The organism is Nocardioides sp. (assembly GCF_035503875.1).
Lineage (GTDB): Bacteria > Actinomycetota > Actinomycetes > Propionibacteriales > Nocardioidaceae > Nocardioides.
This window is the reverse complement of the sequence record NZ_DATJTA010000015.1, coordinates 1-51,825: the sequence shown is the minus strand read 5'-3', so window position 1 is coordinate 51,825 and position 51,825 is coordinate 1. Positions and strand designations below refer to the sequence as shown.

The window sequence follows — 51,825 nt, the reverse complement described above, 5'->3', positions numbered from 1 at the left end:
CGTTGACCACGAGATAGTGCGGCTTGCCGTCTCCCTGCGGGATGAAGCCCCACTTGCTGCCGGTCGGGAAGCCGGCGCCGCCGCGGCCACGCAGCCCGGAGTCCTTGACCAGCGCGATGACGCTATCCGGGTCCATCGAGGTCAGTGCTTTGCGGGCAGCGGTGTAATCACCGCCGTAGCCGTCTAAGGTCCACGACCTCTCGGCATCCCAGTTGTTGGAGAGGACCGGCGTGAGCCTCACCCGTTGTCTCCTCGTTCGCGAGCGAGCTTCAGACCTTCCAGCGTCGCCGGGCCCGCGCCGATGCCCTCATCGGCGCGACCGTCAGTGAAACCGGCGAGCACTCGCTCCGCCTCGCGCCAAGTGCACACCGATGACGCACCACGGGTCGGCACCACCGGCTGCCCGGAACGCAGGTCGTCGACCAGCTGCCGCGCCGACTCCGGCGTCTGGTTGTCGAAGAACTCCCAGTTGACCATCACGACCGGCGCGAAGTCGCAGGCCGCGTTGCACTCGATGTGCTCAAGTGAAACCTTGCCGTCCTCGGTGACGCCGTTCTGCGACCTGATGCCGGTGTGCTCCTTCAACGCCTCGTAAATCGCGTCGCCGCCCATGACCGCGCACAGCGTGTTGGTGCAGACCCCGACGTGGTAGTCGCCGACCGGCTTGCGCTTGTACATCGTGTAGAACGTCGCGACGCCGCTGACGTCGGCCGCGGAGATGCCGAGGATGTCGGCGCAGGCCTCGATCCCCTCGGGGGTGATCCGGCCCTGGGCCGACTGCACCAGGTGCAGCATCGGCAGCAGGCCCGAGCGCGCCTCGGGGTAGCGGGCGGCGATCTGCTCGAGCTCGGCGTACGTCGCGTCGCTGATCTCGTTCGTGGGGTGACTCACCGGTCGACGCCTCCCATGACGGGGTCGATGGACGCGATCGCGACGATGACGTCGGCGATCATGCCGCCCTCGCTCATCACGCTCGTGGCCTGCAGGTTCGTGAACGACGGGTCGCGGAAGTGCGCCCGGAACGGGCGGGTGCCCCCGTCGGAGACGACGTGCGCGCCAAGCTCGCCGCGCGGCGACTCGACCGGCACGTACGCCTGGCCGGCCGGGACCCGGAAGCCCTCGGTCACCAGCTTGAAGTGGTGGATCAGCGCCTCCATCGACTCGCCCATGATGTGGCGGATGTGGTCGAGGGAGTTGCCCATGCCGTCGGACCCGATCGCGAGCTGGCTGGGCCAGGCGATCTTCTTGTCGTCGACCATCACCGGCGCGCCCTCGAGACCGGCCAGCCGGTCGGCCGCCTGCTCGATGAGCTTCAGCGACTCCCACATCTCGTTCAGGCGGATCCGGAACCGGCCGTAGGCGTCAGCGGTGTCCCAGGTCTGGACCTCGAAGTCGTAGGTCTCGTAGCCGGAGTACGGCTCGGACTTGCGCAGGTCCCACGGGTAGCCGGTGCTGCGCAGCACCGGGCCGGTGAGCCCGAGCGCGAGGCAGCCCTCCAGGTCGAGGTGGCCGACCCCCTCGAGGCGGGCCTTGAAGATCGGGTTGGCGTTGCAGAGGGCGGCGTACTCGGGGAGCCGCTTCTTCATCAGCGCCACGAAGCCGCGGATCTCGTCGAGCGCTCCCGGGGGGAGGTCCTGGGCGACGCCGCCCGGCCGGATGAAGGCGTGGTTCATCCGGAGCCCGGTGATCAGCTCGAACAGGTCGAGGACCAGCTCGCGCTCCCGGAAGCCGATCGTCATCACGGTCAGCGCGCCGATCTCCATGCCGCCGGTGGCGATCGCGACCAGGTGGCTGGAGATGCGGTTGAGCTCCATCAGGAGCACCCGCATGACCTGCGCCTTCTCCGGCACGTCGTCCTCGATGTCGAGCAGCCGCTCGACGCCGAAGACGTACGTCGCCTCGTTGAACAGCGGCGAGAGGTAGTCCATCCGGGTGCAGAAGGTGACGCCCTGCACCCAGGAGCGGTACTCCATGTTCTTCTCGATGCCGGTGTGCAGGTAGCCGATGCCGCACCGGGCCTCGCTGACCGTCTCGCCCTCGATCTCGAGGATCAGGCGGAGCACGCCGTGCGTCGACGGGTGCTGCGGACCCATGTTGACGACGATCCGCTCCTCGACCTCCTCGGCGAGACCCTCGGCGATCTGGTCCCAGTCCTGGCCGGTGACCGTGAACACCCGGCCCTCGGAGGTCTCGCTCGTGCCTGCGTACAGGTCTTCAGTCGTGCTCATTAGTTGTACGACCTCCGCTGGTCCGGCGGCGGGACGGAGCCGCCCTTGTACTCCACGGGAATGCCGCCCAGCGGGTAGTCCTTGCGCTGGGGGTGGCCCGGCCAGTCGTCGGGCATGAGGATCCGGGTGAGCGCCGGGTGACCGTCGAAGATCAGCCCGAACATGTCGTACGTCTCGCGCTCGTGCCAGTCGACGGTCGGGTAGACCGTGACGATCGAGGGGATGTGCGGGTCGCTGTCGGGCGCGGTCACCTCGACCCGGATCCGGCGGTTGTGGGTCATCGAGAGCAGGTGGTAGACCGCGTGCAGCTCGCGGCCCGTGTCGGCCGGGTAGTGCACGCCGTTGACCCCGGCGCAGAACTCGAAGCGCAGCCTCGGGTCGTCGCGGAGCACCTGGGCGACGGCCGGCAGGTCCTCCCGGCGGATGTGGAAGGTGATCTCGCGGCGGTGGATGACGACGCTCTCGACGGCGTGCTCGACACCGCCGGCGGCGAGGGCCACGTCGAGCGCGCTCGCGACCTCCTCGTGCCAGCCGTCGAAGGGCCGCTGGGCGGCCCCGGGGAGGACGACCGGCTGCACCAGGCCGCCGTACCCGCTGGTGTCACCGCTGCCCTTGACCCCGAACATCCCGCTGCGCACGCCGACGGCGTGCACCTCGGGGTCGGTGGTGGCGGGGGCGTTCTCGGGCGACTGGTCGACCGCCGCCTGGTCGGGGGCCTTCTCGTCGCTCATCGCAGCAGCCCCTTCATGTCCGAGGTGGGCAGCGCCTTCAGCGCGGCGTTCTCGCGCTCCTCGATCTCGGCCAGCCGGTTCGCGCCGAGCTTCTTGGTCTGGACCTGCTCGTGGAGCTTGAGGATCGCGTCGATGAGCATCTCCGGGCGCGGCGGGCAGCCCGGGAGGTACATGTCGACGGGGACGACGTGGTCGACGCCCTGGACGATCGCGTAGTTGTTGAACATGCCGCCGCTGCTGGCGCACACGCCCATCGCGAGCACCCACTTCGGCTCGGGCATCTGGTCGTAGATCTGGCGCAGGACCGGCGCCATCTTCTGGCTGACCCGGCCGGCGACGATCATCAGGTCGGCCTGGCGCGGGCTGGCCCGGAAGACCTCCATGCCGAAGCGGGCCAGGTCGTACTTCGGACCGCCGCTGGTCATCATCTCGATGGCGCAGCAGGCCAGGCCGAAGGTGGCCGGCCAGAACGACGCCTTGCGCATGTAGCCGGCGACGCCCTCGACGGTCGTCAGCAGGACGCCGCTCGGGAGCTTCTCCTCGATGCCCATGTCAGATCTCCCAGCTTGTTGAGAGTTGTGAGGCGCTGTGCATGCCAAGGCCGACGAGGGAAGTCGACCTTGGTGCGGAGCGCAGCGGAGCGGTCGACGACCGAGGAGAACGCAGGCAGGTGCAGTGCATCGCAGCTCTCAATCCCACTCGAGGCCGCCGCGTCGCCACACATAGGTGTAGGCGACGAAGACGGTGGCGATGAAGATGACCATCTCGATCAGGCCGAACAGCTTCATCGCGTCGAAGTGCACGGCCCACGGGTAGAGGAAGATGATCTCGATGTCGAAGACGATGAAGAGCATCGCGGTGATGTAGTACTTCACCGGGAACCGGCCCCCGCCCACGGGCTGGGGCGTCGGCTCGATGCCGCACTCGTAGGAGTCGAGCTTCGCGCGGTTGTAGCGCTTCGGCCCGACCAGTGCGGACATGGCCACCGATCCCACGGCGAACAACGCCGCGAGCGCGGCCAGGAACAGCACCGGGGTGTAGAGCTCCATGCCGTCGGCCTCCTGTGACTAGAGCCTCGTGACCGTCTCGGATTGTGACTTTGTGAACTGAATCACGAAGTGTCGTGGCGCACATACTGCCACTGCTCGCCGACGCCTGCACGGCAGGGTCCGATAACGGCGACAACCCCTCTGACCAGCGCATTTAGTGCATGGGAGCGTGCCCTAATTCGCGGCCCGCTGACCTGCACGAACGCTTCCGCGTGCCGCAGATCACGCGGACCGGCTCCCGCACGCGCCGGCGCGGTCACAGCGACACGCGCGGCGTGGTAGGCGCCCCACGGTCGGGCCGCGGCCCGCCCGGCGAAAGGGGACAGCGGGCCGTGGCGTCCGGGTCGCCGGGACACCGAGCCTGGGCGGCGACCGTCGGCCCCGACCGACCCCTGACCCTGGAGGACCTCCGATGAAGCGCAGCACCCGTGTCACCGCCGTCGCCGCCGGCACCGCCGTCTCCCTCGCCACCGCCGGTGTGGCCTTCGCCCTGTGGAGCGCCAACGGCTCCGGCGCCGGCTCGGCGTCGACGGGGACCGCACGCAACCTCACCGTCACCGCCGCGGCGACCGACGCCGGCCTCTACCCCGGCGGCCCGGCCGGCGCCGTGGGCTTCAGCGTGACCAACCCCAACCCGTACCCCGTCACCCTCACCGGCGTCTCGTACGGCGACCTCGACGCCAGCGGGTCGTGCGGCACCGACGACGTCGTCCTCTCCGGCACCGCACCCACCAGCCTGAATCTCGCCGTGCCCGCCGGAGGCACCGCGGCGGGCACCCTGCCCGGCGTGATCGGCCTGGCCGAGGACGCCGGTGACGAGTGCCAGGGCGTCACGCTGAGCGTCGACCTGTCCCTCAGCGGCTCGCAGCGGTGACCACGGCCCCACGGCGCAGGCGGGTCGTCGCGATCGTCTGCGCCGTCCTGCTCGGGACGGGCCTGCTCCAGCTCACCGCCCTCGCGGTGCCGGGCTCGTGGGACAAGCAGCGCCGTCCCGTCCTGAGCGTGACGCAGAAGGGCAAGGTGACCGGGCTCTACCCGGGCCGGACCGCCACGGTTCCCGTGGTGGTCCGCAACACCTCCCGCAAGTCCGTCCGCCTGCGCAGCGTCACCGCCCGCCCGAAGGCCGCCGGCACCTGTCCCGCCTCGATGCTCCGCGCCGGGACGGTGCGCACGAAGAAGGTCCTCCGGCCGCGCCGCAGCGTGACCGTGAGGGTCCCGGTGCAGCTGCTCCGCGCCGCGCCGAACGCCTGCCAGGGACGCACGTTCCGGCTCGCGTTGAAGGCCACCGGCAAGCAGCTGCGCTGACCCCGCCGCTACGCCCCCTCCCCCGTCGTACTCGCTCAGGAGAACTCCCATGCCGCGCACCCGCCCCCGGCTCGTCACCATCCTTCGCTGCGTGCTGGTCGCCGTACTGACGCTCGGCGTCGGCGCCGTCGCCTGGGCCGGCTGGAGCTCGGACGCCCAGGGCGCCGCCGCAGCCCGGACGGCCCAGCTGCCGGCTGCGGACGCCCCGACGGCCTCGGGCGTGGCGGGGGGCGCCGACGTCGCCTGGACCGCCGTCCGGGTCGGCGAGGTCCCGGCGAGCGGCTACCGGGTGCTGCGCCGACACGAGGAGTCCGGGGCCACGGTGCCGGCGACGGGTGCCTGCGCGGGTGTCGTGACCGCCACGTCGTGCCGCGACACGGCCGTCGAGCCCGGCACCTGGACCTTCGCGGTCCGTGCCGTGCTGGGTCCCTGGACCGGACCCGCGTCGGAACCGAGCGCCCCGGTCGAGGTGTCCGGCGAGGTCGAGGCGAGCATCGAGGTGACCCCGCGCGAGGCGAGTCCCGGCGACGACGTCGGGGTCTCCGGTGCCGGCTGGCCGGCCGGCACCGAGGTGCGGGTCGAGCTCGGGAGCGCTGAGGTCTGCACACTGACCTCCGCCGACGACGGTCGGGTCGCGGACACCTGCCCGGTCCCCGGCCTCCCGACCGGGAGCCATGCCGTCCGCGCCGTCGGAGGGGTGCGCGTCGCGACCTCCGGTGCGGTCGTCGTACGGCCGGTGCTGCGCCAGGTGAGCCCGGCCGTCACCGCCGGCGGCCGGCTCGCGCTCCGGCCGCGGGGCTTCGCCGCCGGTGCTCAGCTGCAGGTCACCCTGGGCGAGCGTCCCCTGGGCACCCTCACCACCGACAGCCACGGCCAGACGGCGGCGCCGGGCCAGGTCGCCGTCCCGGCGGACCTGGATACGGGGACGTACGTGCTCCGGGTCACCGACCCGGCGGGCGGCGAGGCGACGGGCTCCGTCGACGTGGTCACGGCGAGCCTGCAGGTCGCTCCCGCCGCCGCTGCTCCGGGCGAGCGGGTGAGCGTCACCGGCGCCGGCTGGCCCGAGTCCGAGCAGTCGGTCCAATTGCTGGTCGGCACCTCCTCGCTGTGCTCGCTGACGCCCGACGAGTCCGGCTCCGTCTCCGGCTCCTGCACGGTCCCCGACGTCCTCGGCGGCGCCCGCGAGGTCCGGGCCTCCAACGGGGTCGCCACCGCGACCACCACCTTCGACGTGCTGGCCTCCGTGCACCCGGCCACCCCGTCGGTCACGGCGGGCGCCCCGCTCACCCTCACCGGCCGCGGCTTCGCCGCCTCCGGCCAGCAGGTGTCGATCACGGTCGGCGGGGTCACCGTCGTCCCGACCGGCTCCGCCACGGTGGGCACCGATGGTCGGGTCAGCGCCACGATCACGGTGCCGGCGCTCGACGGCGGGTCCCAGGAGATCACCATGACCGAGCCGGGCGGGCGCTCCGCCACGGGTTCGGTCGACGTCATCGCACCTCGGCTCGTGCTGTCCCGGCACACCGGAGCGCCCGAGAGCACCTTCCAGGTCAGCGGGAGCGACTGGCCCGCCGATGCCACCGTCGTCGTCCACGTCGGCTCCATCAACCCCTGCTCGTTCATCGCGAACGCCAGCGGCTCCTTCGGTCCGAGCACGTGCACCGTGCCGTACCTCGCCGGCGGCAACCACCCCGTGCGGGCGAGCGGGGGCGGGGCGCAGGTGAGCGTGCCCGCCGGGTTCACCGTCGTGGGCAGCGTCTCGGCGAGCCCTGCCCGGGTCGCCGCCGGTCAGAGCGTCACCCTCGCCGCGATGGGCCTCGCCGCCGGCAGCGACGTCACCTTCACCCTGGGCGGGACGATCGTCGCGACCGGCCGCACCACCACCAGCGGCCAGGTCAGCTCGGTCTCCGCCACCGTCCCCGACCTCGCCCCCGGCACCCATCCACTCCAGGTCACCGACGCGGCCGGCAACACCGCCACCACCGACCTCACCGTCTTCGCCCCGACCGTCCAGCTCACCCGCCACACCGGGGCGCCCGGCAGCACCCTCCAGGTCAGCGGGCAGGACTGGCCCGGTGGTGCCGTCGTCGCCATCCACATCGGCGACGTCAACCCCTGCTCGTTCATCACGAACGCCACCGGGTCGTTCGGCCCGAGCACCTGCACCGTGCCGTGGATCGCGGCCGGCGACTACCAGGTGCGCGCCGCCGGCGGCGGCGTGCAGTCGGTCCTCCCCACCGCTTTCACCGTCGTGGGCATCGTCTCCTCGAGTCCGACGCGGGTCGCCGCCGGTCAGAGCGTCACCCTCGCCGCGTCGGGCCTGGCCGGCACCTCGGACGTCACCTTCACCCTGGGCGGCACCACCGTGGCGACCGGCCGCACCAGCACCAGCGGCCAGGTCAGCTCGGTCTCCGCCACCGTCCCCGACCTCGCCGCCGGCACCCATCCGCTGCAGGTCACCGACGCGGCCGGCAACACGGCCACCTCCGAGATCACCGTCTTCGCGCCCACCCTCCAGCTCACCAGGGACTCCGGTGCACCGGGCACGACCTTCCAGATCAGCGGACAGGACTGGCCGGCCGGCTCCGTCGTCGCCTTCTACGTGGGCGACGTCAACCCCTGCTCGTTCGTCGTGAGCGCGACGGGATCGTTCGGCCCGGGGACCTGCAGCGTGCCGTTCGTCGCCGGCGGGTCCTACCCGCTGCGCGCGACCGGTGGTGGCGTCGACCTACGCCCGCAGGGAACGTTCACCGTCGTCGGCGAGGTCACCGCCACTCCCGCCCGGGTGACAGCAGGCCAGTCCACCACCCTGAGAGCGTCCGGACTCGCCGCCACCTCCGACATCACCTTCAGCATCGGCGGAAGTGCCGTCGCCACCGGTCGGACCAACACCAGCGGCCAGGTCAGCTCGGTCTCCGCCACCGTCCCCGCGCTCGCCGCCGGTGCTCATCCCCTCAGGGTCACGGACGCCGCCGGCAACACGGCCGACGCCGAGGTCACGGTCTTCGCGCCCACCGTCGAGCCGTCCACCCGCAGCGGAGCACCCGCGAGCACGTTCCGGGTCAGCGGGCGGGACTGGCCCGCCGGCGTCAACGTCACCATCCACGTCGGCGACGTCAACCCCTGCACGTTCCAGACCGATGCCGCGGGCGCCTTCGGGCCCGGCACCTGCACCGTCCCGAATCTCGCCGGGGGTGGCTACGACCTGAGAGCCGCCGGCGGCGGACCCGCGATCTCCGCCGGGACGTTCACCGTGGTCGGCAGCGCCACCGCGACACCGGCCCGGGTGGCCCCCGGCCAGACGACCCGGCTCGACGCCGTCGGGCTCGCGCCGGGCAGCGACGTGACCGTCTCCCTGGGCGGTGCCGACCTGGCCACCGGGCGCACGGACAGCTCCGGACAGGTCCGCAACCTGGCGGTGCCCCTGCCCGACCTCCCCGCAGGCCCCCACGAGCTCACGGTCACCGACGCGGCCGGGGGCACCGCGACCGTGACGCTGACCGTGCACCGCGTGACCCTGGTCCCGGCAGTGACCTCCGGCGCGGCCGACAGCAGGTTCCGGGTCGACGGGTCGAACTGGGTCCCGGGGAGCACCGTCGTCGTGTCCATCGGCGGGACGCACAGCTGCACGACCGTGGCCTCCGCGCAGGGCGTGCTCGCCGCCTCGTCCTGCCAGGTCCCCCAGCTCGCCCCGGGGACGTACGACGTACGCGCCACCGGCGGCGGCCCGACGCTCACCCTGCCGGGAGCGTTCACGATCCTGCCGCCGGGCTGAGCGCCCGCCTCAGCAGGTCGCGCGGTGCAGGGCGACGATGCCGCCCGAGAGGTTCTGCCACTCCGGGCGGGTCCAGCCCGCCTTCGCGATCATCGCCGCGAGACGCTCCTGGTCGGGCCAGGCCCGGATCGACTCGGCGAGGTAGACGTAGGCGTCCGGCGAGGACGAGACCGCCCGTGAGATCGCGGGCAGCGCCTTCATCAGGTACTCCAGATAGACCGTCCGGAACGGCGCCCAGGTCGGGTGGCTGAACTCGCAGACCACGAGCCGGCCGCCCGGCCTGGTGACGCGGCGCAGCTCGGTCAGGCCGGCGAGCGGGTCGACGATGTTGCGCAAGCCGAAGGAGATCGTGACGGCGTCGAAGGTGTCGTCCGCGAAGGGCAGCCGGGTGCCGTCGCCGGCCGTGAACGGCAGGTGCGGGCGGGCCTGCTTCCCCACCTGCAGCATCCCGAGGGAGAAGTCGCACGGGACGACCCGCGCGCCGCGGTCGGCGAACGGCTGGCTCGACGTACCGGTGCCGGCGGCGAGGTCGAGGACCCGCTCCCCCGGCTGCGGGTCGACCGCAGCGATCACCGACCGGCGCCACCGCCGGTCCTGACCCAACGACAGGACGTCGTTGGTGACGTCGTAACGACGCGCGACCGCGTCGAACATGCGTCGGACGTCGGTCGGCTGCTTGTCCAGCTCTGCACGGGCCACCCGCACAGGCTAGAGCCGTCGCGTCGCGAGTCCGGAGCCGGATGCAACCAACCCCGCTCCCCGGGCGTCTCCCTCGTGTCCCTCTCCACTCCCTCTACCCGCAGGAGACCGCCATGTCGCTCGTGCGCCGCCTGGTGCTCGTCGTCTCGCTCGCGCTGCTGATGCCGACCCCGGCGTACGCCGCCGCCGCTCCCTCGGCCGCCCCGGCCGCGTCCGCGATCCTCGCGCCGGGCGACCGCGGCCCCGCCGTACGTCGCCTCCAGGCCCGGCTGATCCAGCTCGACTGGCTGCAGGCCGACCCCAGCGGGCGGTACGGCGCCCTGACGACCGAGGCCGTGCGCGGCTTCCAGGCCAAGCGGAAGTTCCGCGTCACGGGCGCGGTCGACCGGCGTACCCTCCGCCGGCTCCGGGAGATGACCAGGACGCCGACCCGGGCCGAGCTGCGCGGCGGCGGCAGCAACAGGCCGGGACGCCTGGACCGGCGCTGCCGGTCCGGGCGGGCGGTCTGCGTCGACAAGACCAGCCGGACGGTCCGCTGGGTCGTCGACGGCGAGGTGCTCAAGACCGTCGACGCGCGCTTCGGCGGGTCCGGAACCCCGACCCGCGAGGGCGCGTTCACGGTCCGGTCCATGAGCCGCGACCACGTGTCGAGCCTGTACGACACCTCGATGCCGTTCGCGATGTTCTTCAGCGGCGGCCAGGCGGTCCACTACAGCCCGGACTTCGCTGCCGTCGGGTACGCCGGCGCCTCCCACGGCTGCGTCAACGTCCGCGACCGCGACGCGATCGCCTGGCTCTTCGACCAGGTCCGCCTCGGCGACCCGGTCGTCGTCTACCGGTCCTGACGCCGAGTCGGCAGAACTTGCTCGCCGAGTCGGCAGAACTTGACGCGGGTCGGGTCAGGCGACGGCGGTCGCGAGCTCGTCGAGCAGATCGAAGGCGTCCTCGACGGAGATGCCCTGGGCCTGGAGCTGGATCGTCCGGCCCGCGGTCGGCAGCTGGCAGCTGATCGAGGTCGGGGCGCCGGCGTCCTGACCGGCGGCGACGGCCTGGTAGCTCACCGAGCAGAGGGCGTCGCCCTCGCGGACGAGCTCGGAGGTCGAGCGGGCCATGCCCTCGGCCTCCGGGTCGACCGGCGGGTCGCCCGGCGCGAAGGCCTGCGCCTCGCCCGCGAACACCGTCACCAGCGCGTACTTCTGCAGCGTGTCGTCCGTGTAGGTCCGGAAGGACGGCGCGTCGTCGTACACCTCGGCGTACGCCTCCTCGGCGTACGCGCGGCGGTCCGCCTGGCGCTCGATCGCCTGCTCGTCGATGCCGGCCTCGGCGGGCAGGTCGTCGACCTCGAGGGCGTCGGTCGCGGTCCAGCCGCCCGGCAGGGTGGCCGGCAGGTCGGCGCCGGTCGAGCCGGTGTCGCCCTGCGCCTTGGGGAGCGCGACGGCGAGCACGATCAGGAGCCCGAGGACGACGGCACCGAGGCCGAGGCCGACGGCGCGCTGGGCGGCGGGAGTGTTCTGCACGCCCGTGACGTTACCCACGAACCCCACGAGCCGGGCAAGTGGCCCACTCTGCGGCCGACTACGCTCGTGTCGTGAGCACGAGCGCGACCCCGGACGGGCAGCCTCCGGCCGGCCCCCTGGTCGCCCGGACGGTGCCTGTCGACCCCGCGGTCGCCGACTCCCTGCTCGACCTGCTTCCCCACGACCGGCCGGTGACCTGGCTGCGCCGCGGCGAGGGGCTCGTCGGCTGGGGCGTGGCCGCCGAGGTGCGCACCAGCGGACCCACGCGGTTCGCCGACGCCGCCAAGTGGTGGAGCGAGACCACGGCGCGCGCCACCGTCGAGGACCGCGTCCAGGAGCCGGGCACCGGGCTGGTGTCCTTCGGCTCCTTCGCGTTCGCCGACGACCCGGGCGACTCGATCCTGGTCGTGCCGTCGGTCGTGGTGGGACGGCGCGGCGACTCCGCCTGGCTGACCACGGTCGGCCCGGAGGTCGGCGTACCGCTCGCGCAGGAGGTCCCGGCCGCCCCGGTCGGGGTCCGGTTCGCCGACGGCGCGCTCAACGGCGAGCAGTGGATGTCGGTCGTCGCCGACGCCGTGGCGCGCATCGCCGCCGGCGACCTGGAGAAGGTCGTCCTGGCCCGCGACCTCATCGCCACCGCCGCCGAGCCGATCGACGTCCGGTGGCCCCTGCGCCGGCTCGCGGCCGGTTATCCCATGTGCTGGACCTTCCACGTCGACGGCCTGTTCGGGGCCACGCCGGAGATGCTCGTCCGCCGTGAGCGCGGACTGGTCACCTCACGCGTGCTGGCCGGCACCATCCGCCGTACCGGCGACGACGAGCGCGACCTCGCCCTCGCCGCGACCCTGGCGCGCTCGTCGAAGGACCTCGAGGAGCACGAGTACGCCGTCCGCTCGGTCGCCGACGCGCTCGAGCCGCACTGCTCCTCGATGAACGTGCCCGAGGCGCCGTTCGTGCTGCACCTGCCGAACGTCATGCACCTCGCGACGGACGTGAACGGCGTCGTCCACGACGCCGCCACCGTGTCGTCGCTGCAGCTCGCCGAGGCGCTGCACCCGTCCGCCGCCGTCGGCGGCACCCCGACCCCCGTCGCCACGGCGCTGATCGCCGAGATCGAGGGCATGGACCGCGGCCGCTACGCCGGGCCGGTGGGCTGGATGGACGCCTCCGGCGACGGTGAGTGGGGCATCGCCCTGCGCTCGGCGTCGCTCGACGGCAGCACCGTGCGGCTGTTCGCCGGCTGCGGGATCGTCGGCGACTCCGACCCCGAGGCCGAGCTCGCCGAGGCCCAGGCCAAGTTCGTCCCCGTCCGCGACGCTCTCGCTCCCTGACGGTGGTCGAGGTGCGAAGGACGAAGTCCTGAGCCTCGAAACCCAGCCAGACGAAAGACGGCACCGGCCACCGCCGCCTCTTAACTCACCGGGTTTCGAGGCTCGCTCCGCTCGCACCTCAACCAGCGTCAACCACCGCTGCCGCTCGCACCTCAACCAGCGTCAAGCACCGCTGGTTGAGGTGCGAAGGACGAAGTCCTGAGCCTCGAAACCCAGCAAGACGAAAGACAGCATCGGCCACCGCCGCCTCTTAACTCACCGGGTTTCGAGGCTCGCTCCGCTCGCACCTCAACCAGCGTCAGGCTCGCTCCGCTCGCACCTCAACCGGCGTCGGTCGCCGTCAGGCGAGGTCCTCGCCGTCGGCGATCCGGACGTAGCTGAGGCCCTGCTGCGGCAGGAAGTTGTTCATGTGGGTCTCGACGAAGCCGAGGCCGGCCTCGGAGTAGATCCGGTCGTGGATCGCCAGGCTCCGGGGAGCGGCGACCTCGCGGACGAAGTCGATGGCCTCGGAGACCTTCAGCCACGGGGCCGAGACGGGAGCGAGGAGCAGGTCGACCTGCTCGCCGGGGCCGGTCAGGGCGTCGCCGGGGTGGTAGACCTTCTCGGCGCCCGCGGTGATGACGTAGCCGCTGTTGTGGAAGCGCGGGTAGTCGGGGTGGATGACCGCATGCAGCTCCCCGACCGCGCGCACGGGCAGGCCGGCGACCTCGAAGGTCTGCTCGGGCGCCACGACCGTGGTCCGCTCGGCGACGTCGGGGGCGTCCTCGCGGATCTTCGCGGCGACCGCGTCGATGGTGAAGACGGGTACGTCGACCGCCTGCAGGTGCTCGGGCAGGTAGTGGTCGGCGTGCTCGTGGGTGATCAGGATGGCGTCCGCGCCGTCGAGCGCGGCCCGATCGGTGAAGACGCCGGGGTCGAGCACGATGGTGGAGCCCTCGTGCTGGATCCGGACGCAGGCATGGCCGAACTTGGTGATCCGCATGCCGACCAACCTAATCCGCCGGGTCCCTACGATGCTCGGGTGACCACCACCTCGGACGGCGTGACCATCCGCCTGGCGAGCCCCGTCGACGCCGAGGCCCTCGCCCACCTGCACCTCGACGTGTGGGACGACGCGTACACCGGCCTGATGCCGCAGCAGCTCCTCGACGACCGGCGCGACCGGGTCGCCGAGCGGATCGAGCGGTGGCGCGAGATCCTGGGGTCCGGCAGCGAGCCGACGTACGTCGCCTCGGGACCCGACGGGTTGGTGGGTTTCGCGACCGCCGGGCCGGGTCGGGACAACGACCTCGACGACCACGGCATCGACCTGGAGCTGTGGGCGCTCTACGTCCGCGCCACCCACTGGGGCACCGGGGTCGGCTACGCGCTGCTGCAGACCGCCATCGCCGACCGGGCGGCGTACGTCTGGGTCCTGGCGGGCAACGAGCGCGCGATCCGGTTCTACGAGCGGCAGGGCTTCCGCCTCGACGGCACCGAGGACGAGCACGACGAGGGCCTGCACGTGCGGATGCTCCGGGCGGGCACCCGATGACGACCAGCTTCGACCTGTCCGACCCCGAGTTCGACGTCACCTCGGCGCAGGTGCACGCGGCCCGCGACGAGAGCTGGTACGTCGAGACGAACTGGGGCTGGGCCGTGCTCCGGTACGCCGAGGTCTCGGCGCTGCTGAAGGACCGGCGGTTCCGGCAGGGCAACGCCCGCTGGCCCGCGCAGAACGGCATCCACTCGGGGCTGTTCAGCGACTGGTGGGCCGAGACGCTGCTCAGCCTGGAGGGCGACGACCACGCCCGGATCCGGCGGCTGATGGTGCCGGCGTTCCGCAAGAAGACGATCGAGGCGATGCGACCGCGCTTCCAGGCGCTGGCGAACGAGCTGATCGACGGCTTCGCCGACCGCGGCAGCGTGGAGTTCATCGCCGAGTTCGCCGAGCCGTACGCCGCCCGCATCATCTGCGTGCTGCTCGGGCTCGACGAGTCGCACTGGCGCCAGGTCGCGCACTGGGCCGACGACCTGGGGGCGTCGTTCTCGATCGACGTCGGCAACCAGGTCGGCCGGATCGAGGCGGCCCTGGAGGGCCTGCACGGCTACCTCGACGAGGTGGTCGAGGACCGTCGCGCGCACCCGCGCGACGACCTGGTCTCGACCCTCGTGCAGGCCTCGGTGGAGGGCGAGCGGCTGACCCGGCACGAGCTCGGCGTCGCGCTCGTCTTCCTCGCCTTCGCCGGCATGGAGACCACCCGCAACCAGCTCGGCCTCGCCCTGCAGACCCTGCTGCAGCACCCCGACCAGTGGCGGCTGCTCGGCGCGGACCCCGACCTGGGCGGCAGCGCCGTCGAGGAGGTCATGCGGGTCAACCCGACGGTCACCTGGGTCACCCGCGAGGCGATCAAGGACGTGGAGTTCCAGGGCCTGCACATCCCCGCGGGCGGCATCGTGCAGATGCTGTCCCACAGTGCCGGGACCGATCCGGCCGCGATGCCCGACCCGTCGTTCGACATCACGCAGCAGCGGCCCCCGCACCACGGCTTCGGCGCCGGCGTGCACCACTGCCTGGGCCACTTCGTCGCCCGCACCGACATGGCCGTCGCGCTCCCGCTGCTGGCGCAGCGGATGCCCGACGCCGTACCCGACGGCCCCGGCCGCTGGCTCCCCGTCAGCGGCAACACCGGTGCCCTGGAGTTCCCGATCCGCTTCACCCCGGGCCACTGATCCCCACCCGCCGCGCACACTGGGGCGTATGACGATCGCGATCACCGGAGCCACGGGCGCGGTGGGCGGGCTGGTCGCCCGCGCGCTGGCCGACGACCTGCGCGCGGACCTGCGGCTGGTCGTGCGGGACGCCTCCCGCGCGCCCGACTACGACACCGACGTCCGCGAGTGCGAGTACGCCGACGAGCCCGCCGCCGTCGCGGCGCTGCGGGGCGTCGACACCCTGCTGATGGTCTCGGCGAGCGAGGCGCCCGACCGGCGCGAGCAGCACCGCACCTTCATCCGGGCGGCCGCGGCGGCCGGGGTGGGCCACGTCGTGTACACCTCGTTCGCCGGTGCCGCCGCCGACGCGACCTTCACCCTGGGCCGCGACCACTTCGACGCCGAGAGCGCGATCCGCGAGACAGGACTGACCGCGACGATCCTGCGCGACAACTTCTACGTCGACGTGCTGCCGTTCTTCGCCGACCGCGCGGGCGTGATCCGCGGGCCGGCCGGGGCGGGCCGGGTGGCCGCCGTCGCCCGCACCGACGTCGCCGACGTGGCCGCCGCCGTGCTCCGCTCCCCCGCCGAGCACGCCGGCGCCGTCTACACGCTGACCGGACCGGAGGCGCTGACCCTCGCGGAGGTCGCCGACCGCGCCGGGACGGCCCTCGGGCGCGAGCTGCGGTTCGAGGACGAGACCCTCGAGCAGGCCTACGCCTCCCGGCGCGCGTCGTACCCCGACGCCGAGGACTGGCAGCTCGACGCCTGGGTGAGCACCTACACCGCCATCGCCGACGGCTCGGTCGCCGACGTCACCGACGACGTCGAGCGGGTCACCGGCCGTCCCGCGCGGACCCTGGAGGAGGCCCTCACGCGGTGAGGTGGTGGACGTAGCACCACCGCCAGTCCTCGCCCGGCTCCGCGGACTGCATCACCGGGTGGGTGGTGTCGTGGAAGTGGGCGGTGGCGTGCTGGCCCGTCGACGAGTCGCAGCACCCGATGTTCCCGCAGGTCAGGCACTGGCGCAGCGCGACCCAGTGCAGACCCTCCTCGAGGCAGCGCTGGCAGGCGGGGTCCTCGACGGTCTGGATCGCCGGTCGGGCGTCGAGGTCCGCGCACGTCTCGCCGGTACGCCGCCCGCTCGCCGAGATCCGGATCTGCTGACGCTCCTCGGAGGCGACGTCGAGCATCGACTCCTCGACGTCGAGCATGGCGAGCACGTCGGCGACCACCTCCGCGGGGACGGTGCCCGCCGAACGGATCTCGAGCACCCGGTGCCGCTCGGCCTGGAGCAGTTCCAGCCGGACCCGGCTGTAGAGCTCGCTCGGCGCCTCCTGGTCCTCGACCGTGGCGAGCCGCTCCCAGGCGGCGAAGTTGCGCTGGTCGAGGCGCTGCCGGATGAGATCGACGATCCCGTGGCGGTCGTCGTACTCCAGCTCGTCGAGGCGGTGCAGCGCCGACTTGGACGCCTGCTGGAGCAGGGTGGCCCGGGCCAGGGCGTCCTCGACCGGGTCGGGGGACGGCACCTTCAGCGTCCGGGCGATCCAGGGCAGCGTCATGCCCTGGAGGAAGAGCGTCCCGCCGACCACGGTGAGCGCGATCAGCACGAGCACTTCGCGGTCCTCCGTGCCCTCGGGGATCACGAACGCGGCCGCCAGGGTGACGACGCCGCGCATCCCGGCCCAGCCGAGCAGGAACGTGTAGGTCCACGGCGGCGTCTCCCCGGTGTCGGGGTCGACGGTCGGCCGCCTGAACAGGTAGCGCGACGGGAAGACCCAGACCAGGCGCAGCACGATCACCGCGCCGAGCACCGCCGCGCAGACCGCGACGATCCGGCCCAGACCCAGATCGCTGTCGACGGCACCCTCGATGATCCACCAGGCCTGCAGGCCGATCAGCAGGAAGACGGTGTTCTCCAGGACGAACGCGATGGTGCGCCAGTTCAGCCGCTCGGCGATGCGCGACTGGGCCGACTGCAGCACGGGGGCCTTGTGCCCGAGCAGCAGACCCGCGATCACGACGGCCAGCACGCCCGAGGCGTGCAGCTCCTCGGCGAGGACGTACGCCGCGAACGGGACCACGAGCGAGATCGCGCTGTCGGTCACCGGGTCGTCGATCCAGCGCCGCACCTTCGCGACCACGACGAAGAACACGATGCCCACGAGCACGCCCCCGCCGGCGGCGCGGACGAAGTCGAGCGACACCTCCCAGGCGTCCAGGCCGGTGCCGGCGGCGACGGCGAGAGCGGTCCGCAGGCCGACCAGGGCGGTCGCGTCGTTGACCAGCGACTCGCCCTCCAGGATCGTGACGATCCGGCGCGGCAGCCCGATCCGGCGGGCGATCGCGGTCGCGGCGACGGCGTCCGGCGGCGCCACGACCGCGCCGATGGCGAACGCCACCGCCCAGGAGATCCCGGGGAGCAGCAGGTGCACCACCACCGCGACACCGGCGGCGGTGAAGATCACGAGGCCGACCGAGAGCGCCAGGATCGGGCGCCGGTTGGCGTTGAAGTCGACGAGGGACGTCTGCTGCGCGGCGGCGTACAGCAGCGGCGGCAGGAGGCCCAGCAGCACCACGTCGTGGTCGAGGTAGACCTGCGGCACCTGCGGGACGTACGACGCCGCGACGCCCACCGCGATCAGCAGGAACGGTGCCGGGACGTCGATGCGCCGGGCGACCTCCGTGCAGACGAGTACGCCGACGGCGAGACCACACAAGAGCAGGGCGACGTCCACCCGCCGATTCTCCCAGGTCGCCGTCAGGGACGCAGGGCGCGGATCCGCTCGTCGAGGTCGCGGCGGTTGTCGCGTCGGACGACGGCCTCGACGATCTCGATGCCGCCGTTGGGCGAGGCGAGGGCGTGCTCCAGCTCCGCGACCGACCCGACCCGCCAGTGCGGGGTGCGGGTGGCGGCGCAGAGCTGGGCCAGGTCGACGCCGTGGGGCGTGCCGAACAGCCGCTCGAACTGCTCGGCGTGCTCGGGTGCGCCCTGCTCGAGCATCGAGAAGATCGAGCCGCCGTCGTCGTTGGAGACCACGATGGTCAGCTCGGGCTCGGGCTCGCCGGGGCCGAGGACCAGGCCGTTGGCGTCGTGCAGGAAGGTCACGTCGCCGACCAGCGCCAGGCTGCGCGTCGAGTGCGGCCGACCGAGCGCGGCCCCGATCGCGCTGGAGACCACACCGTCGATGCCGGACAGACCCCGGTTGGCGATCACCTTGCGGCGGTCGCCGACGGCGTACCCGCGGGCCATCAGGTCGAGGTCGCGGATCGGGCTGGAGGCGCCGACGTACAGCAGGCCACCGGGAGGTACGGCGCGGCCCACCGTCCCGGCGACCTCGTGCGGGGTGAGCCCGTCCTCCGCGGCGAGCAGGGCGTCGAGCTGGCGACCCAGCGAGCGGTCCGCCTCGCGCCAGGCGTCGAACCACGCAGGATCGTCGCGGCCGGCCGGCCGGGTGTCGCGGTCGACGGTGCCGGCGACCGGGAAGGGCCGGGCGGACCAGGCGCCCCGGCCCGGAGCGGCGAGCACCTCGACGTCGTCGCGGGCGAGGAGCCGGGAGACCGGACGGGAGAGCGTCGGCCGGCCGAAGACGACGACACGCTCGATGCTGCGCCCCAGCTCGCCGTCGAGCAGCAGCCGGTAGCAGCGCAGCGCGTGGTCGCCGGTGCGGGCGCCGCTCGTGGGCTCCGCCAGCAGCGGCCAGCCGCCGTCCTGGGCGAGGATCCGCGGCGGCGGGCCGGCGTCGTCCCCGGCGACGACGACGGTGCGCGGGCCGATCGGGAGGGTCGTCACGGGGTCCACCGCTCGGTCGGGACGAGCGGGTCGTCGAGCTGCACGTTGAGGTGGGTCGGGCCGTCCTCGACCAGTGCGAACGGACCGGGCTCGGCGAGGTTGGTCGTCGGCACGAGCGGCCCGAAGACGCCGATCTGGTCGGTGGTCTGGTTGGCGCTGGTCCCGCGCAGGCGGGCCGGGCGGTCGGCGGTCACCGCCACCATCGGCACGCCGGCGTGGGCGGCCTCCAGCACGGCGGGGTGCAGGTTGGCGACGGCGGTGCCCGACGTGCAGACCACGGCCGCGCGGGCGTGCACCTTGCTCAGCCCGAGCGCGAGGAAGCCCGCCGACCGCTCGTCGATGCGGGTGTGCAGCCGCAGCAGACCGGCCCGCGACGCGTCGTACACGGCGAAGGAGAGGGGGGCGTTGCGCGAGCCCGGGGCGACCACGACCTCGGTGACCCCGCCGTCGAGCAGCGAGCGCACGACGCTGCGCGCGAGGTCGGTGCTGGTCGGGAGGTCGGTCACGAGCGTCGATCCTGCCCCACGGCACGGACAGCGGCGAGCCGGGCCTCCCAGTGCGCGACCCGGTCGGGGTCGGCCGCGAGGCGGTCCAGGGCCGCCGGGTCGACGGCGGGGACCACGACGGGCAGCGCGCCGTCCACCGGCAGCAGCGAGCTCGGGGTGACGTCGTCGGTCAGCAGCTGGACCGTGGCGAGCCCGCACGCGTACGGCAGCTCCGGCAGCGCCGCCGCCAGGGCCACCCCCGCTGCGATGCCGACGCTCGTCTCGAGCGCGGACGAGACCACGACCGGCAGCCCGATGTCCTCGGCGATCCGCAGGCAGGCCCGCACCCCGCCGAGCGGCTGCACCTTCAGGACGGCGACGTCGGCCGCCTCGAGGTCCCGCACCCGGTACGGGTCCGCCGCGCGCCGGATCGACTCGTCGGCGGCGATGGGTACGTCGACCCGCCGGCGGACCGTCGCGAGGTCCTCGACGCTCGCGCAGGGCTGCTCGGCGTACTCCAGGCCGCCGGCGGCGCGGTCCAGTGCGGTGATCGCCGCGACCGCGGCGTCGACGTCCCAGGCGCCGTTGGCGTCGACCCGGATCCGGCCGGCCGGACCGAGCGCGTCGCGGACCGCCTCGACCCGGGCCACGTCGTCGGCGAGGCCCTGCCCCGGCTCGGCGACCTTCACCTTGGCGGTCGCGCACCCGCCGCGTCGTACGACGGCGTGCGCCTGGTCCGGACCGACCGCCGGCACGGTGACGTTGACGGGGACCCGGTCGCGCAGCGGCGCCGGCCAGTCCCCCGCGGCGGCCTCCTCCGCACACCGCAGCCAGGGTGCGGCGACCTCCGCGTCGTACTCCAGGAACGGGCTCCACTCCCCCCACCCGGCGGGTCCCTCGAACAGCGCCGCCTCGCGGACGGTGACCCCGCGGAAGCGGGTGCGCATCGGGACCGAGACGACCCTCATGCGAGCTCCTTCAACCTCAGCCGGTCGGGCTTGCCGTTGGCCAGGAGCGGGATGGCGTCGAGGACGACCAGCTGGCGGGGCGCCCAAGAGCGGGGACGCTCCTGCGCCACCCACGCCCGCGCGTCCTCCAGGGAGATCGCGCCCACCACGAACGCCACCAGCCGGTTGCCCCACTCCTCGTCGGGGACGCCGAGCACCTCCGCCTGGTCGACCCGGGGATGCTCGCGCAGCCGCGCGGCGACCGCGGGCGCGGGGACGTTGACGCCGCCGGTCACGACCACGTCGTCGAGCCGGCCCAGGACCTGCAGCCGCCCGTCCTCATCGAGCCGACCGGCGTCGGAGGTCAGGAACCACCCGTCGACCAGCACCTCGGCGGTCAGCCCGGGGTCGCCGTCGTACCCGGCGAAGAGGGTGGGGCCGCTGATCCGTACCCGGCCGTCGGCACCGATCGCGAGCCCGACGCCGTCGAGCGGCAGACCGTCGTACACGCAGCCCCCGGCGGTCTCGGCCGAGCCGTACGTCGCCACCACGTGTACGCCGGCCGCGGCCGCCCGCTCGCGCAGCGTCCGGTCGATCGGCCCGCCGCCGAGCAGGATCGTGTGGAACCCGGCCAGCACCTCGGCATCCGTGTCGAGGAGCCGGTGCAGCTGGGTCGGGACGAGCGAGACGAACCGGTGCTCGCCGGTCATCGCCGCCGCCGCTGCCGAGAGCGACGGGTGGTCGTCGAGCCGGACCGGCTCGTGGCCGGCGACCAGCGACCGGCAGACCACCTGCAGCCCGGCGACGTACGTCTCCGGGAGCGCGAGCAGCCACTGACCCGAGGCCCCCAGTCGGCGTGCGGACGCCTCCACGGAGGCGAGCACGGAGGCCCGCGGCAGCACCACGCGCTTCGGGCGGCCGGTCGATCCCGAGGTCTCCACGACCCACGGCTCCGGGTCGGCCGCGGAGAGCCACTGCGCCACCCCGATTCCCATGTGCCGAAACCTAACCGGTCGTGATGGGATGCCGCGGTGCCAACCCTTCTCGGGCGCTTCGCTCCGCCGTCCCCGCTCGCCGGCCGCCTCTCCCTGCAGTCGGTCCTCTTCGCCCTCGGCGAGGGCACCTTCATGGCCGGCTCCGCGGTGTTCTTCACCCAGGTCGTGGGGCTCAGCGCGGCGCAGGTCGGCCTCGGCCTGACCCTGGCGGGGGCCGCCGCCTTCGTGGCGGCGTACCCGATGGGGCGGCTCGTCGACCGGATCGGCCCCAAGCGCGCCTGGGCGGTCAGCGGGGTGGGCCAGGCGTCGATGTTCGCGCTCTGGCCGTTCATCGACAGCTTCGCGGGGTACGTCGCCGTCGCGGTCGTGACCGAGATCGTGGGCGCGTTGGGCAGCACCGCCCACGGCGCGTACACGATCGACGTGCTGCCGCCGCACGAACGCGTGACCTCGCGCGCCTACATGTACTCCGCTCTCAACGTCGGCTTCACGCTCGGCTCGCTGACGGGCGGCGTCGCGCTGGCGTTCGAGTCGCTGACCCTGATCGAGGCGGTGCCGCTGTTCACCGCCGTCGTCTTCCTGGTCAACGCCTACTTCATCACCCGCCTCCCCCGCGCCCCGCACGACCTGAAGACCGCCGAGGAGCGCAAGGCGAAGATCCCCGGCCCCGGTCCGATGCGGAACGCGGGCTGGCTGCTGTCGATGTTCTTCTCCGGGGTGCTGTGGACCAACCAGGTGATCCTCAACGTCGTCATCCCGCTGTGGCTGGTGGAGAAGACCGACGCTCCCTGGTCGGTGCTCGCGCTGCTCTTCGGCACCAACACGGTCATGTGCATCTTCCTGCCGCTCGCCGCCGCCCGCGGCATCAAGGACCGCTCCACCGCGCTGCGGGCGATCCGGGTCTCGACGGTGTTCTTCGTCGTCTCGTGCGTCATCACGCTCTCCACCCACGAGACCATCGGCTGGGTCACCGTCGTGCTGTTCTTCCTCGGCCACGTGACGCTGACCGGCGCCGAGCTCTTCCTCTCCGCCGCCAGCTGGACGTTCGAGGCCGAGCTGATGGACCCGCGCCGACGGGGTGAGTACCAGGGCGCCGCGGAGCTCAGCAGCACCCTCGGGCGGGTCTGGGCGCCCGCGGCGTACACCTTCATGGCGATGAACTGGGGCGGGGTCGGCTGGATGGTCATCGCCGGCATCATCGCCGTCGCCGCGGCGGGCCTGCACCCCTCGACGGCGATGGCCCGGCGGTTCCTGGAGCGCAACGTGCCGCCCGACGTACTCGCCGACGCCGCGGCGTCCGACCCGACCGCCGAGGAGGAGCCGCCGCCGGTCGGCCCGCCGACCGTGACCCAGCCCGGAGAGCCGGGCGGCGACCAGCTCTGAGGGGCCTGCCAGAATCACTCCTCGTGGCAACTCCTGGTGACTGGCTGGCCGGTGCCCGGCCCCGCACGCTCCCCGCCGCGGTCTCGCCGGTCCTGGCCGGCTCGGGCGTGGCGGCGTACGTCGACGGCTTCGTGGCGTGGAAGGCGCTCCTCGCCCTGGTGGTGAGCCTGGCCCTGCAGGTGGGGGTCAACTACGCCAACGACTACTCCGACGGCATCCGCGGCACCGACGACGCGCGGGTCGGACCGATGCGCCTGGTGGGGTCGGGCGCCGCGTCGGCCGCTGCGGTCAAGCGCGCCGCGTTCCTGGCCTTCGCCGTCGCCGGCGTCGCGGGCCTCGTCCTCGCCGCCGCCACCGCCTGGTGGCTGCTCGCCGTCGGCGCGGTCTCGGTCCTCGCCGCCTGGTACTACACCGGCGGCTCCAAGCCGTACGGCTACCTCGGCCTCGGCGAGGTGATGGTCTTCGTGTTCTTCGGCCTGGTGGCGGTGGTCGGCACGACGTACGTCCAGACCGAGACGTGGGAGCTCGCCGCCCTGTACGCCGCCGTCGGCATCGGCGCCCTCGCCTGCGCCATCCTCGTCGTGAACAACCTGCGCGACATCCCCACCGACACCGTCGCCGGCAAACGCACCCTCGCCGTCGTCCTCGGCGACCGCCGTACCCGGCTGCTGTACGTCGCCCTCGTGCTCGTCGCCGCCCTCGCCGTCGTCGCCCTCGCCGCCGTGACGTCCTGGTGCGTCCTGGTCGGCCTGCTCTTCCTCGCCCTCGCCGCCCCCGGCCTCCGCATCGTCCTCTCCGACGCCACCGGCCCCGCCCTCATCCCCGTCCTGCAGTCCACCGGCACCGCCGAGCTCGCCTGGGCCGCCCTCACCACCGCCGCCCTCGTCGCCTGCGGCTGACGCCGGCCGATCCCCCGCTGGTTGAGGTGCGAAGGACGAAGTCCGGGGCCGCCCCGCCGCTGGTTGAGGTGCGAAGGACGAAGTCCTGAGCCACGAAACCCGGCGAGTCGAGATGCAGCCTGCAGTCGTCGCGGTCGTTCGACTCACCCGGTTTCGAGGCTCGCTCCGCTCGCACCTCAACCAGCGTCCGGGAAGGCGCGCCTGTAGCCCCGACGGGCTGATGCCCTGATGCTCGCGCCGGATGATCAGGCCCCGCCGCTGGTTGAGGTGCGAAGGACGAAGTCCTGAGCCTCGAAACCCAGCGAGCCAAGAAGCAGCCTCTAGTCGACGCCGCCGTTCGGCTCACCGGGTTTCGAGGCTCGCTCCGCTCGCACCTCAACCAGCGTCGGGGGAAGGCGCGCCTGTAGCCCTGACGGGCGGTGCCGGTCAGGGCTGCAGGGTCTCGAGCGGGATCGTGCCGTGGTGGTCGCGTCCGAAGACGAGCCCGTTGGGACTTCGCCAGACGAAGCTGGTGTCGTCGGTCTTGTCGTAGCGCCATCGCGTGTGGGTCTTCGCCCGGTGATGTCGCCGGCACAGCGGTGCGATGTTGCAGTCACACGTCGGACCGCCGCGGGCGGCGGCGTCGATGTGGTCACAGTCCGCCCGGCGGGCTCGGCGTTGGCACCACGGGAACACGCACGTGTGCTGGAGCAGGACCTGACGCTCACGCAACCGGTCCGGGACCTCGTAGGCATCGACATGCACGTGATCAGCCAGGTCGACGACCGGCTTCACGACCACCTGCGTGTCCGGGTTCGCACACCAGGACTTGACCTGCTCGGCCGAGACGAACGAGCGGGTCTCCTCCACCCGGGCGAGGTCCAGCTCGCTTCCTGACCCGGCGAGGGCGGCCTCGGAGAGGTGCACGTGCAGCAGCACCTGCCGCGGCTTCGTGCCCGGTCCCGCTGGAGGCGCCTCGGCGTTCAAGTCGAGCGAGAGCTGGCGCCGAGCCAGGTCACCCACCGCGATCGATCGGCGGACGTCCAACGGCGCGTCCAGACCGAGGGCGCCGAGGTCACGCGCACGCCGGGCGACGGCGTCCTCAAGATCGAGGGCGTCGGCGAGGTCGAGGGTGCCGTGGACGTCGACGCAGCCGTCGAAGGAGACCTGGCGGGTCTCGATGTCGAAGTGACGTCCCTCCTGGGCGGCGACCTGCCGGGCGAGGGCTTCGTCGGGGTCGAAGCGGACCCTCGCCTCCTCCACGGTCCGGTCGAGCTGCGCGATCGAGACCTTGTGCGCCACCGCGTGCAAGTGCGCGTCGACGTACGCCGCACCCGCCATGGGCAGGTCGAGGGTGGACTTCGCGATCCGCCGCGCCTTCCACACCGGGAGCTCCAACGACTGGACGCGGGCGTAGAGGCGCGGGAGCCGGTGGGCCAGCTCGACCGCCTCACCGAGGTACATCCGCCCCGCGTCGGTGGACAGGCCGAGCGCGGCGGCGAACTCCAGGACGCTGAACTCAGCCACGAGCGGCGCACCCGGTCCGGCGATCGTCAGCGCCTCCTCGGCGCCCGCGATCAGCACCGCGGCGTCGTCCAATGAATCGGTCGAGTGCATGCCGGCCCAGGCGACCGCGGCGGCTAGTTGGTGGGCGGCGGCTCGGGCTTCGATCTGCCTTTCGGCGCCCACGTAGGCGAGCAACGCGGATGCGTTGTCGCAGTCGTGGAGTTCCCGAGTGGCCATACAAAGATGGTAGGTGCGACCACCGACAGTCCGGGTTCTTCATCCACAGCGGCCGGGGGTGCTCGCCCGCCGTCTCTCGGCTCACCGGGTTTCGAGGCTCAGGACTTCGTCCTTCGCACCTCAACCAGCGTCGGTGGGCGTCCGTCGTACCCGGCGCTGCTTCTCGGGGCGCGGGGTTTCGAGGCTCGGCGCTGGGGCGCCTCACACCTCAGCCAGCGTCACGTTCGGCGCCCGCCGTACCCGGCGCTGCTTCCCGGCTCGCCGGGTTTCGAGGCTCAGGACTTCGTCCTTCGCACCTCAACCAGCGTCACTCGGCGCCGTCGTACTGGCCTCTGCGATGGTGACCACATCGGTCGACCCGAAGCAGCCGCCAACCCATCGGCGACCGCGTGATCTCAGTGGCCTTTGAATCAGCCGGGATCCGACTGGCGTCCGCGGCCGCCGTACCGCTGCTTCTCGGTCCGCTGGGTTTCGAGGCTCAGGACTCCGTCCTTCGCACCTCAACCAGCGCGGGGCCTCGCTCCTCGACCAGCGACGACCACACAGGTCAGTCGACGTCTTCCTTGGTCTTCATCTCGTCGAACTTCGTCGTGGCGCGCGAGGCGCGGGCCTCGACGTGCTGGGCGAGGGCCTGGCGCTGGCGCTCGAGCAGGAAGTAGGAGCCGATGCCGCTGACCAGGAAGGCGATGACGACGGAGGCCAGGATGTTCGCCTCGCCCGCGATCAGCAGCCAGGCCGAGAAGACGACGGCGAGCGCCGCCACGAACAGAACCACCCGTAGGCCGGTGTACACCCAGAACTCCTTCACGCCTCCAGGGTAGGTCGTCACCAAGCAACGCCTACATTGGAGGGGTGCTGAAGCTCCTGCTGGTCATCGCGCTGTTCGCCCTGGCGACGTACCTCCTGGTCCGGGTGATCCAGCGTCGCGGCCTACTGGGGCCCACGCAGGGCCGGACCCAGCGACCGCCGCGGCGGATCGTGGCGCCCGACGACGACGAGGACTTCCTGCGGGACCTCGAGCGCAAGCGGCGGCACCCCGAGGACCCCGACACCACCTGAGCTACAGCCGGGTGGAGACCACCGTCGACTGGCCCAGGCCCTCGGCGTACGAGTGGTCGCTGGTGATGAAGAAGTTCACGCCGATGAAGCTGAACCACAGCGTGGCCATGCCGAGCAGGGCGAGGATCGAGGCGTTGCGCCCCTTCCAGCCGGCGGTCGCGCGGGCGTGCAGGTAGCCGGCGTACAGCACCCAGGTGATGAACGCCCAGACCTCCTTCGGGTCCCAGCTCCAGTACGCCGCCCACGCCTGGTGCGCCCAGATCGGTCCGGTGATGAGTACGGCGAAGGTCCACACCGGGAACGCGAAGGCGTGGATCCGGTACGAGACCCGGTCGAGGGTGGCCGTCGACGGCACGCGGGCGAGGTAGCCGCCGCTCTTGCCCCGCTTCTCGGTGCGCTCCTTCAGCAGGAACAGCAGTACGCCGATGCCGCCGAGGGTGAACGCACCCGTGGCGATCACGGCGGAGACGACGTGGATGACCAGCCACGGCGAGTTCAGCGCCTCGCTGAGCGGGGCGACCTCGTCGTGCAGCCAGATCACCGCGACCATCAGCAGCACCAGCACCAGGCCGGTGACGATCGGCGCCATCCACGCGAGCGAGAACTTCCGGTAGAGCACCAGGTAGAGCAGCGCGACGCAGAACGAGCCGGAGATCGTGAACTCGTACATGTTGCCCCAGGGCACCCGATTCGGGTCCGCGGCCATGCCCCGGCCGACCAGTCCGACGAGGTGCACCGCGACGGCGATGACGGTGAGCAGCAGGCCGAGCCGTCCGAAGAGGTTGGTACGGCGCTCCGCGTCCTCGTCGACCTCGGGCTCGTCGAGCACCGCCGTGGTGCTCCCCCCGGCGGCGCCCGCGCTCGACGTGCGGGTGGCGGCCACCGGGACCGAGCCCACCGAGAGCGGCAGCTTGCGCAGCGCCGACCACTCGATGAGGTGGCTGAGCAGGGCGAGGAAGTACACCACCCCGCAGACCGCGATGGCCTGGTTGCTCAGCGTCTCCCACGAAGCGTTGGTCACGGGTTCTCCTTCGCTGGCGAGTCACCGCGCAGCGCGGCGACCACCTCGTCGATCTCGGTGGTGACGTCGCCTCCACCGGAGCGGTCGAGGGCGGCGACCTCGACCAGTGTCTCCCCGTCGACCACGCGGGCGCGAACCCACAGCCGCCGGGGACGGATGAACAGGGAGCCGAGCAGCCCGAGCAGGGCCAGCACCACCCCGGCCAGCGTGACGAACTTGGCCGGCGTCTTGCTGATCTGCAGGCGGTTCCACTCCTGGATGCCCTCGAAGGTGACACTGCCGAGGCCGTCGGGGAGCTGGACGGTGTCACCGACCTGCATGTCGAGGCGCAGCGGGGTGCCGTCCTCGTTCTGCACCGGCTCGGCCCCATCCTTCTTCAGGATGTAGAGCGACTGCGGCTCGCCGCTGTCGAGGCCCAGGTCGCCGGTGTAGACGAGCATGGAGATCAGCGGGTTGTTGAGCTCGCCCATCAGGTTCTGCGGGTCGCCGTTCTGGTCGAGCATGAAGGTCGGGTAGAGCACACCCTCCAGGCCGACCTGCCCGGTCGCGGCGTACGCCGACTTCACGACGCCGAACGAGAACAGCGACTGGTCCTGCGGCAGGAAGACCGTCGGCCCGGTCGTGACCACGTCTCCGTTGCCGTCGCGGACGGTGATGACCGGCGCGTACCCGTGCCCGATCAGGAACACCTCGGTGTCGCCGATGGCGAGCGGGTGGTTGACCCGCAGGTCGTAGTCCTTCTCCTCGCTCTGGTCCGCACCGGTGCAGTCGACCTGGTAGCGCGTGTCGGCGCTGAAGCCACGCGACATCCCCGCCCGCGGGCCATCGAGGAGCCACTCCACGTCGAAGTCGTCGACGGTGAAGCAGAACGGCTCCATGTCGTCACCGGTGAAGAACGAGCCGGGGTTGAAGTCGTCGTACTGCGTCAGGTTGTTGGAGAAGCCCTGCCCGACCGGCAGGATCACGCCGCCCTTGTAGCCGAACATCGAGCCGACCCCGAAGCCGACGAGCACGACGATCACCGACAGGTGGAAGACCAGGTTGCCGACCTCGCGCAGGTAGCCGCGCTCGCTGCTGACGGCGGCGTCCCCCTCGTCCGACGGGCGGACCCGGTAGCGCCGCCGCTTCAGCACCTGACGCGCACGCTCCAGCACCGCGTCGACGTCCTCGTCCGTGCGGTACGACGCGTGGTCGGGCAGCCGGGCCAGGTTGCGCGGCGCACGGGGCGGGGCGGCGCGCAGGGAGGCGACGTGCTTCCAGGTGCGCGGGATGATGCAGCCGACGAGCGAGACCATCAGCAGCACGTAGATCGAGGCGAACCACGGGCTGCCGTAGACGTCGAAGAGCCCCAGCCGTTCGTAGACCGGCGTCAGGTCGGGGTGCTGCTCCTGCCACTGCGTGGTGCGCAGGGCGTCGACGCCCTCCTGCGGGATGATCGAGCCGGGTACGGCGGCCAGCGCGAGCAGGAGCAGCAGCACCAGGGCCGTGCGCATCGACGTGAGCTGACGCCACACCCAGCGCAGCAGCTCGCGGAAGGTCAGCTCGCCCGCCCGACGGCCGGTGTCGGGGCGGTCGCTGGTGGACGTGGTGCTCACACGCCCACCTCGAAGTCGCTGACCAGGTGGATCTGCAGCCACTGCACCGCCTGGTCCCAGAAGCCGGTGACGAGCAGCAGCCCGACGGCGACCAGCATCACGCCGCCCGCGCGGGTGACCCACTGCTGGTGCCGTCGGACGAAGCCGAGCGCGCCGAGCGCCCGCTTCCAGAACAGGCCGGCCAGGATGAACGGGATGCCCAGGCCGAGGGAGTAGAAGGCGAGCAGCAGCCCGCTGCGGCCCGCGCTGCCCTCCTGGTAGCCGAGGGTGATGATCACGCCGAGCGTCGGGCCGACGCAGGGCTGCCAGCCGACGCCGAACAGGAAGCCGAGCAGCGGCGCCGCCGCGAGGCCGACGGCCGGGACCTTGTGGAAGCGCAGGTCGCGCTGCAGCAGCGGGACCAGCCCGACGAAGGCGATGCCCATCACGATCGCGAAGATCCCGAGGACGATGTTGAGGGTGCTCTGGTTGACCAGCAGCCAGGTCGCGACGGAGCCGCTCGCGACGCCCAGCAGGACGAAGACGACCGAGAAGCCGAGCACGAACAGCACGGACCCCGCGACCATCCGCCCGCGCTTCACGTCACCGGCGGCCAGGTCGGCTCCGGAGAGACCCGTCGCGTAGGAGAAGTACGCCGGCAGCAGCGGGATCACGCACGGCGAGAAGAACGACACCAGCCCCGCGATGATCGCCACGGGGACGGCGAGCACCAGCGATCCCGAACCGGCCGTCTGGCCGAACCAGTCACCCATGGCTCACGCGTCCTCGGCGAGGACGTCCTCGACCACGTCGATCAGGGTCACCTTGCCAGGGACCTGACCGGGGATCAGCGCGGCCACCCGGCCCTCGCGGTCGAGGACCAGCGTCGTCGGCATGGCGCGGACGGCCCGGCTGCCGAAGGGCAGCAGCGCCTTGCCGTCGGCGGCGTAGATGGAGGGGTAGTCGACGCCCTTGGCCTGCTCGAAGCTGCGGGCCGTCTCGATGCTGGTGTCCCGGGTGTTGATGCCGACGAAGTCGACCTGGTCGCCGAGCTCGGCGTGCGCCTCGGTGAGCATCGGCATCTCGATGTTGCACGGGCCGCAGCCGCTCCACCACACGTTGACCACGACCGGCTTCCCGCGGCTGTCGGCGAGGTCGAGCTCGCCGCCGTCGAGGGTCGTGCCGCTGACCCCCTCGACCGGGTCACCGCGCTTGTCGGCGGCGTACTGGACGACGTTGCTGTCGCCGCTGATGTAGCCGCCGTCGTTGGTGCCGCCCCCGTCGCAGGACGTGGTCAGGAGGAGCAGCGCGCCCGCGAGGGCGGCGCTCAGCAGGCGTCGGGTCATGTCAGGGCCGGTTCTCCTCGGGGGCGCCTCCGGCCGAGAACGGAGCCTTGCGGTCGCCCACCGGGATCAGGTCACCGGCGGGCTCGGAGTAGGAGACCTGCGCCAGCCGGTCGCCCACGAAGTGCAGGGAGGTCAGCGAGCAGAGCGTGCACTGCCGGCTGCGCGGGTCGTGCAGGAACGACCGCTTCTCGACGTGCAGGCGGGTGGTCCAGATCGGGAGCTGGTGGGAGACGATGACGGCCTCGTGGCCGGCCGCGGCGACCCGGGCGTCCTCGACGGCGGCCATCATCCGGGCCGCGATCTGCTTGTACGGCTCGCCCCACGACGGGGTGAGCGGGTTGCGCAGGTGCCGCCACAGCTTCGGACGCTTGACCAGGGTCATCGCACCCTCGCCGAAGCTCATCCCCTCGAACACCGTCGTCGACTCGATGACCCGGTCGTCGGTGGCGATCTCCAGCCCGCGCGCCGCCGCCAGCGGGCGCGCGGTCTCCTGGGCGCGCTCGAGCGGCGAGGCGACGAGGTGCGTGATGTCGCGCTCCCCGATGGTCTCGGCGACGCGCTCGGCCATCCGGTTGCCGAGGGTCGAGAGGTGGAAGCCGTCACGGCGGCCGTAGAGCACGCCCTGCGGGTTGTGCACCTCACCGTGGCGCAGCAGGTGGACGATCGTGTCGGGGGTGGCACTCATGCCGACTCCAGGGCTGAGGCCGCCGCGCGGGCGGCGGCGGGCAGGGCGTCGAGCACGGTCTGCACGGCGCGGTCGTCGTGGGCGGCCGAGAGGAACCACGCCTCGTACGCCGACGGCGGGAGGTAGACCCCCGCGTCGAGCATCGCGTGGAAGAAGGCGGCGTACGCCGGCGAGCTGGTGCGCGAGGCGTCCGCGAAGTCGCGGACCGGGCCCTCGGTGAGGAAGACCGAGAACATGGTGCCGCTCGCCTGGATCACGTGCGGGACGCCGGCCGCCGCCAGCGCCTCGGTCGCCGCCGCCTTGATGGTCTCGCCGGCGGCGCCGATGTGGGCGTAGACCTCGTCGGTCGCCAGCCGCAGCGTCGTGAGCCCGGCCGTGGTCGCGATCGGGTTCCCCGACAGGGTGCCGGCCTGGTAGACCGGCCCGTCCGGCGCGAGCCGGCCCATCACGTCGGCGCGGCCGCCGAACGCTGCGGCCGGGAAGCCGCCGCCCATCACCTTGCCGAAGGTGACGAGGTCGGGCCGCCAGCCCTCGACGGCGCCGTCCAGACCCCACTGGCCCTGCTTCGAGGCCCGGAACCCGGTCATCACCTCGTCGCTGACGAACAGCGCGCCGTGGCGGGCGCAGGTCTCGGCCAGGAAACGGTTGAAGCCCGGCTCGGGCGGGACGACGCCCATGTTGCCGGGGGCGGCCTCGGTGATCAGGCAGGCGATCCGGTCGCCGTGCTCGGCGAAGACCTTCTCGACGGCCGAGCGGTCGTTGTAGGGCAGCACCAGCGTCAGCTCGGTGGACGAGGCGGGTACGCCGGGGGTGCCCGGCACGGCGAAGGTGGCCAGGCCGGAGCCGGCGGAGGCGAGCAGCGCGTCGACGTGACCGTGGTAGCAACCGGCGAACTTCACGACCACGTCGCGGCCGGTGACCCCGCGGGCCAGCCGGATGGCCGACATCGTCGCCTCGGTGCCGGAGGAGACGAAGCGGACCCGTTCGACGGGGGTCCGGGCCACGATCTCCTCGGCGAGCTCCACCTCGGGCTCCGTCGGGGTGCCGTACGACGTCCCGCGCGCGACCGCGGCCTGGACGGCGGCCTGCACCTCCGGATGGGCGTGCCCGAGCAGCATCGGCCCCCAGGAGCAGATCAGGTCGACGTACTCGTTCCCGTCGACGTCGGTCAGCCAGGCCCCGGCCGCCGATCGGATGAAGCGCGGCGTCCCGCCGACGGCGTTGAACGCGCGCACGGGGGAGTTCACGCCGCCCGGGGTCACCTCGCGGGCGCGCGCGAAGAGCGCCTCGGAGTCGGGCGTGGGACGAGTGGCGGCGGACATCGCCTCATTGTCGCCCAGCGACCCAACTCGCCGGCGGCGCGGGTCGGGGTCGGATCGCCGAGAATGTGGCCCAGCCCACTGCGATCACGCTCGTTTCGGCTCCTACCCTCGAGGGCAGCATCGTGACGGCGACCACTCAAGATCTGGGTAGGTTCATCCGAATCGGGTTCCTGCGTAACCTTGCCGTGACACGATTCGTTGCAGCGACGTACCCGACGTGAGGGAGCGCTCGGGTGAACACCTTCGTTCGGAGACCGGGAGACACCGAATGACCGCACGACGATTCGGACGCGCACAGCGTGCGACGGCCCTGGTGCCCCTCGCCCTGCTGTCCGCAGCCTGGACCGTGAGCCTCGCCGGGGTCGGCGCCGGCTCCGCGACCGCGAACCGCTCTCCCGACCTCCCGCCGGCCGGCCTGCCCGACGGCACCAGCATCCCCTCCCAGGCCATCGACGCCCCGGCGAGCGTCTCCTCACCCGACGGCGTCGCGCCCGGCATCGGCGCCGGCGGTGCCGCGCAGGCGATCTCCACCGCCACGACCGCCGGCATCCCGTCGGCCGCGCTGGCGGCGTACCAGCGCGCCGAGACCGTCATCAACGCCGCCGACGAGAGCTGCAACCTCACCTGGCAGCTGGTCGCCGCGATCGGCCGGGTCGAGTCCGACCACGGCCGCTACGGCGGCAACACCCTCGACGACCAGGGCGTGGCCCGCCCCGGCATCTTCGGCATCGCGCTCGACGGCACCCGCAACACCAAGGCCATCCCCGACACCGACGCCGGACAGTTCGACGGCGACGCCGTCTGGGACCGCGCGGTCGGCCCGATGCAGTTCATCCCCTCGACCTGGTCGGTCGTGGGCGTCGACGCCGACGGCGACGGCCGGCGCGACCCGCAGGACATCGACGACGCGGCCCTGGCCTCGGCCGTCTACCTCTGCTCCGGCGAGGACGACCTGTCGGCCACGGCCGGACAGCGTTCGGCGGTCTACCGCTACAACAACAGCGACTCCTACGTCGACCTCGTCCTGTCGATCATGAACGCCTACCTCGACGGCGAGTACACCTCGGTCCCCAACGGCACCACCGCCGCGGGCTACCTCCAGCCCGACACGTCGTACACCCCGCCGCCGACCCCGTCGGCCGGCGGGACGAAGGACGTCAGGGAGAGCAAGCCCAGCGGCGGGACCACCGGCGGCTCCGGGGGCGGCGACAAGCCGGCGCCCACCAAGCCCGCCCCGACGACCGCGCCGCCCGCCCAGAACCCCGGCGGGAAGCCGCCGAAGCCCACCAAGCCTCCCGTGCCGCTCCCGTCCGTGGTGCTGCCGACCCTGCCCACCACCGGGGTCACCCCGGTCGACGAGACGCTCACCTACGCGCAGGCGGTCGTCCAGTGCGCGCTCGACTACGGCCTCAAGATCGACATCGGCGGCGTGGTCAACGTGATCCTCGGCCTCCTCAACACCGTCGTCGGGTCCGAGAAGACCGAGGCCTGCATCGCCAAGTACACCGGCGGCTGACGGTCAACTTCTGCCGACTCGGCGCGCAAGTTCTGCCGACTCGACGGGTAACTTCTGCCGACTCGCGTCAGGGGGCGAGGAGGCGGGCGGCCTCGGCGGCCCAGTAGGTCAGGATGACGTCGGCGCCGGCGCGGCGGATCGACGTGAGCGTCTCCAGGATCGCCGGCTCGCGGTCGATCCAGCCGTGGGCGGCGGCCGCCTCGAGCATGGAGTACTCGCCGGAGATGTTGTACGCCGCGACCGGGACGTCGACGGCGTCGCGCACACGGCGTACGACGTCGAGGTAGGCCAGGGCGGGCTTCACCATCACCAGGTCCGCGCCCTGCTCGACGTCGAGCAGCGCCTCACGGACGCCCTCGACGGCGTTGGCGCCGTCCTGCTGGTAGGTACGCCGGTCGCCCTGCAGCGAGGAGTCCACGGCCTCCCGGAACGGGCCGTAGAAGGCCGAGGCGTACTTCGCCGAGTAGGCGAGGATCGAGACGTCGGTGTGCCCGATGCCGTCGAGGGCGGAGCGGACCACCGAGACCTGGCCGTCCATCATGCCGCTCGGACCGACCATGTGGACGCCGGCCTCCGCGTGGACGCGGGCCATCTCGGCGTACAGCTCGAGGGTGCGGTCGTTGTCGACCCGGCCGTCGTCGGTGAGCACGCCGCAGTGGCCGTGGTCGGTGAACTCGTCGAGGCACAGGTCGCTCATCACGGTCAGCGCGTCACCGACCTCGGCGACCACGTCGGCGATGGCGACGTTGAGGATGCCGTCGGCGGCGAGCGCGCCGGACCCGACGGCGTCCTTGGCCGCCGGGATGCCGAAGAGCATCACCCCGCCCAGCCCCAGCTCGGCGGCCTCGGAGACCGCGGCGAGCAGGGAGGAGCGGGTGTGCTGGACGACGCCCGGCATCGACGAGATCGGCACCGGGGCGTCGATGCCCTCGCGGACGAACACCGGCAGCACCAGCTGGCGGGCCTCCAGCGAGGTCTCCGCCACCATCCGGCGCAGCGCCTGCGTGGTACGCAGGCGCCGCGGGCGGATGACGGGGCCGGTCATCGCGCGGTCGTGGTCTTCCGCCGGCCCGAGGGCTTGCGCTCGGACGGCCGGGTGACCTCCTGGCCGGCCTCCACCATCGCGGCCCGGCGCGCGGCGCCGAAGTCGGCGAGGGCGTCGGCGAGCTCCTCGACGTCCGGCTTCGGAGCGAGGACGTCGACGCGCAGGCCGTGCTCCTCGGCGGTCTTGGCCGTGGCGGGGCCGATCACGGCGATGATCGTCGACGGGTGCGGCTTGCCGGCGATGCCGACCAGGTTGCGCACCGTCGAGGACGAGGTGAAGACGACCGCGTCGAACTTGCCGGTCTTGATCGCGTCGCGGGTCGGCGCCGGCGGCGGCGTGGCCCGGACGGTCCGGTAGGCGGTGACGTCGTCACACTCCCAGCCGAGGTCGATCAGGCCCGCCACCAGCGTCTCGGTGGCGATGTCGGCGCGGGGCAGGAAGACCCGGTTGATCGGGTCGAGGACCTCGTCGTACTCGGGCCAGTCGGCGAGCAGGCCGGCCGCGGACTGCTCGCCCGACGGCACCAGGTCGGCGCGCAGACCCCAGTCGGCGATCGACTGGGCGGTCTTGTCGCCGACCGCGGCGATCTTGAGGCCCGAGAAGGCGCGGGCGTCGAGGCCGTACTCCTCGAACTTCTCGCGGACCGCGCGCACCGCGTTGGCGGAGGTGAAGGCGATCCACTCGTAGCGGCCCTCGACCAGGCCGCGGACGGCCTTGTCCATCTGCTGCGGGTTGCGCGGCGGCTCGACGGAGATGGTCGGCACCTCGTCGGGCACGGCGCCGTACCCGCGCAGGCGGTTGACCATCGGGCCGGCCTGGTCCTTGGTGCGCGGCACCAGCACCCGCCAGCCGAAGAGCGGCTTGGTCTCGAACCACGACAGCGTGCCGCGCAGGTCGACGACGTCGCCGATCACCGTGATCGCCGGGGGCGCCATCCGGGCCGCGCGGGCGTCGGCGGCGATGTGCTCGAGCGTCGAGGTGACCGTGCTCTGGGTCGTGGTGGTGCCGACCCGGGTCATCGCGACCGGGGTCTGCGGCGACCGGCCGGCGGCGATCAGCGCCTTGCTGACCTCGCCGATCTGGCCGACAGCCGAGAGCAGCACCAGGGTGCGGCGGTCGGCGTACTGGCTCCAGTCGATCTTCTCGCCGCAGGTCACGACCGCGACCTCGCGGTTGTCCTTGGTGGTGAGCGGGATGCCGGCGTACGCCGGGACCGCGCTGACCGACGAGATGCCGGGCACGATCTCGAAGCCCAGGCCCACCTTGGCGCAGGCCTGCGCCTCCTCGGGGCCGGACGCGTAGACGAACGGGTCGCCGGTCATCAGGCGTACGACGCGCAGGCCGCGCTTGGCCTGCTTGACGACGACCTTGGCGCGGGCCGCGTGGGTGAGCGGCTGGCCGTCCTCGCCGAAGCCGCCGTCGACGAACTCCGGGCCGGGCACCGGCTCGCCCTCGGGTACGTCGGCCGGGTCGGGGAGCCCGAGCAGGGTGCGCACCAGGGCGGCGTGCTCGGGGGCCTCGGTGACGATCACCTCGGCCTGCTCGATCAGGCCCACGGCGCGGACGGTGAGCAGTTCCGGGTCACCGGGACCGCTGCCCACGAAGGACACCCATCCACGGGTCGGGGTGGCGTTGGTGGTCTTGCCTCGGGTCATGCGTTGCGCACCTGTTCTGACTCGTCGTGCTGTCGTGTGTCCAGCTCACCGGCACCGTCGGCGAGCATCTCCGCCGCGAGCCGGTTGCCGACGCCGGCGGCATCGGCGGGGTCCCCCGACGCGGACGACCGCACCGAGAGCCCTCCGTCGGGTGAGAGCGCGATCGCGCGCACCCAGATCTCGTCGCCGTCCTCGCCCTCGACGACCTCGGCGAGGGCGCCGATCGGTGCCGAGCAGCCACCCTCGAGGGTGGCAAGGACGGCTCGCTCCGCCTCGACCGCGGCCCGCGCGAGCGGGTCGTCGAGGACGGCCAGGTCCGTGACGAGGCGGTCGTCGCTGCGGCACTCCACCCCGAGCGCACCCTGGCCGGGGGCCGGGAGCATCTGCAGCGGGTCGAGCACCTCCGTCGCCTCCTCCAGCCGACCGATCCGGGCCAGTCCGGCGCGGGCCAGCACGACGGCGTCGTACTCACCCGAGCGGACCTTCCCGATCCGGGTATCGACGTTGCCACGGAGTCCGGCGACCTCCAAACCGAGGCCGAGCGCGTGCAGCTGGGCGGCCCGCCGGGGCGAGCCGGTGCCGACCCGCGAGCCCACCGGGAGCTCGCCGAGGGTCAGGCCGTCGCGGGCGACGACGACGTCGCGCGGGTCCTCGCGCCCGGGGATCGCGACCAGCGAGATCCCCTCGGCGGGGTAGGTCGGCAGGTCCTTGAGCGAGTGGACGGCGACGTCGATCTCACCGCGCAGCAGGGCGTCGCGCAGCGCGCTGACGAACACGCCGACCCCGCCGTACGACGCGAGCGGGATGCCCGAGGCCTGGCTGCGGTCGCCGTCGGTGGCGATCTCGACGAGCTCGACCTCGACCCCCAGCTTGGTGCGGATCAGGTCCGCCACGGTGCCGGCCTGGGTGGTGGCGAGCAGCGAGGCGCGGGTGCCGACCCGCACGGGGCTCGCGGCGCTCACCGGAGTCCCTCCGGACGGGTCATCGCGTCGACGGCCTCGGGGTCGAGTGCGAACAGCTCGGCGAGGGCGGCGGCGTAGGAGACCGCGCCGGCCTCGTTGGACAGCTCCTTGACCCGCACGGTCGGCTCGTGGAGCAGCTTGTCGGCGACCCGGCGCACGGTGTGCAGCACCTCGGCGCGGGTGGTCTCGTCGAGTTCGGGGAGCCGTCCGACGAGGCGGTCCATCTCGGCCTCGACCACGCCGGTGGCCATCGTCCGCAGCGCCACCACGGTCGGGGTGACGCTGGCCTGGCGGCGCGCGGCGAGGTACGCCGAGACCTCCTGGCCGACGATCCGGCGGACCTCCCCGACCTCGCGGCCGGCGTCGGAGGCGTGCAGGTCGTCGGCGAGCTCGGCCAGGCCGACCAGGGTGACGCCGGGGAGCTCGGTCACGGCCGGGTCGACGTCGTGGGGCAGGGCCAGGTCGATGAGCACGACCGGCCGGCCGTCGGGCCGGGTGCGCGCCACCATGTCGCGGCTGATCTGTACGCCGCTGGAGCCGGTGCAGCTCACCACCAGGTCGGCGGCGCCGAGCTCGGCCTCGAGGTCGGACAGGGACACCGAGCGGGCGGCGTACTCCAGGGCGAGCCGGTCGGCCCGCTCCCGGCTGCGGTTGGCGACGACGATGTCCGAGGCCCCGAGCCGGGCCACGGTCGCGGTGGCCAGTCCGGCCATCGCGCCGGCGCCGACGACGAGCACCCGGCGGCCGGCGAGCCCGTCGGCGGCGAGTCCGGAGCGGTCCAGCGCGGCACTCACCAGGGACGGCGCGGCGCGGTCGATGTCGGTCTCCGCACGCGAGCGCTTGCCGACCCGCAGGGCCTGCTGGAAGAGCACGTTGAGCGAGGGCCCGACGGTGCCGAGCTCCTGGCCCAGGCGCAGCGCCTCGCGCGTCTGGCCGAGGATCTGGCCCTCGCCGACGGCCATCGAGTCGAGCCCGGCGGCCACCTGGAACAGGTGCGAGACCGCGCCGTCGTCGTAGTGGACGTAGAGGTGCGGCAGGAGGGTCTCGGTCGAGCGTCCGGCCCGGTCCACCAGCAGCCGGGAGAGCTCCTCCACGGAGCCGTGGAACCGGTCGACGTCGGCGTAGATCTCCAGCCGGTTGCAGGTCGAGATGACGGTCGCCTCGGTGACGTGCTCGCACGCGACGACGTCGTGGACCAGCTTCGGCGCGCCGTCGGGACCGAGCGCGACGGACTCGAGGAGCGAGACCGGCGCGGTGTTGTGGGAGATGCCCACGACGAGGACGCTCATGCGGTCTCCTCCTGGGTGTGGGTCACCACGGCCGCGCTGGCGCTGTCGTGCGCCTTGCGCTGCTCGTGGTAGGCGAGGATCTGCAGCTCGATGGAGAGGTCGACCTTGCGCACGTCGACGCCGGCCGGGACGTTGAGCACCGTCGCCGCGAAGTTGAGGATGCTGGTGATGCCGGCCGCCACCATCCGGTCGGCGACCGACTGGGCCGCGACGGCGGGGGTCGCGATGACCCCGATGGCCACGCCGTGCTCGGCGACGATGCCCTCGAGGTGGTCGAAGGGGCGTACGCCGATGCCCGCGACCGTCTCGCCGGTCCGCGCCGGGTCGGCGTCGAGGAGCGCGACCGTGTGGAACCCGCGGCTGCGGAAGCCGGAGTAGTTGGCGAGCGCGTGCCCGAGGTTTCCGATCCCGACGATCACGACGGGCCAGTCCTGGGTCACGCCGATCTCGCGGGCGATCTGGTAGCGCAGGTAGTCGACGTCGTACCCGACGCCGCGGGTGCCGTAGCTGCCGAGGTACGACAGGTCCTTGCGCAGCATCGCGCTGTTCACACCGGCCGACGCCGCGAGCAGCTCGCTCGAGCAGGTCGACGTGCCGGCGTCGGAGAGCGAGGTGAGGGCCCGCAGGTACACCGGCAGCCGCGCGACGGTGGCCTCGGGGATGTCCCGGGCGGTCTCGCTGGGCGTCCGTGCAGTCACGTTCTGCTTCTCTCCATGCCCGGGGGCAAGTAGCTGCCGCGGATGGGGGCCGGCGCAGCCCGGATTCGTCCGACGGCTCGCTCACTGTAGGAGTTTGTGAACGGGAGAACAAACTCGCGCCGGTGCCGTCCGCGGGGCGGACCTAGCACATGTGAGATGACCCACGATCGGAGGGGGTCGATCCGGCCTCAGCGGGTCAGCGCGGCCCGCAGTCGCCGCTCGTCGACCCGCCAGAAGTCGTGCTGGCGCCCGTCCACGAGGGTCACCGGGATCTCCTCGCCGTACCGCTCCATCAGGACGGGGTCGTCGAGGATCGAGATCTCGTCGTACTCCTCGCCGAGGTCAGCACAGACCCGCTCGATCACCGTCCGGGCGTCGTCGCACAGGTGGCACCCGGGCTTGGCGTAGAGGGTGACGCGCGCGGTCACGGCGCCTCCTCCAGCAGCCCGAGGGCGCGCCGCCGCTCGATCCCCCGCAGCCGGCCCTTCTGCACCTTGCCCGTCACCGTGAGCGGCAGCTCGTCGACGACCTCGATCCGCCCGGGTCGCTTGAAGCGGGCGAGCCGGAGCGCGCAGTGCTCGCGTACGGCGTCCTCGACCGCGGCCGGGTCGGCACCGGGCGCGACGACGTACGCCACGACGGCCTCGCCGGTCTCCTCGTAGGCGACGCCGATGACCGCGGCCTCGCTCACCTGGTCGAGCTCGCGGATCACCTCCTCGACCTCGACGGGATAGACGTTGAAGCCGGAGACGATGACCATCTCCTTGAGCCGGTCGACCAGCGTCAGGTCGCCCTCGGCGTCGAGGAAGCCGACGTCGCCCGTCGACCACCATCCATCGGCATCGGGACCGTCGGCGCCGTCGGGCCAGTAGCCGCTGAACAGGTTGGCGCCGCGGACCTGGATCTCGCCGGCGTCCTCCCCCTCGGGCTCGCGGCCCGCCTCGTCGACGAGGCGCACGCCGATGCCGGGCAGGGCCGCACCCACCGAGCCGAGCGCCGGCGGCCGGGTGCTGCACAGGGTGCTGGTGACCACCGGCGAGGCCTCGGTCAGGCCGTACCCCTGGTGCACCGCGATGCCGGTGCGCGCCACGAACTCCTCGACCAGCTCGGGGGCGAGCGGCGCCGAGCCGGAGAGCACGAGGCGGACCGGCCCCAGGCGCTCGGCCAGCTGGTCCTCGCCGCGCCAGTAGGCGAAGACCGGCGGCGCGACCGGGATCACGCTGCAGGCCTCGTCGTCGATGATGTCGAGGGTGCCCTGGGGGTCGAAGCGCTCCACCAGGACCAGCTTGGCGCGGTGCCGGAGCACGCCGCCCAGCACGGCGTTGAGGCCGTACACGTGGAAGAGCGGGAGCACTCCGAGGACCACGTCGTCGCCGTGCATCATCGGCGGCTCCACGGCCGCGACCTGCTCGATGTTGGCGAGCAGGGCGCGGTGGGTCAGCATCGCCGCGCGCGGGCGGCCCGACGTACCGCTGGTGTAGAGGAGGCAGGCGAGCTTCTCGGGGTCCTGGAGCGGGGGCACGGGACGGGCCTGGTCCGCGTGCAGGTCGTCGTAGGAGCGCTCGCCGGGCAGGGGTACGCCGCCGACCAGCACGATCCGGGGTGCGCCGGCCTCGGGCAGGTCCGCGACGGCGGACCGGACGCCGGGCGCGGTCTCGTCGTCGGCGAGGACCAGCTTGGCGCCGGAGTCGGCGAGCATCCGGGCCAGCTCCCCGGGCGTCGACAGCGGGTTCACGGGTACGGCGACCGCCTGCGCCCGCAGGATCGCGAGGTACGCCGCGACGAACTCCAGGCGGTTGCCCAGCACCAGCATGACCCGGTGACCGGCGACGATGCCCGCGGCACCGAGCCCGGTCGCGAGGCGGCCCACCTCGTCGTCGAGCTGCACCCAGGTCAGGCAGCGGCCTCCCGCCTCGACGACGGCCAGCTTGTCGGGGCTCTCCACCGCGGCAGCGGTGACCAGATCGGCCACGTCGCGGACGTCGGACACCCCGGCGGAGGCAGGCATGGAGGGATGATTCCACACCCGCGCCCGCCCCGCGGCGGTCTCCACGAGACGCCCTGCGGGGCTCTACCCTGGCCGGGTGACCCCGCCCGCCGTACGGCGCAGCCTCCCCGACCTCCGGCAGCGGTCCGCGCTGGCCGGCGAGGCGGCGGCCGCGGCCGCCGAGGTCGAGACCGCCCTGAACACGCCCTCCGATCCCGGCTCGGCGGCGTTCTTCGACGTCGACAACACGGTCATGCAGGGGGCGAGCATCTTCCACCTCGCCCGCGGCCTGCACCGGCGCAAGTTCTTCACCACCCGGGAGATCGCGGGCGCCGCCTGGAAGCAGGCGTACTTCCGCATCGTCGGCGTCGAGGACCCCGAGCACGTCGCCGACGCCCGCAACTCCGCGCTGTCCTTCATCGCCGGCCACACCGTCACCGAGCTCGAGGAGCTGGGCGAGGAGATCTTCGACGAGGCGATGGCCCACCGGATCTGGCCCGGCACCCGGGCGCTGGCCCAGATGCACCTCGACCAGGGGCAGCGGGTCTGGCTGGTCACCGCGGCACCCATCGAGATCGCCCAGATCATCGCCCGGCGGCTCGGGCTGACGGGCGCGATGGGCACCGTCGCCGAGCACGACGGCGGCGTTTACACGGGTCGCCTGGTCGGAGACATGCTGCACGGCCCGGCCAAGGCCGAGGCGGTCCGGGCGCTGGCCGCCCGGGAGGGCCTGGAGCTCGCGGCCTGCTCGGCGTACTCCGACTCCTACAACGACCTGCCGATGCTCTCGCTGGTCGGCGACCCCTGCGCGATCAACCCGGACGCGCGACTGCGCGCCCATGCGCGCGAGCAGGGCTGGCGGGTGCGCGACTACCGCACCGGGCGCAAGGCGGCCCGCGCCGGGTTGCTGGTGGGCGCGGCGACAGGCGCCGCGACCGGTGCCGTCGCTGCCGCGCTGGCGGTGCGCAAGCGGCACTGACCCGCTCCCCACCTGCGGATTTTGCGGACGCATTCGTTCACATGCCGGACCTCGTCTGCGTATGGTGAGCAGTCGATCGGTGGGCGACTCGGGGAGGGATCGACCGGATGCCGTGGGAGCGAGGCGACCTCGCGTATGGGCTCGACGCCCTGCGCGTCGAGGTCGCGCGCCTGCTGCGGCCCGCGGCGGTGCTCGCCGGCGGTCCCCCGATGCTGCTCTCCGAGGCCCTCACGGGTGACGGGGGCGGCTCCGGCCCGTCGTACGGCGACGCGGACCAGGCCGCCTCCTCCGAGGACTCGGAGGCCGAGCGGACCCGGCTGATCGCCCTGGTCGAGCTGGCCCGGCAGGGCGACGCCGACGCGTTCGGCCTGCTCTACGACCACTACCACGGCGCGGTCTACCGGTTCCTCTGCTACCGCACCCGGTCCACGACGCTGGCCGAGGACCTCACCTCGGAGACCTTCTTCCGGGCGCTGCGGAGCATGAACGGCTTCCGGTGGCAGGGCAAGGACTTCGGCGCCTGGCTGATGACCATCGCCCGCAACCTCGCGACCGACCACTTCAAGGCCGGCCGGACCCGGCTGGAGCTGGCCACCGAGGACATGGCCCAGCACGACGCCAGCACCGAGGGACCGGAGGACGCGGTCCTCGCCGGGCTGACCAACGAGATCCTGCTCCAGGCGCTCACCCAGCTCCCGTCGGAGCAGCGCGACTGCCTGGTGATGCGCTTCCTGCAGGGCCTGAGCATCGCCGAGACGGCGGCCGCACTGGGGCGCAGCGACGGGGCGGTCAAGCAGCTCCAGCTGCGCGGGGTGCGCAACCTCGCGAAGCTGATGCCGGAAGGGATCCGGGGCTGATGGACCTGCGCGCAGAGATCGTCGTCACAGCAGCGGCGTACGCCATAACCTCCGCCGACCACCGGTCGTTGGAACGGTCGTCCGGGTGCGGCGTCACGCTCCCGGTCCGTGACGAGACCTCAGGACGGAAGCCATGATCCCCGTGTTCGCGCGCCGGCGGGCGGAGGAGTTCGACGCGCTGGTCGAGGGCACCTCGACCGGGGCGGACGACGCCCGGTACGCCGAGCTGCTCGACCTGGTGGGGTCGCTGCGGGAGTCGACGCCCGTCGAGCCCCGGGCCGAGTTCGTCGCCGACCTCCGCGAGCGGCTGATGGCCGCGGCCGAGACCGACCTCGTCCCGGCCTCCGACACCACCACGCCACGCACGGCCGTCGAGGACCGGTTGACCGTCGCGCGTCGCTCCCCGCGCGAGCGTCGGCTGGCGGCCGCCATCGGCGGCCTCGCACTCGTCGGCGCCACCACCTCGATGGCGGTCGCCGCCCAGTCCGCCCTGCCGGGCGACGTGCTCTACCCCCTGAAGCGGGCCATCGAGAACGCCCACACCGGCCTCAGCGTCGACGACGAGCGGAAGGGCTCGACGCTCCTCGCCAACGCCAGCGACCGGCTGGAGGAGGTCAACCGGCTCGCCCACGAGGCGCCCGCCGAGGAGGTCGACGTACGCCGCGTCGAGGAGACCCTCGCGACCTTCACCTCCCAGGCGACCGAGGCCAGCGACCTGCTGCTCGGCGCGTACGAGGCGGAGGGCGACGAAGAGGCCCTGACCGAGCTGCAGGAGTTCACCGACCGCAGCTTCGAGTCCCTCGACCAGCTCGCGGCCGACGTCGGCGACGACGTCCGTGCCGCCCTGGTGCCGGTCGGCAACGTGCTGGCGGCGATCGAGACCGCGATCCAGGAGGCCTGCCCCGCCTGCACCGACGTGCTCACCGAACTGCCCCCGTGGATGCTGACCAGCGCCGAGCAGCTCGCGTCCTCCACCCTGGCCGACCTGGTCGGGTCGAGCGGCGGCGTCGCCCCCGAGCCCGAACCGGGAGCCGGCGGCTCCGGCGGCGCCGCGGTCGACGGGAAGCCCGATCCCGCGGTCGGCAAGCCGCCAGCCCCGGCTCCGGCCGGCGTCCCCTCCCTCCCGCTCCCGGCCCCCACCGGTGGCGCCGCGGGTGGCGGCGGGTCCACGGGCGGCGGTGGCACGGATCCTCAGCCGAAGCCCGGCAAGAACGTCGTGAGCGACCTCGTCAACGGCCTGCTCGGCCCCGGCGGCGGCACCGACGCCAACGGGGGGCCGAAGCCGCCGACCGTGGGCGACGTCCTCCAGGGTGTCGGTGAGGGCGTGGGCGGACTGCTCGACACCATCACCCAGCCGCTGCAGCCGACGCCCAAGCCCTGAGCGGGCGCGGCCGGTCTCAGCGGAAGACGGACTCCCGCTTCATCAGCAACGAGTAGAGCGTCTGCTGGATCGTCTCGCGCACCTGGTCGGTCACGTTGAAGACCAGCATCGGGTCGTCGGCGGCGGCACGGTCGTACTCGTCGGTGCGGATCGGCTCGCCGAACTCCAGCAGCCACTTCGACGGCAGCGGCACCAGCCCGAGCGGGCCGAGCAGCGGGAAGAGCGGCGTGATCGGGATGTACGGGACGCCGAGCAGCCGGGCCAGCGCGGGCACGTTGCCGACCAGGGGGTAGATCTCCTCCGCGCCCACCACCGAGAGCGGCACGATCGGCACGCCGGTGCGCAGGGCCGCCGACACGAAGCCGCCGCGACCGAAGCGCTGCAGCTTGTAACGCTCGGAGTACGGCTTCCCGATGCCCTTGAAGCCCTCCGGCCAGACACCGACCAGCTCGCCACCGCTCAGCATCCGCTCGGCGTCCTCGGAGCAGGCCAGCGTGGCGCCGCCCTTGCGGGCCAGCGCGGAGAAGACCGGCAGCCGGAAGAGCAGGTCGGCCCCGAGCGGCCGCAGGAAGCGACCCGTGTGGTCGTGGACCGACACCATCGTCATCAGCCCGTCGACGGGCACCGTGCCGGAGTGGTTGGACACGACCAGCGCGCCGCCCTCCGCCGGGATGTTCTCGGCGCCGCGGACCTCGATGCGGAACCAGCGCTCGGCGATCGGCCGGAGCGCGGCCATGAAGAACCGCTCGCTGATCTCGCGGTCGAAGCCGTACTCGTCGACCTCGTAGTCGCCGGTCAGGCGCCGGCGGAGGAACGCGAGGAACCGCGCGAGCTGCGGCTCCCAGTGCTCGCCGAACACCTCGACCGCCGCGTGCTGGAACGCGGCGAGCCAGTCGGCGGCCGGGATGCCGTCCAGCGGGCCGCGGTCGGTGGCGGTGACCGGCGGGCGGAGCGTCTCCTCGACGGGCTCCACGGCCGGCTCGGTGGGAGCCGGCTCCGGGGCCGCGCGGACCGCCTTGCGGGGCTGCGGCCTAGCGCTCTTGGCGCTCTTGGCGCCCTTCGGGCCGGCGAGCTGGCGGGCGGCGGAGGACGGCTGCTTGCCCGTGCCGCGGCCGGGTCGGCCCCGGGTCCCGATCGGGATGATCTCGGCGTCGCCCATGCTCGGCTCCCTAGCTCGTCGATCGTGCGGTCGTGAGCTGGCGCTCGATCCCGGCCAGCGCCCGGTCGGCGTACCCGCCGGTCGGGGGCAGGGTCGAGGCGAAGTCGGCGAAGGCCTCCGCCGTGGTGTACGCCGGCTCGAAGCCGAGCACCTCGCGCATCCGGGTCGTGTCGACGCCGCGTCCGTAGGTGAGGAAGGCGAGCTGCTCGGGCGAGAAGTCGGCCATCCGCGCGGAGCGCAGGGTGGATCCGACGTTGCCGACGAGGAAGCCGGGCATCGGCACGCTGGGACGTCGCAGGCGGCGTACGGCCTGGGAGAGCATCAGGATCCCGTCGCCGGCGACGTTGTAGGTGCCGGCGACGTCGTGGGTGACGGCGTACCGGAGCACCTCCATCAGGTCCTGCTCGTGCAGGAACTGCAGGCGGGCGTCGTGCCCGACGACGGTGGGGATGACCGGCAGCCGGAAGTACGACGTGATCGGGCTCGAGACGTGCGGGCCGACGACGTTCGCGGCGCGGATCGTCGCGACCCGGACGTCGGAGCGACGGCGGGCGAAGCCGCGGACGTACCCCTCGATCTCGGCGACGTCCTTGGAGTAGCCCGAGCGCGGCGCGCGCCGGGGCTCCATGTCCTCGGTGAACATCGCGGGGTCACGACTGCTCGCGCCGTAGACCGTGGTCGTCGACTTGACCACCAGGTTGCGCAGCCCGGGCGCCTTCTGGCACGCGGCGAGGAGCTGCATCGTCCCGATGACGTTGAGCTCTTTCATCGAGTTGCGCCCACCGGCGCTGCCCGGCGTCGCGATGACGCTCATGTGCACGACCGTGTCGACGTCCTCCTTGGCGATCACCTTGGCGATCACCGGGTTGCGGATGTCCGCACGGACGAACGAGACGTCGCCGAGGTCGCCCCGCGGGGGGACGACGTCGACTCCGATCACCCGGTCGACGGCGGGGTCGGCTGCGACGAACCGCGCGAACCTGCGCCCCAGGTCGCGGGACACGCCCGTGACCAGGACGACCAAGCCGGCGCTGCCCATGGCGACCCCTCGACCCGGGAGGTGTGGCTTACTTGCCGAGCTTGCGGCGCTGGACGCGCGTCTTCTTCAGCAGCTTGCGGTGCTTCTTCTTGGCCATGCGCTTGCGCCGCTTCTTGATGACAGAACCCACGGGATACCTTTCAACAGCTGTGAGGCGGACCCGCGGAGACACCGCAGGACCCGGACAGCCTATCCGCCGTGCGGTGGCAGGCAGAATCGCGGCCCGCGGGCCGGACGCGCGGGTCAGCCCGCGTCGTAGAAGCTCTTGCGCAGGTACTCGTTCGCGTCCTCCTCGCGGACGCGGAACGACCGGCCGACCCGCACCGCGGGCAGCTCGCCGCTGTGGACCAGGCGGTAGACGGTCATCTTCGAGACGCGCATCATCGACGCGACCTCGGCGACGGTCAGGAACTTCGCTTCGGAGATATCACCGGAGGAGTTGGCAGCCATCGTGCACCAGCTCACTTTCTTTGCGCCCGCCACCGGCTTCCCCACCGGTGATCACACGGGCAGCGCTCTCGTGAGAATAGGGCCTGGTGTGACTCATGGGGAAGAGGTGAACACAAGAAACACCAGTGGTCTACGGCGTGTTGACTTGCGGAACACCTCTGTGGGAGTCATGGCATCGGGTCGAGACCGTGCAGCGGGAACACCTCCATCCGGGTCGCGTGCACCGCCCGGTCCAGCCAGGTGTCGGGGTCGTACCCCTCGCGCCAGTCGCGGTACGCCGGGTTCCGCCCGTCGGTCAGCCGGTACGGCGCGGTGCAGTCGAGGTACTCGCCGACATACTCGCGCCAGCCGCCGGGCGTCTCGGTCAGCGGGTCGACCGGACGGCCGCCGACGATGCCGAGCAGGTGCGTCCACGCCCGGGGGACGACCTCGACGAGCGCGTAGCCGCCCCCGCCGGTGGCGACCCACCGGCCGCCGGCGACCTCGTGAGCGAGGTCGTGCAGGGCCTCGTACGCCGCCCGCTGGCCGTCGACGGTGAGCATCAGGTGGGCCAGCGGGTCCTCGGCGTGCGAGTCGCAGCCGTGCTGGGTGACCAGCACCTCGGGCCGGAACTCGCGCAGCAGCGGCGGGACGACGGCATGGAAGGCGCGCAGCCAGCCGCCGTCGCCGGTGCCGGGCGGGAGCGCGACGTTCACGGCACTGCCCTTCGCGGCCGGTCCGCCGATGTCGTGGGCGAAGCCGGTGCCCGGGAACAGCATCTGGCCGGTCTCGTGCAGGGAGATGGTCAGCACCCGGGGGTCGTCCCAGAAGACCTTCTCCACGCCGTCGCCGTGGTGGACGTCGACGTCGACGTACGCGACCCGCTCCGCGCCCTGGTCGAGCAGGCTGCGGATGCCGATCGCGACGTCGTTGTAGATGCAGAAGCCGCTGGCCCGCTCGGGCATCGCGTGGTGGAGCCCACCGCAGATGCTGGCCGAGTGCAGCGACTCGCCGCTCCAGACCTGGCGGAACGCCTCGACCGTGGCGCCGACGACGTGGGACGCGGCATGGTGCATCCCGGCGAAGACGGGGTTGTCGTCGGTCCCGAGACCGAACGCCTCGTTCGGCGCGGGGTTCGCCCCGGCGCGCATCACGGCCTCGATCATCGCCGGGTCGTGGACCGTCGCCAGGGTGTCCGCGTCGGCGGTCGGCGCGGGGACCGTCCGCAGGCCGCCGGCACCCACCACCCCGAGCTCGGTGGCGAGCCGCATCGTCAGGTCGACCCGCAACGGGGACATCGGGTGGGCCGGGCCGAAGTCGTACTCGGTGAGCGACGGGTCGAAGACGACCGTCGCCGGTCCCTCGCAGGCGGGCATGTGGCGACGCTACCCGCCACCGCCGCCCGTGCCATGATGTGTCCGTGCTCTCGACCTCGCTCTCCCTGCAGTGGTGGCCCGCCTGACGGCGGACCACGTCTGAAGCACGCACTTCACCCCACGGCCGCCCACGGGCGGCCGTTCGCGTTTCTCGGCACTCCCGTGGGCCCTCATCCAGGAGCCCCACCATGACCACGCGACACCTCTCCCTCCTCAAGCCCAGCGGCCACCTCACCCTGGGCAACCTGCTCGGCGCCCTGCGCCCGATGGCCGCGGCGCAGGACGACGCCGACTGCGTGTACGGCGTCGCCGACCTGCACGCGATGACGATCAGCCACGACCCCGCCGTACTCCGGAGCCGGACGGCGGAGCTCGCCACCCTGCTGCTCGCGGCGGGCCTGGGCCGGAGCACGCTCTTCGTGCAGAGCCGGGTGCCCGCGCACGCCCAGCTCGCCTACCTGCTCGAGTGCGTCGCCACGACGGGCGAGCTGAACCGGATGATCCAGTTCAAGGAGAAGGGCCGCGGGGTCGCGTCCACCCGGGCCTCGCTCTACACCTACCCCGCGCTGATGGCCGCCGACATCCTGCTCTACCGGCCGGACCGGGTCCCGGTCGGCGACGACCAGCGCCAGCACGTCGAGCTGACCCGCGACCTCGCGCTCCGCTTCAACCGGACGTACGGCGAGGTCTTCACGGTCCCCGAGCTGGTCACGCCGGCCGCCGGCGCGCGGGTGATGGACCTCCAGGACCCGACGTCGAAGATGGGCAAGTCGGCCGCGGACACCGCCGGGGTCATCCACCTGCTCGACTCCCCCGACGTCGTACGCCGCAAGGTGGCCCGCGCCGTGACCGACTCCGACACCGGGCCGGACGCGGTGCGCGGGGACCGTTCACAGAAGCCCGGGGTCACCAACCTGCTGGAGATCCTCGTCGCGTGCGGCGGCTCGACCGACGGGCTCGCGACGTACGGCGCGCTGAAGAAGGCGGTGACCGACGCCGTGGTGGCCGAGCTCGAGCCGCTGCAGAAGCGGTACGCCGACCTCGCGAGCGACGCGACGCACGTCGCGCAGGTGTACGCCGTGGGCGCCGCGCGAGCCCGGGACCTGACGGCGCCGGTGCTCGCGGCCGCGGAGGCGGCGATCGGGCTATGATTTGAACGCGTTCAGACTTGGACTATAGTGACGTCGCCACTAATTGAACGCGTTCAATAGAGGAGCCGAGATGAGCTGGACCGTGTGGACCTACGTCGTCTACTTGCTCGTGACCGTGCCGCTGACGGTCTGGGTGGCCAGGACCCTGTCGCGCAACGGCAAGGTGTTCCTGGAGGACGTCTTCGCCGGCAACGACCGGCTCGCCGAGGCGGTCAACACGCTGCTGGTCGTCGGGTTCTACCTGCTCAACCTGGGCTTCGTCAGCCTCTTCCTCCGCGTCGACAGCACCGTCGTGGACGTCGCGGGCGTCTTCGAGCAGCTGAGCGTGAAGGTCGGCGTCGTCGCCCTCGTCCTGGGCGTCCTGCACTTCTTCAACGTCTACGTCTTCAGCGCCATCCGGCGGCGCAGCCGGACGGAGGCGCGCCGCGGCGCACCGATGCCGCCGCAGGCCCAGGTGGCGGCGTACGGGCCGGTGCCGCCGTACGCCGCGCCGTACCCGGCGCCGGGTCGATGACCTCGCCCGTCGAGCACGTCGGTGGAGGTGACTACCCTGAGACCCGTGCCGGATCCCGCCGCTCGCTCACCCAAGGCCGAGCAGACCCGCGGGACCATCCTGGAGTCGGCGATGCGGCTGTTCCGCCGCGACGGCTACGACCGCACCACGATGCGGGCGATCGCCAGCGAGGCGGGCGTCTCCGTCGGCAACGCCTACTACTACTTCGGCTCCAAGGAGCACCTGATCCAGGCGTTCTACGACCAGGTGCAGGTCGAGCACGCCGACGCTGCGGCCGGCGTACTCGAGCGGGAGACGTCGTTCGAGGCCCGGCTGCGCGGCGTACTGGAGGCCTGGCTGGAGGTCGCGGAGCCGAGCCACGAGTTCGCCGGCCAGTTCTTCAAGAACGCCGCCGACCCGCGCTCGCCGCTCTCCCCCTTCAGCGTCGAGTCCACCCCCGCCCGCCGGGCCTCGACCGCGCTCTACGCCCGGGTCCTCGACGGCACCGACCTCAAGCTCCCCGCCAACCTCCGCCGCGAGCTCCCCGAGCTGCTGTGGCTGCTGCAGATGGGCGTCGTGCTCTTCTGGGTCTACGACGACAGCCCCGACCAGCGCCGCTCCCGCGAGCTCGTCTCCCGCCTGGTCCCCATCGTCACCCGCACCGTCCGCCTCTCCCGCCTCCCCGTCGTCCGCGGCCTCGTCGACGACGTCCTGGGCCTCGTCAACGCCCTCCGCCCCCCGCCGCCACCCCCCGCCGCTGGTTGAGGTGCGCAGGACGAAGTCCTGAGCCTCGAAACCCGGCGAGCCAAGAAGCAGCGGTCGGTACGCGCTGGAGTTGGGGTGCGGCCTCTGGTCGGCGCGCGGCGGCTTCAAGGACTACTGAGATAGCGGGGTCGCCGCAGGCGGCACTCGTCGTACCTGATCGCGGTCGCCTGCGGGTCAGGCGCTGCTTCGGGTCAACCGCTGTGGCCACCGCTACAAAAGCTCGGTACGACGAGCGCCGAGCAACGCTGGTTGAGGTGCGAAGGACGAAGTCCTGAGCCTCGAAACCCAGCGAGCCAAGAAGCAGCGGCGGGCGGGCACTCCCGGCGGCTGTGGAGGACGAACGCGGACTGTCGGTGCCCGCCTCTACCATCTTCGTATGGCCACTCGGGAACTCCACGACTGCGACAACGCATCCGCGTTGCTCGCCTACGTGGGCGCCCGCCGCACCGTCGCAGCACGAGCCGAGGCCGACCAACTCGCCGCC

General features: G+C 72.6%; 51 protein-coding genes and 1 pseudogene. 18 read left to right on the top strand and 34 right to left on the bottom strand.

Annotated features, from left to right (window positions below; genetic code table 11):
* From VMF51_RS04185 to VMF51_RS04160, 6 genes and pseudogenes are all read right to left on the bottom strand, one after another.
* Nucleotides 1-241: pseudogene (locus VMF51_RS04185) on the bottom strand (NADH-quinone oxidoreductase subunit F); the annotation flags it as partial.
* Nucleotides 238-891, bottom strand: a complete 654-nt coding sequence (gene nuoE / locus VMF51_RS04180; RefSeq protein WP_325473145.1) for an NADH-quinone oxidoreductase subunit NuoE — start codon at nucleotides 889-891, stop codon at nucleotides 238-240. The gene nuoE and the pseudogene VMF51_RS04185, both read right to left, overlap by 4 nt.
* Nucleotides 888-2,228 carry an NADH-quinone oxidoreductase subunit D gene (locus tag VMF51_RS04175; protein WP_325473144.1) on the bottom strand — a complete coding sequence of 447 codons (1,341 nt, stop codon included), beginning with the start codon at nucleotides 2,226-2,228 and terminating at the stop codon, nucleotides 888-890. Before VMF51_RS04175 ends, nuoE begins: the two co-directional genes overlap by 4 nt.
* Nucleotides 2,228-2,959 (bottom strand): NADH-quinone oxidoreductase subunit C, encoded by a 732-nt coding sequence (locus tag VMF51_RS04170; RefSeq protein ID WP_325473143.1) that lies wholly within the window; start codon nucleotides 2,957-2,959, stop codon nucleotides 2,228-2,230. Before VMF51_RS04170 ends, VMF51_RS04175 begins: the two co-directional genes overlap by 1 nt.
* Nucleotides 2,956-3,510, bottom strand: coding sequence for an NADH-quinone oxidoreductase subunit B family protein (locus VMF51_RS04165; protein ID WP_325473142.1), 555 nt, complete (start codon nucleotides 3,508-3,510; stop codon nucleotides 2,956-2,958). Before VMF51_RS04165 ends, VMF51_RS04170 begins: the two co-directional genes overlap by 4 nt.
* Nucleotides 3,511-3,648: 138 nt before the next feature.
* Entirely contained in the window at nucleotides 3,649-4,008 is a 360-nt protein-coding gene (locus VMF51_RS04160) for an NADH-quinone oxidoreductase subunit A (protein ID WP_325473141.1), read from the bottom strand.
* A gap of 412 nt (nucleotides 4,009-4,420) precedes the next feature.
* On the opposite strand from VMF51_RS04160, the gene VMF51_RS04155 reads away from it, so the two are divergent.
* The 3 genes from VMF51_RS04155 to VMF51_RS04145 are packed head-to-tail and all read left to right on the top strand — an operon-like array spanning nucleotide 4,421 to nucleotide 9,088.
* Complete coding sequence (locus tag VMF51_RS04155) at nucleotides 4,421-4,882, top strand: hypothetical protein (RefSeq protein WP_325473140.1); 462 nt, start codon at nucleotides 4,421-4,423, stop codon at nucleotides 4,880-4,882.
* Nucleotides 4,879-5,313, top strand: a complete 435-nt coding sequence (locus VMF51_RS04150) for a hypothetical protein (RefSeq protein WP_325473139.1) — start codon at nucleotides 4,879-4,881, stop codon at nucleotides 5,311-5,313. Before VMF51_RS04155 ends, VMF51_RS04150 begins: the two co-directional genes overlap by 4 nt.
* Before the next feature lie 49 nt (nucleotides 5,314-5,362).
* Entirely contained in the window at nucleotides 5,363-9,088 is a 3,726-nt protein-coding gene (locus tag VMF51_RS04145; RefSeq protein ID WP_325473138.1) for a hypothetical protein, read from the top strand.
* Nucleotides 9,089-9,097: 9 nt separating this feature from the next.
* Here VMF51_RS04145 and VMF51_RS04140 read toward each other — a convergent pair whose 3' ends face one another.
* The gene (locus VMF51_RS04140; protein ID WP_325473137.1) at nucleotides 9,098-9,787 is read right to left on the bottom strand and encodes a demethylmenaquinone methyltransferase; all 690 of its coding nucleotides are present in this window, start codon (nucleotides 9,785-9,787) and stop codon (nucleotides 9,098-9,100) included.
* Nucleotides 9,788-9,900: 113 nt separating this feature from the next.
* On the opposite strand from VMF51_RS04140, the gene VMF51_RS04135 reads away from it, so the two are divergent.
* Nucleotides 9,901-10,632, top strand: coding sequence for a L,D-transpeptidase family protein (locus VMF51_RS04135; protein ID WP_325473136.1), 732 nt, complete (start codon nucleotides 9,901-9,903; stop codon nucleotides 10,630-10,632).
* A 54-nt stretch (nucleotides 10,633-10,686) separates the two neighbouring features.
* Here the strand turns inward: VMF51_RS04135 and VMF51_RS04130 are convergent, their stop codons facing one another.
* Complete coding sequence (locus VMF51_RS04130; RefSeq protein WP_325473135.1) at nucleotides 10,687-11,304, bottom strand: hypothetical protein; 618 nt, start codon at nucleotides 11,302-11,304, stop codon at nucleotides 10,687-10,689.
* Nucleotides 11,305-11,375: 71 nt separating this feature from the next.
* On the opposite strand from VMF51_RS04130, the gene VMF51_RS04125 reads away from it, so the two are divergent.
* Nucleotides 11,376-12,635, top strand: a complete 1,260-nt coding sequence (locus tag VMF51_RS04125) for an isochorismate synthase (RefSeq protein ID WP_325473134.1) — start codon at nucleotides 11,376-11,378, stop codon at nucleotides 12,633-12,635.
* Nucleotides 12,636-12,975: 340 nt separating this feature from the next.
* Here the strand turns inward: VMF51_RS04125 and VMF51_RS04120 are convergent, their stop codons facing one another.
* Nucleotides 12,976-13,617: an MBL fold metallo-hydrolase gene (locus tag VMF51_RS04120; RefSeq protein ID WP_325473133.1), complete on the bottom strand. Its 642-nt coding sequence runs from the start codon at nucleotides 13,615-13,617 to the stop codon at nucleotides 12,976-12,978.
* 39 nt (nucleotides 13,618-13,656) lie between these two features.
* On the opposite strand from VMF51_RS04120, the gene VMF51_RS04115 reads away from it, so the two are divergent.
* From VMF51_RS04115 to VMF51_RS04105, 3 genes are read left to right on the top strand one after another with little or no spacing between them, the layout of a single operon-like run.
* Nucleotides 13,657-14,169: a GNAT family N-acetyltransferase gene (locus VMF51_RS04115; RefSeq protein ID WP_325473132.1), complete on the top strand. Its 513-nt coding sequence runs from the start codon at nucleotides 13,657-13,659 to the stop codon at nucleotides 14,167-14,169.
* Complete coding sequence (locus VMF51_RS04110) at nucleotides 14,166-15,347, top strand: cytochrome P450 (RefSeq protein ID WP_325473131.1); 1,182 nt, start codon at nucleotides 14,166-14,168, stop codon at nucleotides 15,345-15,347. The genes VMF51_RS04115 and VMF51_RS04110 overlap by 4 nt, the downstream gene beginning before the upstream one ends.
* A gap of 28 nt (nucleotides 15,348-15,375) precedes the next feature.
* A complete protein-coding gene (locus tag VMF51_RS04105) occupies nucleotides 15,376-16,212 on the top strand; it encodes an NAD(P)H-binding protein (RefSeq protein ID WP_325473130.1) in 837 nt (278 codons plus the stop codon).
* Here the strand turns inward: VMF51_RS04105 and VMF51_RS04100 are convergent.
* The 5 genes from VMF51_RS04100 to VMF51_RS04080 are packed head-to-tail and all read right to left on the bottom strand — an operon-like array spanning nucleotide 16,202 to nucleotide 21,549.
* On the bottom strand, nucleotides 16,202-18,067 hold the full coding sequence (locus VMF51_RS04100) for a Na+/H+ antiporter (protein ID WP_325473129.1): 1,866 nt from the start codon (nucleotides 18,065-18,067) through the stop codon (nucleotides 16,202-16,204). The genes VMF51_RS04105 and VMF51_RS04100 overlap by 11 nt on opposite strands.
* 23 nt (nucleotides 18,068-18,090) lie before the next feature.
* Entirely contained in the window at nucleotides 18,091-19,122 is a 1,032-nt protein-coding gene (locus VMF51_RS04095) for a thiamine pyrophosphate-dependent enzyme (protein WP_325473128.1), read from the bottom strand.
* Nucleotides 19,119-19,628: a thiamine pyrophosphate-binding protein gene (locus VMF51_RS04090; protein ID WP_325473127.1), complete on the bottom strand. Its 510-nt coding sequence runs from the start codon at nucleotides 19,626-19,628 to the stop codon at nucleotides 19,119-19,121. Before VMF51_RS04090 ends, VMF51_RS04095 begins: the two co-directional genes overlap by 4 nt.
* The gene (locus VMF51_RS04085; RefSeq protein ID WP_325473126.1) at nucleotides 19,625-20,575 is read right to left on the bottom strand and encodes an o-succinylbenzoate synthase; all 951 of its coding nucleotides are present in this window, start codon (nucleotides 20,573-20,575) and stop codon (nucleotides 19,625-19,627) included. Before VMF51_RS04085 ends, VMF51_RS04090 begins: the two co-directional genes overlap by 4 nt.
* Nucleotides 20,572-21,549 (bottom strand): AMP-binding protein, encoded by a 978-nt coding sequence (locus tag VMF51_RS04080; protein ID WP_325473125.1) that lies wholly within the window; start codon nucleotides 21,547-21,549, stop codon nucleotides 20,572-20,574. The genes VMF51_RS04085 and VMF51_RS04080 overlap by 4 nt, the downstream gene beginning before the upstream one ends.
* Before the next feature lie 36 nt (nucleotides 21,550-21,585).
* On the opposite strand from VMF51_RS04080, the gene VMF51_RS04075 reads away from it, so the two are divergent.
* A complete protein-coding gene (locus tag VMF51_RS04075; protein ID WP_325473124.1) occupies nucleotides 21,586-22,932 on the top strand; it encodes an MFS transporter in 1,347 nt (448 codons plus the stop codon).
* Between the two features lie 23 nt (nucleotides 22,933-22,955).
* A complete protein-coding gene (locus VMF51_RS04070) occupies nucleotides 22,956-23,831 on the top strand; it encodes a 1,4-dihydroxy-2-naphthoate polyprenyltransferase (protein ID WP_325473123.1) in 876 nt (291 codons plus the stop codon).
* 426 nt (nucleotides 23,832-24,257) lie between these two features.
* Here VMF51_RS04070 and VMF51_RS04065 read toward each other — a convergent pair whose 3' ends face one another.
* Both VMF51_RS04065 and VMF51_RS04060 read right to left on the bottom strand, forming a co-directional pair.
* The gene (locus tag VMF51_RS04065; RefSeq protein WP_325473122.1) at nucleotides 24,258-25,553 is read right to left on the bottom strand and encodes an HNH endonuclease; all 1,296 of its coding nucleotides are present in this window, start codon (nucleotides 25,551-25,553) and stop codon (nucleotides 24,258-24,260) included.
* Between the two features lie 547 nt (nucleotides 25,554-26,100).
* Nucleotides 26,101-26,361: a DUF4229 domain-containing protein gene (locus VMF51_RS04060; protein ID WP_325473121.1), complete on the bottom strand. Its 261-nt coding sequence runs from the start codon at nucleotides 26,359-26,361 to the stop codon at nucleotides 26,101-26,103.
* Nucleotides 26,362-26,405: 44 nt separating this feature from the next.
* Between VMF51_RS04060 and VMF51_RS04055 the strand changes: the two genes are divergently transcribed.
* Entirely contained in the window at nucleotides 26,406-26,612 is a 207-nt protein-coding gene (locus tag VMF51_RS04055; protein WP_325473120.1) for a hypothetical protein, read from the top strand.
* Between the two features lies 1 nt (nucleotide 26,613).
* Here the strand turns inward: VMF51_RS04055 and ccsB are convergent, their stop codons facing one another.
* The 6 genes from ccsB to hemL are packed head-to-tail and all read right to left on the bottom strand — an operon-like array spanning nucleotide 26,614 to nucleotide 32,560.
* Complete coding sequence (gene ccsB / locus VMF51_RS04050) at nucleotides 26,614-27,633, bottom strand: c-type cytochrome biogenesis protein CcsB (RefSeq protein ID WP_325473119.1); 1,020 nt, start codon at nucleotides 27,631-27,633, stop codon at nucleotides 26,614-26,616.
* Complete coding sequence (gene resB / locus VMF51_RS04045; protein WP_325473118.1) at nucleotides 27,630-29,228, bottom strand: cytochrome c biogenesis protein ResB; 1,599 nt, start codon at nucleotides 29,226-29,228, stop codon at nucleotides 27,630-27,632. The genes ccsB and resB overlap by 4 nt, the downstream gene beginning before the upstream one ends.
* Nucleotides 29,225-29,980, bottom strand: a complete 756-nt coding sequence (locus tag VMF51_RS04040; RefSeq protein ID WP_325473117.1) for a cytochrome c biogenesis CcdA family protein — start codon at nucleotides 29,978-29,980, stop codon at nucleotides 29,225-29,227. Before VMF51_RS04040 ends, resB begins: the two co-directional genes overlap by 4 nt.
* A 3-nt stretch (nucleotides 29,981-29,983) precedes the next feature.
* Nucleotides 29,984-30,553 (bottom strand): TlpA disulfide reductase family protein, encoded by a 570-nt coding sequence (locus VMF51_RS04035; protein WP_325473116.1) that lies wholly within the window; start codon nucleotides 30,551-30,553, stop codon nucleotides 29,984-29,986.
* Between the two features lies 1 nt (nucleotide 30,554).
* Complete coding sequence (locus VMF51_RS04030) at nucleotides 30,555-31,238, bottom strand: histidine phosphatase family protein (RefSeq protein WP_325473115.1); 684 nt, start codon at nucleotides 31,236-31,238, stop codon at nucleotides 30,555-30,557.
* Nucleotides 31,235-32,560, bottom strand: coding sequence for a glutamate-1-semialdehyde 2,1-aminomutase (gene hemL, locus VMF51_RS04025; protein WP_325473114.1), 1,326 nt, complete (start codon nucleotides 32,558-32,560; stop codon nucleotides 31,235-31,237). The genes VMF51_RS04030 and hemL overlap by 4 nt, the downstream gene beginning before the upstream one ends.
* A 268-nt stretch (nucleotides 32,561-32,828) precedes the next feature.
* On the opposite strand from hemL, the gene VMF51_RS04020 reads away from it, so the two are divergent.
* The gene (locus tag VMF51_RS04020) at nucleotides 32,829-34,076 is read left to right on the top strand and encodes a lytic murein transglycosylase (RefSeq protein WP_325473113.1); all 1,248 of its coding nucleotides are present in this window, start codon (nucleotides 32,829-32,831) and stop codon (nucleotides 34,074-34,076) included.
* A 67-nt stretch (nucleotides 34,077-34,143) separates the two neighbouring features.
* Here VMF51_RS04020 and hemB read toward each other — a convergent pair whose 3' ends face one another.
* From hemB to VMF51_RS03985, 7 genes are all read right to left on the bottom strand, one after another.
* Entirely contained in the window at nucleotides 34,144-35,121 is a 978-nt protein-coding gene (hemB, locus tag VMF51_RS04015) for a porphobilinogen synthase (protein ID WP_325473112.1), read from the bottom strand.
* Entirely contained in the window at nucleotides 35,118-36,776 is a 1,659-nt protein-coding gene (locus VMF51_RS04010) for a uroporphyrinogen-III synthase (RefSeq protein ID WP_325473111.1), read from the bottom strand. The genes hemB and VMF51_RS04010 overlap by 4 nt, the downstream gene beginning before the upstream one ends.
* Complete coding sequence (gene hemC, locus VMF51_RS04005; RefSeq protein WP_325473110.1) at nucleotides 36,773-37,738, bottom strand: hydroxymethylbilane synthase; 966 nt, start codon at nucleotides 37,736-37,738, stop codon at nucleotides 36,773-36,775. Before hemC ends, VMF51_RS04010 begins: the two co-directional genes overlap by 4 nt.
* Nucleotides 37,735-39,027: a glutamyl-tRNA reductase gene (locus VMF51_RS04000; protein ID WP_325473109.1), complete on the bottom strand. Its 1,293-nt coding sequence runs from the start codon at nucleotides 39,025-39,027 to the stop codon at nucleotides 37,735-37,737. The genes hemC and VMF51_RS04000 overlap by 4 nt, the downstream gene beginning before the upstream one ends.
* Nucleotides 39,024-39,725 (bottom strand): redox-sensing transcriptional repressor Rex, encoded by a 702-nt coding sequence (locus VMF51_RS03995; RefSeq protein WP_325473108.1) that lies wholly within the window; start codon nucleotides 39,723-39,725, stop codon nucleotides 39,024-39,026. The genes VMF51_RS04000 and VMF51_RS03995 overlap by 4 nt, the downstream gene beginning before the upstream one ends.
* 188 nt (nucleotides 39,726-39,913) lie before the next feature.
* The gene (locus VMF51_RS03990) at nucleotides 39,914-40,153 is read right to left on the bottom strand and encodes a glutaredoxin family protein (protein WP_325473107.1); all 240 of its coding nucleotides are present in this window, start codon (nucleotides 40,151-40,153) and stop codon (nucleotides 39,914-39,916) included.
* Nucleotides 40,150-41,733, bottom strand: a complete 1,584-nt coding sequence (locus VMF51_RS03985) for a class I adenylate-forming enzyme family protein (protein WP_325473106.1) — start codon at nucleotides 41,731-41,733, stop codon at nucleotides 40,150-40,152. Before VMF51_RS03985 ends, VMF51_RS03990 begins: the two co-directional genes overlap by 4 nt.
* A gap of 76 nt (nucleotides 41,734-41,809) precedes the next feature.
* Between VMF51_RS03985 and VMF51_RS03980 the strand changes: the two genes are divergently transcribed.
* From VMF51_RS03980 to VMF51_RS03970, 3 genes are all read left to right on the top strand, one after another.
* A complete protein-coding gene (locus VMF51_RS03980) occupies nucleotides 41,810-42,691 on the top strand; it encodes an HAD-IB family hydrolase (protein WP_325473105.1) in 882 nt (293 codons plus the stop codon).
* Between the two features lie 107 nt (nucleotides 42,692-42,798).
* Nucleotides 42,799-43,548 carry a sigma-70 family RNA polymerase sigma factor gene (locus VMF51_RS03975; RefSeq protein ID WP_325473104.1) on the top strand — a complete coding sequence of 250 codons (750 nt, stop codon included), beginning with the start codon at nucleotides 42,799-42,801 and terminating at the stop codon, nucleotides 43,546-43,548.
* A gap of 133 nt (nucleotides 43,549-43,681) precedes the next feature.
* The gene (locus tag VMF51_RS03970; protein ID WP_325473103.1) at nucleotides 43,682-44,929 is read left to right on the top strand and encodes a DUF5667 domain-containing protein; all 1,248 of its coding nucleotides are present in this window, start codon (nucleotides 43,682-43,684) and stop codon (nucleotides 44,927-44,929) included.
* A 16-nt stretch (nucleotides 44,930-44,945) separates the two neighbouring features.
* Here VMF51_RS03970 and VMF51_RS03965 read toward each other — a convergent pair whose 3' ends face one another.
* The 5 genes from VMF51_RS03965 to VMF51_RS03945 all read right to left on the bottom strand — a co-directional run bounded on the left by VMF51_RS03965 (nucleotide 44,946) and on the right by VMF51_RS03945 (nucleotide 48,932).
* Nucleotides 44,946-46,088: a lysophospholipid acyltransferase family protein gene (locus tag VMF51_RS03965; RefSeq protein ID WP_325473102.1), complete on the bottom strand. Its 1,143-nt coding sequence runs from the start codon at nucleotides 46,086-46,088 to the stop codon at nucleotides 44,946-44,948.
* Nucleotides 46,089-46,098: 10 nt separating this feature from the next.
* Entirely contained in the window at nucleotides 46,099-47,127 is a 1,029-nt protein-coding gene (locus VMF51_RS03960; RefSeq protein ID WP_325473101.1) for an NAD-dependent epimerase/dehydratase family protein, read from the bottom strand.
* 28 nt (nucleotides 47,128-47,155) lie between these two features.
* Nucleotides 47,156-47,257, bottom strand: coding sequence for a 30S ribosomal protein bS22 (locus VMF51_RS03955; protein ID WP_008356322.1), 102 nt, complete (start codon nucleotides 47,255-47,257; stop codon nucleotides 47,156-47,158).
* Between the two features lie 113 nt (nucleotides 47,258-47,370).
* A complete protein-coding gene (locus VMF51_RS03950; RefSeq protein WP_325473100.1) occupies nucleotides 47,371-47,577 on the bottom strand; it encodes a helix-turn-helix domain-containing protein in 207 nt (68 codons plus the stop codon).
* Between the two features lie 167 nt (nucleotides 47,578-47,744).
* Nucleotides 47,745-48,932 (bottom strand): acetoin utilization protein AcuC, encoded by a 1,188-nt coding sequence (locus VMF51_RS03945; protein ID WP_325473099.1) that lies wholly within the window; start codon nucleotides 48,930-48,932, stop codon nucleotides 47,745-47,747.
* 188 nt (nucleotides 48,933-49,120) lie between these two features.
* On the opposite strand from VMF51_RS03945, the gene trpS reads away from it, so the two are divergent.
* The 3 genes from trpS to VMF51_RS03930 all read left to right on the top strand — a co-directional run bounded on the left by trpS (nucleotide 49,121) and on the right by VMF51_RS03930 (nucleotide 51,341).
* Nucleotides 49,121-50,083, top strand: a complete 963-nt coding sequence (gene trpS / locus VMF51_RS03940; protein ID WP_325473098.1) for a tryptophan--tRNA ligase — start codon at nucleotides 49,121-49,123, stop codon at nucleotides 50,081-50,083.
* Nucleotides 50,084-50,153: 70 nt separating this feature from the next.
* Nucleotides 50,154-50,597, top strand: coding sequence for a hypothetical protein (locus VMF51_RS03935; protein ID WP_325473097.1), 444 nt, complete (start codon nucleotides 50,154-50,156; stop codon nucleotides 50,595-50,597).
* Nucleotides 50,598-50,642: 45 nt separating this feature from the next.
* Nucleotides 50,643-51,341, top strand: coding sequence for a TetR/AcrR family transcriptional regulator (locus VMF51_RS03930; protein WP_325473096.1), 699 nt, complete (start codon nucleotides 50,643-50,645; stop codon nucleotides 51,339-51,341).
* The last annotated feature ends 484 nt before the right edge of the window (nucleotides 51,342-51,825 follow it).

Bases quoted from the DNA above. Each gene is read 5' to 3' on its own strand.
- VMF51_RS04175 (WP_325473144.1), bottom strand. From the start codon at position 2,228: ATGAGCACGACTGAAGACCTGTACGCAGGCACGAGCGAGACCTCCGAG.
- VMF51_RS04170 (WP_325473143.1), bottom strand. From the start codon at position 2,959: ATGAGCGACGAGAAGGCCCCCGACCAGGCGGCGGTCGACCAGTCGCCC.
- VMF51_RS04165 (WP_325473142.1), bottom strand. From the start codon at position 3,510: ATGGGCATCGAGGAGAAGCTCCCGAGCGGCGTCCTGCTGACGACCGTC.
- VMF51_RS04160 (WP_325473141.1), bottom strand. From the start codon at position 4,008: ATGGAGCTCTACACCCCGGTGCTGTTCCTGGCCGCGCTCGCGGCGTTG.
- VMF51_RS04155 (WP_325473140.1), top strand. From the start codon at position 4,421: ATGAAGCGCAGCACCCGTGTCACCGCCGTCGCCGCCGGCACCGCCGTC.
- VMF51_RS04145 (WP_325473138.1), top strand. From the start codon at position 5,363: ATGCCGCGCACCCGCCCCCGGCTCGTCACCATCCTTCGCTGCGTGCTG.
- VMF51_RS04135 (WP_325473136.1), top strand. From the start codon at position 9,901: ATGTCGCTCGTGCGCCGCCTGGTGCTCGTCGTCTCGCTCGCGCTGCTG.
- VMF51_RS04120 (WP_325473133.1), bottom strand. From the start codon at position 13,617: ATGCGGATCACCAAGTTCGGCCATGCCTGCGTCCGGATCCAGCACGAG.
- VMF51_RS04110 (WP_325473131.1), top strand. From the start codon at position 14,166: ATGACGACCAGCTTCGACCTGTCCGACCCCGAGTTCGACGTCACCTCG.
- VMF51_RS04105 (WP_325473130.1), top strand. From the start codon at position 15,376: ATGACGATCGCGATCACCGGAGCCACGGGCGCGGTGGGCGGGCTGGTC.
- VMF51_RS04085 (WP_325473126.1), bottom strand. From the start codon at position 20,575: ATGAGGGTCGTCTCGGTCCCGATGCGCACCCGCTTCCGCGGGGTCACC.
- VMF51_RS04080 (WP_325473125.1), bottom strand. From the start codon at position 21,549: ATGGGAATCGGGGTGGCGCAGTGGCTCTCCGCGGCCGACCCGGAGCCG.
- VMF51_RS04065 (WP_325473122.1), bottom strand. From the start codon at position 25,553: ATGGCCACTCGGGAACTCCACGACTGCGACAACGCATCCGCGTTGCTC.
- VMF51_RS04040 (WP_325473117.1), bottom strand. From the start codon at position 29,980: ATGGGTGACTGGTTCGGCCAGACGGCCGGTTCGGGATCGCTGGTGCTC.
- VMF51_RS04035 (WP_325473116.1), bottom strand. From the start codon at position 30,553: ATGACCCGACGCCTGCTGAGCGCCGCCCTCGCGGGCGCGCTGCTCCTC.
- VMF51_RS04030 (WP_325473115.1), bottom strand. From the start codon at position 31,238: ATGAGTGCCACCCCCGACACGATCGTCCACCTGCTGCGCCACGGTGAG.
- hemL (WP_325473114.1), bottom strand. From the start codon at position 32,560: ATGTCCGCCGCCACTCGTCCCACGCCCGACTCCGAGGCGCTCTTCGCG.
- VMF51_RS04020 (WP_325473113.1), top strand. From the start codon at position 32,829: ATGACCGCACGACGATTCGGACGCGCACAGCGTGCGACGGCCCTGGTG.
- hemB (WP_325473112.1), bottom strand. From the start codon at position 35,121: ATGACCGGCCCCGTCATCCGCCCGCGGCGCCTGCGTACCACGCAGGCG.
- VMF51_RS04010 (WP_325473111.1), bottom strand. From the start codon at position 36,776: ATGACCCGAGGCAAGACCACCAACGCCACCCCGACCCGTGGATGGGTG.
- VMF51_RS04000 (WP_325473109.1), bottom strand. From the start codon at position 39,027: ATGAGCGTCCTCGTCGTGGGCATCTCCCACAACACCGCGCCGGTCTCG.
- VMF51_RS03985 (WP_325473106.1), bottom strand. From the start codon at position 41,733: ATGCCTGCCTCCGCCGGGGTGTCCGACGTCCGCGACGTGGCCGATCTG.
- VMF51_RS03975 (WP_325473104.1), top strand. From the start codon at position 42,799: ATGCCGTGGGAGCGAGGCGACCTCGCGTATGGGCTCGACGCCCTGCGC.
- VMF51_RS03970 (WP_325473103.1), top strand. From the start codon at position 43,682: ATGATCCCCGTGTTCGCGCGCCGGCGGGCGGAGGAGTTCGACGCGCTG.
- VMF51_RS03965 (WP_325473102.1), bottom strand. From the start codon at position 46,088: ATGGGCGACGCCGAGATCATCCCGATCGGGACCCGGGGCCGACCCGGC.
- VMF51_RS03960 (WP_325473101.1), bottom strand. From the start codon at position 47,127: ATGGGCAGCGCCGGCTTGGTCGTCCTGGTCACGGGCGTGTCCCGCGAC.
- VMF51_RS03950 (WP_325473100.1), bottom strand. From the start codon at position 47,577: ATGGCTGCCAACTCCTCCGGTGATATCTCCGAAGCGAAGTTCCTGACC.
- VMF51_RS03945 (WP_325473099.1), bottom strand. From the start codon at position 48,932: ATGCCCGCCTGCGAGGGACCGGCGACGGTCGTCTTCGACCCGTCGCTC.
- trpS (WP_325473098.1), top strand. From the start codon at position 49,121: ATGACCACGCGACACCTCTCCCTCCTCAAGCCCAGCGGCCACCTCACC.
- VMF51_RS03935 (WP_325473097.1), top strand. From the start codon at position 50,154: ATGAGCTGGACCGTGTGGACCTACGTCGTCTACTTGCTCGTGACCGTG.